The 57,671-nt window shown below is 70.8% G+C and carries 48 protein-coding genes (2 of these 48 only partly in view); 15 read left to right on the top strand and 33 right to left on the bottom strand.

All coding sequences use genetic code 11. The features are described 5' to 3' along the window. The 9 genes from ACLQ2S_RS11390 to rapZ all read right to left on the bottom strand — a co-directional run. A protein-coding gene (locus ACLQ2S_RS11390) for a DMT family transporter (protein ID WP_230462613.1) crosses the window boundary here: on the bottom strand, positions 1-171 show its 5' end (the start). It extends 789 nt beyond the left edge of the window; the window shows 171 of its 960 coding nt (coding positions 1-171); its start codon is at positions 169-171; the stop codon falls past the left edge of the window. 63 nt (positions 172-234) lie between these two features. Next, positions 235-579 carry an RNA polymerase-binding protein RbpA gene (locus ACLQ2S_RS11385; RefSeq protein WP_309223336.1) on the bottom strand — a complete coding sequence of 115 codons (345 nt, stop codon included), beginning with the start codon at positions 577-579 and terminating at the stop codon, positions 235-237. 136 nt (positions 580-715) lie between these two features. Next, positions 716-976: a preprotein translocase subunit SecG gene (gene secG, locus ACLQ2S_RS11380; RefSeq protein WP_155218480.1), complete on the bottom strand. Its 261-nt coding sequence runs from the start codon at positions 974-976 to the stop codon at positions 716-718. A 95-nt stretch (positions 977-1,071) separates the two neighbouring features. Further along, positions 1,072-1,863 (bottom strand): triose-phosphate isomerase, encoded by a 792-nt coding sequence (tpiA, locus tag ACLQ2S_RS11375; protein WP_425701652.1) that lies wholly within the window; start codon positions 1,861-1,863, stop codon positions 1,072-1,074. Further along, on the bottom strand, positions 1,863-3,062 hold the full coding sequence (locus ACLQ2S_RS11370) for a phosphoglycerate kinase (protein ID WP_309223337.1): 1,200 nt from the start codon (positions 3,060-3,062) through the stop codon (positions 1,863-1,865). Before ACLQ2S_RS11370 ends, tpiA begins: the two co-directional genes overlap by 1 nt. After that, on the bottom strand, positions 3,059-4,063 hold the full coding sequence (gene gap, locus ACLQ2S_RS11365; RefSeq protein ID WP_309223338.1) for a type I glyceraldehyde-3-phosphate dehydrogenase: 1,005 nt from the start codon (positions 4,061-4,063) through the stop codon (positions 3,059-3,061). Before gap ends, ACLQ2S_RS11370 begins: the two co-directional genes overlap by 4 nt. Before the next feature lie 248 nt (positions 4,064-4,311). After that, complete coding sequence (gene whiA / locus ACLQ2S_RS11360) at positions 4,312-5,292, bottom strand: DNA-binding protein WhiA (RefSeq protein WP_155218486.1); 981 nt, start codon at positions 5,290-5,292, stop codon at positions 4,312-4,314. A 54-nt stretch (positions 5,293-5,346) separates the two neighbouring features. Next, a complete protein-coding gene (locus ACLQ2S_RS11355; RefSeq protein WP_155218488.1) occupies positions 5,347-6,315 on the bottom strand; it encodes a gluconeogenesis factor YvcK family protein in 969 nt (322 codons plus the stop codon). Beyond that, entirely contained in the window at positions 6,312-7,241 is a 930-nt protein-coding gene (gene rapZ, locus ACLQ2S_RS11350) for an RNase adapter RapZ (RefSeq protein WP_375335344.1), read from the bottom strand. The genes ACLQ2S_RS11355 and rapZ overlap by 4 nt, the downstream gene beginning before the upstream one ends. 219 nt (positions 7,242-7,460) lie before the next feature. Between rapZ and ACLQ2S_RS11345 the strand changes: the two genes are divergently transcribed. Beyond that, positions 7,461-8,114 (top strand): hypothetical protein, encoded by a 654-nt coding sequence (locus ACLQ2S_RS11345; protein WP_425701651.1) that lies wholly within the window; start codon positions 7,461-7,463, stop codon positions 8,112-8,114. Between the two features lie 235 nt (positions 8,115-8,349). Next, positions 8,350-10,188 carry a DNA helicase RecQ gene (recQ, locus tag ACLQ2S_RS11340; RefSeq protein WP_155218492.1) on the top strand — a complete coding sequence of 613 codons (1,839 nt, stop codon included), beginning with the start codon at positions 8,350-8,352 and terminating at the stop codon, positions 10,186-10,188. Positions 10,189-10,232: 44 nt separating this feature from the next. Here the strand turns inward: recQ and ACLQ2S_RS11335 are convergent, their stop codons facing one another. After that, complete coding sequence (locus ACLQ2S_RS11335) at positions 10,233-11,075, bottom strand: NAD(P)H-binding protein (protein ID WP_309223339.1); 843 nt, start codon at positions 11,073-11,075, stop codon at positions 10,233-10,235. Between the two features lie 81 nt (positions 11,076-11,156). On the opposite strand from ACLQ2S_RS11335, the gene ACLQ2S_RS11330 reads away from it, so the two are divergent. Then, entirely contained in the window at positions 11,157-11,777 is a 621-nt protein-coding gene (locus ACLQ2S_RS11330) for a TetR/AcrR family transcriptional regulator (RefSeq protein ID WP_155218496.1), read from the top strand. Here the strand turns inward: ACLQ2S_RS11330 and uvrC are convergent, their stop codons facing one another. After that, positions 11,778-13,808, bottom strand: a complete 2,031-nt coding sequence (gene uvrC / locus ACLQ2S_RS11325; RefSeq protein WP_309223340.1) for an excinuclease ABC subunit UvrC — start codon at positions 13,806-13,808, stop codon at positions 11,778-11,780. 190 nt (positions 13,809-13,998) lie between these two features. On the opposite strand from uvrC, the gene ACLQ2S_RS11320 reads away from it, so the two are divergent. Next, the gene (locus ACLQ2S_RS11320) at positions 13,999-17,214 is read left to right on the top strand and encodes a penicillin acylase family protein (RefSeq protein ID WP_425701650.1); all 3,216 of its coding nucleotides are present in this window, start codon (positions 13,999-14,001) and stop codon (positions 17,212-17,214) included. A 94-nt stretch (positions 17,215-17,308) separates the two neighbouring features. On the opposite strand, the gene ACLQ2S_RS11315 is transcribed toward ACLQ2S_RS11320, so the two are convergent. The 3 genes from ACLQ2S_RS11315 to rsgA all read right to left on the bottom strand — a co-directional run bounded on the left by ACLQ2S_RS11315 (position 17,309) and on the right by rsgA (position 22,033). Continuing rightward, positions 17,309-17,788 (bottom strand): Rieske (2Fe-2S) protein, encoded by a 480-nt coding sequence (locus ACLQ2S_RS11315; RefSeq protein ID WP_155218500.1) that lies wholly within the window; start codon positions 17,786-17,788, stop codon positions 17,309-17,311. Between the two features lie 118 nt (positions 17,789-17,906). Continuing rightward, positions 17,907-20,849, bottom strand: a complete 2,943-nt coding sequence (gene uvrA, locus ACLQ2S_RS11310; protein WP_309223341.1) for an excinuclease ABC subunit UvrA — start codon at positions 20,847-20,849, stop codon at positions 17,907-17,909. A gap of 179 nt (positions 20,850-21,028) precedes the next feature. Beyond that, positions 21,029-22,033: a ribosome small subunit-dependent GTPase A gene (rsgA, locus tag ACLQ2S_RS11305; protein ID WP_155218502.1), complete on the bottom strand. Its 1,005-nt coding sequence runs from the start codon at positions 22,031-22,033 to the stop codon at positions 21,029-21,031. Positions 22,034-22,291: 258 nt separating this feature from the next. Between rsgA and ACLQ2S_RS11300 the strand changes: the two genes are divergently transcribed. Further along, complete coding sequence (locus ACLQ2S_RS11300; protein ID WP_309223342.1) at positions 22,292-23,008, top strand: maleylpyruvate isomerase family mycothiol-dependent enzyme; 717 nt, start codon at positions 22,292-22,294, stop codon at positions 23,006-23,008. Between the two features lie 5 nt (positions 23,009-23,013). Next, positions 23,014-23,667 (top strand): MBL fold metallo-hydrolase, encoded by a 654-nt coding sequence (locus tag ACLQ2S_RS11295; RefSeq protein WP_155218504.1) that lies wholly within the window; start codon positions 23,014-23,016, stop codon positions 23,665-23,667. Positions 23,668-23,701: 34 nt separating this feature from the next. On the opposite strand, the gene ACLQ2S_RS11290 is transcribed toward ACLQ2S_RS11295, so the two are convergent. Then, on the bottom strand, positions 23,702-24,310 hold the full coding sequence (locus ACLQ2S_RS11290; protein WP_155218506.1) for a DedA family protein: 609 nt from the start codon (positions 24,308-24,310) through the stop codon (positions 23,702-23,704). A 236-nt stretch (positions 24,311-24,546) separates the two neighbouring features. On the opposite strand from ACLQ2S_RS11290, the gene ACLQ2S_RS11285 reads away from it, so the two are divergent. Next, positions 24,547-24,750: a cold-shock protein gene (locus tag ACLQ2S_RS11285; protein ID WP_093401468.1), complete on the top strand. Its 204-nt coding sequence runs from the start codon at positions 24,547-24,549 to the stop codon at positions 24,748-24,750. A 70-nt stretch (positions 24,751-24,820) separates the two neighbouring features. Here ACLQ2S_RS11285 and ACLQ2S_RS11280 read toward each other — a convergent pair whose 3' ends face one another. From ACLQ2S_RS11280 to ACLQ2S_RS11270, 3 genes are all read right to left on the bottom strand, one after another. Next, on the bottom strand, positions 24,821-25,717 hold the full coding sequence (locus ACLQ2S_RS11280) for a hypothetical protein (protein WP_155218508.1): 897 nt from the start codon (positions 25,715-25,717) through the stop codon (positions 24,821-24,823). 162 nt (positions 25,718-25,879) lie between these two features. Then, entirely contained in the window at positions 25,880-27,583 is a 1,704-nt protein-coding gene (locus ACLQ2S_RS11275) for a CocE/NonD family hydrolase (RefSeq protein ID WP_425701649.1), read from the bottom strand. Positions 27,584-27,586: 3 nt separating this feature from the next. Then, on the bottom strand, positions 27,587-28,099 hold the full coding sequence (locus ACLQ2S_RS11270; protein ID WP_425701695.1) for a MarR family winged helix-turn-helix transcriptional regulator: 513 nt from the start codon (positions 28,097-28,099) through the stop codon (positions 27,587-27,589). A 170-nt stretch (positions 28,100-28,269) separates the two neighbouring features. Here ACLQ2S_RS11270 and ACLQ2S_RS11265 point away from each other — a divergent pair, with 170 nt between their 5' ends. Next, positions 28,270-30,348 carry an MMPL family transporter gene (locus ACLQ2S_RS11265; RefSeq protein ID WP_425701648.1) on the top strand — a complete coding sequence of 693 codons (2,079 nt, stop codon included), beginning with the start codon at positions 28,270-28,272 and terminating at the stop codon, positions 30,346-30,348. 132 nt (positions 30,349-30,480) lie between these two features. Here the strand turns inward: ACLQ2S_RS11265 and ACLQ2S_RS11260 are convergent, their stop codons facing one another. Then, positions 30,481-31,383, bottom strand: a complete 903-nt coding sequence (locus ACLQ2S_RS11260; protein ID WP_425701647.1) for a transglycosylase SLT domain-containing protein — start codon at positions 31,381-31,383, stop codon at positions 30,481-30,483. Between the two features lie 140 nt (positions 31,384-31,523). Next, entirely contained in the window at positions 31,524-32,876 is a 1,353-nt protein-coding gene (locus ACLQ2S_RS11255) for a DedA family protein (protein ID WP_425701646.1), read from the bottom strand. 124 nt (positions 32,877-33,000) lie between these two features. Between ACLQ2S_RS11255 and typA the strand changes: the two genes are divergently transcribed. Together typA and ACLQ2S_RS11245 are read left to right on the top strand one after the other, a co-directional pair. Then, positions 33,001-34,869 (top strand): translational GTPase TypA, encoded by a 1,869-nt coding sequence (gene typA / locus ACLQ2S_RS11250; RefSeq protein ID WP_425701645.1) that lies wholly within the window; start codon positions 33,001-33,003, stop codon positions 34,867-34,869. Between the two features lie 6 nt (positions 34,870-34,875). Beyond that, entirely contained in the window at positions 34,876-35,772 is an 897-nt protein-coding gene (locus ACLQ2S_RS11245; protein ID WP_425701644.1) for a serine hydrolase, read from the top strand. Here ACLQ2S_RS11245 and ACLQ2S_RS11240 read toward each other — a convergent pair. After that, positions 35,726-36,535: a tyrosine-protein phosphatase gene (locus tag ACLQ2S_RS11240; protein ID WP_425701643.1), complete on the bottom strand. Its 810-nt coding sequence runs from the start codon at positions 36,533-36,535 to the stop codon at positions 35,726-35,728. The two genes, ACLQ2S_RS11245 and ACLQ2S_RS11240, sit on opposite strands and share 47 nt — an antisense overlap. Positions 36,536-36,864: 329 nt before the next feature. After that, positions 36,865-37,863, bottom strand: a complete 999-nt coding sequence (locus tag ACLQ2S_RS11235) for a TerC family protein (RefSeq protein WP_425701642.1) — start codon at positions 37,861-37,863, stop codon at positions 36,865-36,867. Between the two features lie 193 nt (positions 37,864-38,056). Here ACLQ2S_RS11235 and ACLQ2S_RS11230 point away from each other — a divergent pair, with 193 nt between their 5' ends. Beyond that, on the top strand, positions 38,057-38,350 hold the full coding sequence (locus tag ACLQ2S_RS11230) for an antibiotic biosynthesis monooxygenase family protein (protein WP_155218520.1): 294 nt from the start codon (positions 38,057-38,059) through the stop codon (positions 38,348-38,350). A 151-nt stretch (positions 38,351-38,501) separates the two neighbouring features. Here ACLQ2S_RS11230 and ACLQ2S_RS11225 read toward each other — a convergent pair whose 3' ends face one another. Both ACLQ2S_RS11225 and uvrB read right to left on the bottom strand, forming a co-directional pair. Continuing rightward, positions 38,502-39,356 carry a helix-turn-helix domain-containing protein gene (locus ACLQ2S_RS11225; RefSeq protein WP_155218523.1) on the bottom strand — a complete coding sequence of 285 codons (855 nt, stop codon included), beginning with the start codon at positions 39,354-39,356 and terminating at the stop codon, positions 38,502-38,504. 110 nt (positions 39,357-39,466) lie between these two features. Beyond that, positions 39,467-41,575 carry an excinuclease ABC subunit UvrB gene (gene uvrB / locus ACLQ2S_RS11220; protein ID WP_155218524.1) on the bottom strand — a complete coding sequence of 703 codons (2,109 nt, stop codon included), beginning with the start codon at positions 41,573-41,575 and terminating at the stop codon, positions 39,467-39,469. Positions 41,576-41,954: 379 nt separating this feature from the next. Between uvrB and ACLQ2S_RS11215 the strand changes: the two genes are divergently transcribed. Continuing rightward, on the top strand, positions 41,955-43,544 hold the full coding sequence (locus ACLQ2S_RS11215; protein WP_425701641.1) for a hypothetical protein: 1,590 nt from the start codon (positions 41,955-41,957) through the stop codon (positions 43,542-43,544). Between the two features lie 32 nt (positions 43,545-43,576). Here the strand turns inward: ACLQ2S_RS11215 and coaE are convergent, their stop codons facing one another. Further along, positions 43,577-44,758: a dephospho-CoA kinase gene (coaE, locus tag ACLQ2S_RS11210; RefSeq protein ID WP_425701640.1), complete on the bottom strand. Its 1,182-nt coding sequence runs from the start codon at positions 44,756-44,758 to the stop codon at positions 43,577-43,579. Positions 44,759-44,941: 183 nt separating this feature from the next. Further along, a complete protein-coding gene (gene rpsA / locus ACLQ2S_RS11205) occupies positions 44,942-46,432 on the bottom strand; it encodes a 30S ribosomal protein S1 (protein ID WP_155218528.1) in 1,491 nt (496 codons plus the stop codon). A gap of 325 nt (positions 46,433-46,757) precedes the next feature. Between rpsA and ACLQ2S_RS11200 the strand changes: the two genes are divergently transcribed. From ACLQ2S_RS11200 to ACLQ2S_RS11190, 3 genes are all read left to right on the top strand, one after another. Further along, positions 46,758-47,564: a class I SAM-dependent methyltransferase gene (locus tag ACLQ2S_RS11200; RefSeq protein WP_309223347.1), complete on the top strand. Its 807-nt coding sequence runs from the start codon at positions 46,758-46,760 to the stop codon at positions 47,562-47,564. Positions 47,565-47,720: 156 nt separating this feature from the next. After that, positions 47,721-48,323, top strand: coding sequence for a Uma2 family endonuclease (locus tag ACLQ2S_RS11195; protein ID WP_230462614.1), 603 nt, complete (start codon positions 47,721-47,723; stop codon positions 48,321-48,323). 106 nt (positions 48,324-48,429) lie between these two features. Continuing rightward, a complete protein-coding gene (locus tag ACLQ2S_RS11190; protein WP_425701639.1) occupies positions 48,430-48,861 on the top strand; it encodes a DUF3140 domain-containing protein in 432 nt (143 codons plus the stop codon). An 80-nt stretch (positions 48,862-48,941) separates the two neighbouring features. Here ACLQ2S_RS11190 and polA read toward each other — a convergent pair whose 3' ends face one another. From polA to ACLQ2S_RS11155, 7 genes are all read right to left on the bottom strand, one after another. Then, positions 48,942-51,641 carry a DNA polymerase I gene (polA, locus tag ACLQ2S_RS11185; RefSeq protein WP_425701638.1) on the bottom strand — a complete coding sequence of 900 codons (2,700 nt, stop codon included), beginning with the start codon at positions 51,639-51,641 and terminating at the stop codon, positions 48,942-48,944. A 109-nt stretch (positions 51,642-51,750) separates the two neighbouring features. Beyond that, entirely contained in the window at positions 51,751-52,461 is a 711-nt protein-coding gene (locus ACLQ2S_RS11180; RefSeq protein ID WP_155218536.1) for an ABC transporter ATP-binding protein, read from the bottom strand. After that, entirely contained in the window at positions 52,451-53,389 is a 939-nt protein-coding gene (locus tag ACLQ2S_RS11175) for an ABC transporter ATP-binding protein (RefSeq protein ID WP_155218538.1), read from the bottom strand. Before ACLQ2S_RS11175 ends, ACLQ2S_RS11180 begins: the two co-directional genes overlap by 11 nt. Then, on the bottom strand, positions 53,382-54,539 hold the full coding sequence (locus tag ACLQ2S_RS11170; RefSeq protein WP_425701637.1) for a branched-chain amino acid ABC transporter permease: 1,158 nt from the start codon (positions 54,537-54,539) through the stop codon (positions 53,382-53,384). The genes ACLQ2S_RS11175 and ACLQ2S_RS11170 overlap by 8 nt, the downstream gene beginning before the upstream one ends. Continuing rightward, positions 54,536-55,519, bottom strand: a complete 984-nt coding sequence (locus ACLQ2S_RS11165) for a branched-chain amino acid ABC transporter permease (RefSeq protein ID WP_309223350.1) — start codon at positions 55,517-55,519, stop codon at positions 54,536-54,538. The genes ACLQ2S_RS11170 and ACLQ2S_RS11165 overlap by 4 nt, the downstream gene beginning before the upstream one ends. 61 nt (positions 55,520-55,580) lie before the next feature. Beyond that, entirely contained in the window at positions 55,581-56,735 is a 1,155-nt protein-coding gene (locus ACLQ2S_RS11160) for a branched-chain amino acid ABC transporter substrate-binding protein (protein ID WP_425701636.1), read from the bottom strand. A 364-nt stretch (positions 56,736-57,099) separates the two neighbouring features. Then, positions 57,100-57,671, bottom strand: partial view of a hypothetical protein gene (locus ACLQ2S_RS11155; protein ID WP_425701635.1) — the final stretch only. 628 nt of this gene lie beyond the right edge of the window; the window shows 572 of its 1,200 coding nt (coding positions 629-1,200); the start codon falls outside the window, past its right edge — the gene reads right to left on this strand; its stop codon occupies positions 57,100-57,102.

Raw genomic sequence — 57,671 nt, 5'->3', positions numbered from 1 at the left:
GCGCAACCACAGGTAGCCCAGCAGCAACAGTGCCGCCGCCGCGTACCGCCACGCCTGCCCGGTCAACACCGGATAGGCCGTGAGCAACGGGCTGACGGCAGCGGAACTGCCCACGAAAGCCATGGCGAGCGCCCCGCTGAGCAACCCCACTCGGTGACCGGTCATAGCCATTGCGTGAGCATACGACCCAGGCATCGATCGAGGTGACCCTCCGGACGCCGGGTCGGGCGGAAATCAGCCCCCGCCGCGCCGGTTGCGCAGGGCGGCGAGCGCCTCGGCGAGGATCGCCTCCCCCTCGGCGTCGGTACGACGTTCCTTCACGTACGCCAGGTGGGTCTTGTAGGGCTCGGCCCGGGTCCGCCCCGGCGGATCCTGGGCGTCCTGGCCGGCGGGCAGCCCGCAGCGGGGGCAGTCCCACACGCTCGGGGCCGCCACGTCGGCGACGATCCGGATGTCGGTGCGGTGCCCGTTGCGGCACCAGTAGCTCACCGACCGGCACGGGACCGGCTGGTGGCGTTCGGGTAGACGTGGGGGCGCGGACCCGACCCGGGCGCCCCGGATGACGTGGCCGTTCGGCACGGCGCTGACTCCTGTCGTCGGAGGGGACCGCCGTCGAGGGGTGGACGGCGGGCGACGCGGTGCAGCGGGTGAAACGGACTGCGCGCGGCCCGTCGAGTGACGGACCGCGCGCAGATTGTACGCCTCGGGGATCGATTCAGACGCCCGTGCCCACCTCAAGCCGAAGCCAGAGACCGAGCCCGACGATGCAGGCGAACCAGACGATCGCCACCAGAACGGTGTATCGATCCAGGTTCTTCTCGGCCACGGAGGAACCGGCCAGGCTGGAGCTGACACCACCGCCGAACATGCTGGACATTCCACCGCCCTTGCCGCGGTGCAGCAGGATGAGCAGAACGAGCAGGAAGCTCGTGATGACCAGCAACGCGATCAACGTGTAGGTGAACCAGAGCGGCATGGCGGGGGTCAGTCCTCTCGTTACGATCCTCGCCCGGGTAGATCGGGCACTGCGGCACCGACCGGCGGACGGGCGGAGTCAAGGATAGCGAGCGATCAGCCGGTAATGTGCTCCGGGAACCGGCAGATCTTCGCGAACTCCTCGGCGTCCAGGCTCGCGCCGCCCACCAGGGCACCGTCCACGTCCGGTTGCGCCATGATCGAGGCGACGTTCGAGGACTTGACCGAGCCACCGTAGAGGATCCGTACGCCGTCGGCCGTGGCCTGGTCCACCGTCTCGGCCAGCCGGGCCCGCAGCGCGCCACAGACCTCCTGGGCGTCCTCCGGGGTGGCCGTCTTACCGGTGCCGATCGCCCAGACCGGCTCGTACGCGACCACCACCCGGAGCACCTGCTCCGGGCTGAGCCCCTTGAGGGCGGCGTCGAGTTGCTCGGTGCAGTGCGCCACGTGGTTGCCCTGCTCCCGGACGTCCAGCCCCTCCCCCACGCAGAGGATCGGGGTCAACCCGTTGGTCAGCGCCGCCTGCACCTTGGCGCCCACCAACGCGTCGTCCTCGTGGTGGTACTGCCGCCGCTCGGAGTGCCCGACCACCACATACGTGCAGCCGAGCTTGGCCAGCATCGCGCCGGAGATATCCCCGGTGTACGCGCCGGAGGCGTGCGGCGACAGATCCTGCCCGCCGTAGCCGATGAGCAGCTTGTCGCCCTCCACCACGGTCTGCACCGTGCGCAGGTCGGTGAACGGCGGCAGCACCACCGTCTCCACCTCGGTCAGCTGCTTCTCGGTGAGGCTGGCCGCCAGCTTCTGCACCAGCAGGTTCGCCTCGAGGTGGTTGAGGTTCATCTTCCAGTTGCCGGCCATCAACGGCCGGCGGGTAGCGCTCGCCATCAGTTCTCCAGAGCCGCGATGCCGGGGAGGGTCTTGCCCTCCAGGTACTCCAGGGACGCGCCACCACCGGTGGAGATGTGCCCGAAGGCCTTCTCGTCCAGCCCCAGGGCCCGTACCGCGGCGGCGGAGTCACCGCCACCGACCACGCTGAACGCCTCCGAACCGGCGATCGCCTCGGCCACCCCGCGGGTGCCGTTCGCGAACGCGGCCATCTCGAACACGCCCATCGGGCCGTTCCAGAAGATCGTCCGGGCGTCCTTGAGCGCGGCGGCGAAGCCCGCCACCGTCTTCGGGCCGACGTCCAGCCCCACCCGCTTGCTGGGGATGCCGTCGGCCGGCACGGTGTCGTGCGCGGCGTCCGGGGCGAACGCCTCGGCGGCCACCACGTCGACCGGGAGCATGATCTTGCCCTCGGAGCGCTCCAGCAGGTTGCGGCAGGTCTCCACCATCTCCTCCTCCAGCAGGGAGGAACCGACCTCGTGGCCCTGGGCCTTGAGGAAGGTGAAGCACATGCCGCCACCGATGAGCAGCCGGTCGACCTTCGGCAGCAACGCCTCGATCACCGCGAGCTTGTCGGAGACCTTCGAGCCACCGAGCACCACCACATACGGCCGCTCGGGGTCGCCGGTCAGCTGCGACAGCACCTCCACCTCACGCAGCACCAGCCGTCCGGCCACGTGCGGCAACCGCGCGGGGACATCGTGGACACTGGCGTGCTTGCGGTGCACCGCGCCGAAGGCGTCGTCGACGTACACGTCACCGAGGGCGGCGAGCCGATCGGCGAAGGCACCCCGCTCGGCGTCGTCCTTACTGGTCTCACCCTTGTTGAAACGGAGGTTCTCCAGCAGGGCCACCTCGCCGTCGGCGAGCGCCGCCACCGTCGCCTGGGCGGATTCGCCCACCGTGTCGGTGGCGAAGTGCACCGCCGTGCCGAGCAGCTCGCCGAGGCGTCCCGCGACCGGGGCGAGACTGAACTGCGGATCCGGCGCACCCTTCGGCCGGCCCAGGTGGGAGCAGACGACGACCTTGGCTCCGGCCTCGGTCAACGCGCCCAGGGTCGGCAACACCGCCCGGATCCGGCCGTCATCCGTGATGGCACCGGTCTGCTTGTCGAGTGGGACGTTCAGGTCGGCGCGGACCAGCACACGCCGACCTGACACCCCCTCGGCGAGCAGGTCGTCGAGGTTACGGATGCTCACAGCGACGAACCAACCAGCTTCACCAGGTCGACCAGGCGGTTGGAGTAGCCCCACTCGTTGTCGTACCAGCCGACGACCTTGACCTGGTTGCCGATGACCTTGGTCAGCGGCGCGTCGAAGATGCACGACGCCGGGTCGGTGACGATGTCGGCCGAGACGATCGGGTCCTCGTTGTAGGTCAGGATGCCCCGCAGCGGGCCCTCGGCGGCGGCCTTCAGCGCGGCGTTGACCTCGTCCACGGTGGTGTCCCGACCGACGGTGACGGTGAGGTCGGTGGCGGACCCGGTCGGGATCGGCACCCGCAGCGCGTACCCGTCGAGCTTGCCCTTGAGGTCCGGCAGCACCAGGCCGATGGCCTTCGCCGCACCGGTCGAGGTCGGCACGATGTTCAGCGCGGCGGCGCGGGCCCGACGCAGGTCCTTGTGCGGCGCGTCCTGGAGGTTCTGGTCCTGGGTGTACGCGTGGATGGTGGTCATCAGACCCTGCTGGATGCCGAACGTGTCGTGCAGGACCTTCGCCATCGGCGCCAGGCAGTTGGTGGTGCAGGAGGCGTTCGAGATGATGTTGTGGCTGGCCGCGTCGTACTGGTCGTCGTTGACGCCCATCACGACCGTGACGTCCTCGTTCTTCGCCGGGGCGGAGATGATGACCTTCTTGGCCCCACCGTCGATGTGCGCCTTGGCCTTGGTCGCGTCGGTGAAGAAGCCGGTCGACTCGATGACCACGTCGGCGCCGACGTCGCCCCACGGCAGCGCCGCCGGGTCCTTCTCAGCGAAGGCCTTGATGGACTTGCCGCCCACGGTGATCTCGTCGGCCGTGGCCTTGACCTCCTGCGGGAGGCGGCCCAGGATGCTGTCGTACTTGAGCAGGTGAGCGAGCGTCGCGTTGTCGGTCAGGTCGTTGACGGCCACGACCTCGACATCAGCGCCGGACGCCAGCACTGCCCGGAAGAAGTTACGGCCGATCCGGCCGAAGCCGTTGATGCCAACCCGGATGGTCACAGGTCCCATCTCCTCGCGTTCTGGTCCGCCGGCGTGGAGACCTTCGGCCGGCGAAATGGTGTGCGCCGACCGTTGGAGCCGGCCGTTGACGGTTCATCCCGGCCACCCCGCCGCGGTCCGAGGGACCTGACCGCCGTCGAGGCGGTGGGTACGGTTGGGAGTACCGGTGCCGGCCCCCTTGCCGTACTCAGCGACCTTATCCGAGCGCGCCGAGCCGTGCTGCGTCGGGTGGTCGCCCCACCGTCTTATCAGACCACGAGCATGTCGGGCGTGACGGCCGCTTCGGTATCCGGGATGCCGAGGTCCCGGGCCCGCTTGTCGGCCAGTGCCAACAGCCGACGGATCCGCCCGGCGATGGCGTCCTTGGTCAGCGGCGGATCGGCCAACGCGCCAAGCTCCTCCAAGGACGCCTGCCGGTGCTCCAACCGCAGCCGACCGGCCGAGGTCAGGTGCTCCGGGGCGTCGTCGGCGAGGATCTCCAACGCCCGGGTCACCCGGGCCGCGGCGGCGACCGCCGCCCGAGCGGAACGTCGCAGGTTGGCATCGTCGAAGTTCGCCAACCGGTTGGCCGTCGCCCGGACCTCACGCCGGACCCGACGCTCCTCCCAGGCGAGCACACTGGAGTGGGCACCGATGCGGGTGAGCAACGCGGCGATCGCGTCGCCGTCCTTGACCACCACCCGGTCGACACCGCGTACCTCACGGTTCTTGGCGGTGATGCCGATCCGCCGGGCCGCGCCGACCAGCGCCAGCGCCGACTCCGGCCCGGGGCAGGTGATCTCCAGGGCGCTGGAGCGTCCCGGCTCGGTCAACGAGCCGTGCGCCATGAACGCCCCCCGCCAGGCGGACACCGCACAGCAGACGCTGGCGGCCACGACGTGCGGCGGCAGCCCCCGCACCGGTCGCCCCCGCACGTCGAGCAGCCCGGTCTGCCGGGCCAGGGCCTCACCGTCCTTGACGACGCGGACGATGAAGTGGCTGCCCTTGCGCAGCCCACCGGAGGCGAGTACGTGGATCTCGCTCGGATAGCCGTAGACCTCGGCGATCTCACGGCGCAACCGCCGCGCCACCGCCCCGGTGTCGAGTTCGGCTTCCACCACCACCCGACCGGAGACGATGTGCAGCCCACCGGCGAACCGCAGCAGCGCCGCCATCTCCGCCCGCCGGCAGCAGGGCTTGGGCACGTCGACCCGACTCAGCTCGTCCTTGACCGCAGCCGTCATCGCCATTGTGCGTCCCCTCACGGACCGGTTCCGGCGTGTCGCCGGAGATTACGTACGTGTCTAACGATCGGCGCCCATTACAGGCACCAGGGCGGCGCCCAGAGCAGCCGGATCATGACGGGGAGTGCCGTCGTCGACCGCGACGGGAGCGAGGACCAGTCGGGCTCCCAGGGATTCTGCCGCACCGTGGACCGGTTCGGGGTCACCGACCGCCTTGGCATCGGCGAGCACGAAGTCGACAGTCAACTCCGGAAGGTACCAGCGCAGCGCCGCCAGGTGGTCGGCGACGGAGAGCCCGAGCGTCTCCTTCTCGGCGGCGAGGTTGAGGGTGACCAGCCGCCGGGCCGGACTGGCCAGGATCGCCGCGGCCAGTTGCGGCACCAGCAGGTGTGGCAACACGCTGGTGTACCAGCTGCCCGGCCCGAAGATCAGCCAGTCGGCGACGCCGATCGCCGCGACCGCCTCCGCACACGCCGCCGGCGCCTGCGGGGTGAGCCGCAACGACTCGACCCGGCCGGTGGTGACCGCGACCTGGTGCTGGCCACGGACCACGGTCACCTCGTCGGGGCGGCCCGGTTCGGCACCGCGTACCCGGGCCTCGATGTCGACCGGCTGCCGGGACATCGGCAGCACCCGGCCGACCGCGCCGAGCATCGCCCCGGCGTGCTCCAACGCCGCCACCGGGTCGCCGAGCAACTCCATCAGCCCGCAGAGCACCAGGTTGCCCACCGCGTGCCCGGCCAGCCCGTCCCCCGGGCCGTCGCCGACCCTGGCGAACCGGTGCTGGAACAGCCCGGCGCTGCGTCGGGTGGCGGGATGGTCACCGGCCAACGCCACCAGTGCCTGCCGCAGGTCACCGGGGGGCAACCCGCCCCGCTCGGCGCGCAGCCGCCCGCTGGAGCCGCCGTCGTCGCCGACGGTCACCACCGCGGTGATGTCCAGGTCCAGCTCGGGGGCGCAGCGGCGCAGCGCACGCAGCGAGGCGGACAGGCCGTGCCCGCCGCCGAACGCCACCACCCGGATCGTCATTCCCGCCCCAGGTCGCGGTGCTGGGCGTTGGCGGCCAGCCCGGAGCGACGCAGCCGGGCCGCCAGCTCCTCGGCGATGGCCACGCTGCGGTGCTTGCCTCCGGTGCAACCCACCGCCACGGTCAGGTACCGCTTGCCCTCGCGCTCGAAGCCGGCCGTGGTGGCGTTCACCAGGTCCGCGTACGCGTCGACGAAGGCGTCCGCCCCCTCCTGCCCCAGCACGTACGCGCTGACCGCCTCCTCGCGCCCGGTGTGCTCGCGCAGCTCGGGCACCCAGTACGGGTTGGGCAGGAACCGCGCGTCCATCACGAAGTCGGCGTCCGGCGGCAGCCCGTACTTGAAGCCGAAGGAGATCACCGTCAACCGCAGCCGGCGGGCGTCCTCCCCGCCGAACAGCTCCTCGACCCGGCGGCGCAGCTGGTTCACGTTCAGGTGGCTGGTGTCGATGATCACGTCAGCCTGGTCGCGGGCCTCCTCCAGCAGGCCCCGCTCGACGGCGATGCCGTCGGCGAGCCGACCGTCGCCCTGCAACGGGTGCGAGCGCCGCACGCTCTCGAACCGGCGGATCAGCACCTCGTCGTCGGCGTCGACGAAGACCACCCGGGGGGCGTAGCCACGCTCCTTCAGCTCCCGGATCGCCTCGGCCAGATCGGTGGAGAAGGCCCGGGAACGCACGTCCAGCACCATCGCGGTACGCCGGGCCGCCCCGCCCGCCTTCACCGCCAGCTCGGCCATGTCCAGCAGCAGCGCCTGCGGCAGGTTGTCGACGACGTAGAAGCCCACGTTCTCCAACGCCCGGGCCACGGTGCTGCGACCGCCACCGGAGAGCCCGGTGACCACGACCAGCGTGGTGTCCGTCTCGGCGATCGGCCCGGTCTGCTCACCGGGTACGCCCGAACGGTGACCGGTCGTGTGCGCCTCGCCCACCCGAAAAACCTCCAACCACGCTGCCCCGGTCGATGGCGACCGGCTTGGTCAAGCAGCGACTCTAACCCGCCGGCCACCGCTAGCCTGCACACCCGCCGCAGGCTCGCCGGTTAGGAAGGGGCCCTTCCTATGCATCAGGCGTTAACAAGGGGCCCTTCCTTTCGCTGCGGTGTCGGCTGAGTGACGGCAGTCGGCGCGGGACGCGACTATCCTCCGGACATGGGCAGGCACGGAGCGCGACTGCGCTGGGTGGTTGCCCTGGTGTCGGTCACCATCGCCGTGCTGGCCACGGTGGACCGCTACGTCGACCGAGAACGCGAATGGGCGCGCGGCGGCGACCAGGTGACGGTGACCGTCGACGCCCTGTTGCCGGAGCCGGACCAGGTCAAGGACGCGGTCGTGACGCTCGGCTGGCCCGAACCGGTGGACAACATCATCGGCGACCCCGACCGGCAGTCGGTGGCGGTGCGGCTGCGCTGGTCCGGGCCGCCCCGGAAGGGGCACTACCAGGTCATGCTGCTCGACGGCCGGCTGGAACCCGCCCAGGTGGTACAGCCCTACGCCGGCTGGGACGCCGCGGGTGGCACGGGTTTCAACTGGGCCGGAGCGTACGACGTGCTGGCCGAGCGGTATCCCTGGCTCGCCGACACCGCCAGCGGTGAGGAGCTCGAGGGGACGTTCACCATCCCGGACCGACTCGGCGCGGTCGGCACCCGCGCGCTCGCCGACGGCAGCCTGATCGCCGTCTTCCGGCTGGCCCCCGACGCCCTGCCGGTGACCGACCCCAGCCGTCTCGTGGTGGCGTTCTGCTACGTCGAGCTCGGCGGCGAGGTCCGCTGGGCCAAACGGGTGCCCGTTGCGGCCTCGGCCTGAACGGACGCACCGGGTGCTGAGGACACCGACCCCGGCAATGCCGACTCGGGCGTTTCCGAGTGCTGGACGTGCCCCGTGCCGCAGCCCACCAGTCCTATCGCCGGTCACTCCTAGCTGTTCACGTCAGACTGTGCGGATCGTGATGAGGTCTTCGAGCCCGGCGAGGTCGGCGGAACACCCCGCCGTTCCGGACGCCACACCGATCGTTGTCTCCTCGGGTCCGTAGAATCCCGGGATGCCCTCCCCCACCGCACCGACCACCGAGGCCGCGCTTGAGACGCTGCGGCGGGTGTTCGGGTACGACTCGTTCCGGGGTTTCCAGCGCGAGGTCATCGACCACGTGGTGGCCGGCGGGGACGCCCTGGTGCTGATGCCGACCGGTGGCGGCAAGTCGCTGTGCTACCAGATCCCGGCGCTGGTGCGCGACGGCGTCGCCGTGGTGATCTCGCCGCTGATCGCGTTGATGCAGGACCAGGTCGACGCGCTGACCGCCGTCGGCGTCCGGGCCGGTTTCCTCAACTCGACCCTCGACCCCGACACCCGCCGGTTGGTCGAGGCGGAGTTCGTGGCCGGCGAGATCGACCTGCTCTACCTCGCGCCGGAGGCGCTGGCCGGTCAGGGCACGCTGAGTCTGCTCGACCGGGGGCGGATCAGTCTCTTCGCCATCGACGAGGCGCACTGTGTGTCGCAGTGGGGGCACGACTTCCGGCCGGACTATCTCAACCTGTCGATGCTGCACGAGCGCTGGCCGGGGGTGCCGCGCATCGCGCTGACCGCGACCGCGACCAGCGCCACCCGGGCGGAGATCGCCACCCGCCTCGACTTGACCGGGGCGCGGCACTTCGTGGCCAGCTTCGACCGGCCCAACATCCAGTACCGGATCGTGCCGAAGCGGGAGCCGCGCAAGCAGCTGCTGGCGCTGCTGCGCGACGAGCATCCCGGTGACGCCGGCATCGTCTACTGCCTGTCCCGCGCCTCGGTGGAGAAGACCGCCGAGTTCCTGGTCGCCAACGGCATCGACGCGTTGCCGTACCACGCCGGTCTGGACGCGGCGACGCGCGCCGCCAACCAGCAGCGCTTCCTGCGCGCCGACGGGGTGGTGATGGTGGCGACGATCGCCTTCGGGATGGGCATCGACAAGCCGGACGTACGCTTCGTCGCCCACCTGGACCTGCCGAAGTCGGTCGAGGGCTACTACCAGGAGACCGGCCGGGCCGGACGCGACGGCCTACCGTCGACGGCGTGGCTGGCGTACGGGCTCCAGGACGTGGTCCAGCAGCGGAAGATGATCGACACCTCCGAGGGCGACCTGGCCCACCGGCGCAACCTCGCCGCCCACCTCGACGCGATGCTGGCGCTCTGCGAGACGGTGCGCTGCCGCCGGGCGCAGTTGCTGGAGTACTTCGGTGAGCCGGCCACCGGCGGCTGCGGCAACTGCGACACCTGCCTGGAGCCGCCGGAGTCGTGGGACGGCACGGTGGCCGCGCAGAAGCTGCTTTCCACGGTGTTCCGGCTGGACCGGGAACGCAACCAGCGCTTCGGCGCCGGGCACTGCATCGACATCCTGCTCGGCCGCAGCACCGACAAGATCGTCCAGCATCGGCACGATTCGCTGACCGTGTTCGGCATCGGTGGTGAGTGCAGCGAGGCGGAGTGGCGCGGCGTGGTGCGGCAACTGCTCGCCGAGGGGCTGCTGGCCGTGGAGGGCGACTACGGCACGCTGGCGCTCACCGACGCCAGCGCCGAGGTGCTCGGCAAACGACGTACGGTGATGCTGCGCCGTGAGCCGGCCCGGCCAGCGCGCGTCGCCAAGCCGCGCGGCGCGGCCACCGTCGTCGCGGAACTGCCGGCGGAGGCGGCCGGCACCTTCGAACGACTCCGCGCCTGGCGTGCCGCGACCGCCAAGGAGCAGGGCGTCCCCGCGTACGTCATCTTCCACGACGCGACGCTGCGCCAGATCGCCGCCGACAAGCCGTCCTCGCTGGCCGAGCTGTCCCGGATCAGCGGCGTCGGCGAGAACAAGCTAGCCAAGTACGGCGAGCAGATCCTCGAAGTCCTCGCCGGAGCCGACTAACCCGACTGCACCACCTTTGGCGTGACCCGCCGAACGGTGCGGGGTCAGGTCCAGCAGGTGGCGTGGTCGGTGACGAAGGTGGTCAGGGTGCGCGGGGGGTGACCGGTGACCGCCTGGACGGTGTCGGTGGTGTCGGCCCACCGGCCGTCGCCGATGTCGCGCATCAGCGTGGCGAGGTCGTCGGCGAACGCCGGAGGCAGGCCGACCGCGCGTAGGCGCTGCGCCATGGCGGCCACCGGCAGGTCGACGTAGCGCACCGGGCGGCCGAGCACGGCGGTCATCGTCTCGGCCACCTCGTGGTGGGTGTACGCCTCGGGGCCGGTCAGGATCAGCGTGGCGTTCGCCTCGACCGGCCGGGTCAGCAGGGCGGCGGCGACGTCGGCGATGTCCCGAGCATCGAGGTAGCCAACCGGGCCAGACCCGTACGACCCGTAGAACCGTCCCTCGCCCTCGGCGAAAGCGACCTCGGTGAGGAGGTTCTGCATGAAGCCGACCGGCTGCAGGATCAGGTACGGCAGTCCTGAGTCGCGCAAATGATCGTCGATCTCGCCGTGCTGACCCTGGGCCAGTAGCGCACCGGGGGCCGCTCCGCGTACCGAAATCTTGATCACCTGCGCGACGCCGGTCTCGGCGGCAAGGTCGATGATCGACCGTTGCTGGTGGACGAAGTCCGGCCCCGGTGCGCCGTTGAGCAGCAGGCGGGCACCGGGAACGAGGGCGGCGCGGATCGAGCGGGGGTCGGCGAAGTCGGCGAGCGTGACATCACCGCCGAGTTCGGCGACGTGCCGGGGCTGGCGGACCACCGCCCGCCGGGGCACCGCGTGCCGGTCCAGTCGATCGACGAGCGCACGGCCTATCTGTCCGGACGCGCCGGTCACGATGATCACCAAGCCTCCAAGCGGAATGAGGTATTCCGGTTATCCGGCGACTAGGATAACCGGAGGACAACCTTCCGGATAGAGGACACCTTGCCGACCAACGACGCCGCTCCCCTACGGGCCGACGCGCGCCGCAACCTGACAAAGATCATGTCGGCGGCCCGCGACGTGGTCGTCGAGCACGGGCTCGACGCACCGATGGAACTGGTGGCACGCCGCGCCGGGGTGGGCGTCGGCACGCTCTACCGGCGATTTCCCACCCGCGAGGCACTGCTCGGTGCCGTAGCCGAGGCGTACGTCGCCGACCTGGTGACCGCCACCCGACGGATCATCGACGGCGCGGCGGATCCCTGGTCGGCACTGCGCGAACTGGTCGACTGGTGCGCGTCTCCGGGGCAGGGCGCGCTGGCCGCGGCTCTGGCCGACCTGCCCGTCGCGCAGGTGCGGGCGCTACCCGCGTTCGCCCGGTCCCGCCAGGAGTGGTTGGACCTGCTGGACGGTCTGGTCACCGATGGGCAACGGGCCGGAACGATCCGCGCGGACATCGGCACCGGCGACCTGGTCGCCCTACTCACCGTCTTCACCTGCCATCCGGACCAGTTGCCCCGGCACGTCGCCGACCAGCCGGCCCGCTACCTGCACCTGATGCTGGACGCGCTGGACGCCACCGCACCCCGTGCCACACCCCTGCCCGGCACCCCGCCGAGCTGATCAATCAGGTGAGGTCGCGGGATCGAGGGCGGCGAGGATCGCCTCGGCGGTGCGCCGACCGACGCCGGGGACCTCGGTGATCTCCTCCACGGTGGCGGCCGAGAGTCGCTTGAGCGAGCCGAAGTGGCGCAGCAGCGCCTTGCGGCGTACCTCACCCAGGCCGGAGATGTTGTCCAGCGCCGAGGTGGTCATCCGCTTGGAGCGACGCTGCCGGTGGAAGGTGATGGCGAAGCGGTGCGCCTCGTCGCGTACCCGTTGCAGCAGGTAAAGCCCTTCCGAGGCGCGCGGCAGGATGACCGGGAAGTCGTCGTCGGGCAGCCAGACCTCCTCCAGCCGCTTGGCCAGCCCGCACAGCGCCACGTCGTCGATGCCGAGCTCGGCGAGGGCCTGCGCGGCGGCGGCGACCTGCGGCGCTCCGCCGTCGACCACGACGAGCTGCGGCGGGTACGCGAACCGGCGCGGCCGTCCGGTGGTCGGGTCGACCAGCGCGCCGATCCCCGGCTCACCGCTGCCCTCCGTACCGGGAGCGTCGGTGACAGCCTGCGCGCCGCCGGAGTCGGCGACGGTGTCCCCGGCGGCGCGCTCCGCGACGGCGAGATCGTCGGCGGATTCGACGCCCGCCTCACCCGTCTCGGCGCGGGCGTCGAGGTAGCGGGCGAAGCGGCGGCGCAGCACCTCGGACATCGCCGAGAGGTCGTCGGTGGCGCCCCGGATGATGAAGCGACGGTATTCGCTCTTACGGGGCAGGCCGTCCTCGAAGACGACCATGCTCGCCACCACGTCGGTGCCCTGGATCTGCGAGATGTCGAAACACTCGATGCGCAACGGCGCCGTACGCAGACCGAGCGCCTCGGTGATCTCGTCGAGTGCCTTGCTGCGGGTGGTCAGGTCACCGGCCCGCTTGAGCTTGTGCCGGGCCAGGGCGTCCTTCGCGTTGCGTTCCACCGTCTCCAACAGGGCGCGCTTGTCGCCACGCTGCGGCACCCGCAACGTCACCCGACCGCCGCGACGGGTGGAGAGCCAGTCGGCCAACGCGTCGGCGTCGGCGGGTAGCTCGGGCACCAGCAGCTCACGTGGCACGTCGGCCTCGCCCTGCTCACCGCCGTAGACCTGGGTGCAGAAGTGGTGCACCAGGTCGCCGGTGGTCAGCTCCTCGGTCTTCTCCACCACCCAGCCGCGCTGGCCGCGTACCCGACCGTCGCGGATGCGGAAGACCTGCACGGCGGCTTCGAGCGGGTCGTCGGCGAAGGCCACCACGTCGGCGTCGGTGCCGTCACCGAGCACCACCGTCTGCTTCTCCATCGCCCGGCGCAGCGCCGCGACGTCGTCGCGCAGCCGGGCGGCGCGCTCGAACTCCAACGCGGCGCTGGCCTCGGCCATCTCGCGTTCCAGCTTGCGGACCATGGTGTCGGTGCGCCCGGCCATGAAGTCGCAGAAGTCGTCGACGATCTCGCGGTGCCGCTCGGCGGAGACGCTGCCGACGCAGGGGGCCGAGCACTTGCCGATGTAGCCCAGCAGGCAGGGACGGCCGACCTGCCCGGCCCGCTTGAACACCCCGGCGGAGCAGGTGCGGGCCGGGAAGACGCGCAGCAGCAGGTCGAGCGTCTCGCGGATCGCCCAGGCGTGGGAGTACGGCCCGAAGTAGCGCACCCCCTTACGCTTGGCCCCGCGCATCACCTGGAGCCGTGGATATTCCTCGTCGAGGGTCACGGCCAGGTAGGGGTAGGACTTGTCGTCGCGGTAGCGGACGTTGAACCTCGGGTCGTACTGCTTGATCCAGAGGTATTCGAGCTGGAGCGCCTCGACCTCGGTGCTCACCGTGACCCAGTCGACCGACTCGGCCGTGGTGACCATCTGTTGGGTGCGCTGGTGCAACCCCCACAGGTCGGCGAAGTAGGAGTTGAGCCGACTGCGCAGGTTCTTCGCCTTGCCCACGTAGATCACGCGACCGGTGCCGTCGTAGAAGCGATAGACCCCCGGCGCCTCGGGAATCGTGCCCGGCGCGGGACGGTAGGTCGACGGATCAGCCACACTCCGAGACTAGTCGCCACCCCCGACAGCCCGAATCATCCCCGGATGGGCCTTCTCGCCCTGACTGACTGGCTCGACCGAGGCCGTCATCGACTCCTTCCAATATCGAACGCCTCGACCTACCATCCAGTAACCGAATGTTCTTCATGTAATGATCCTGCCCGCTGGTCCCCGTCCACAAAGGATCGCCATGACCGGTCTCACCGCCACCCGCCGGCTGATCGCCGGTGCCACGACCGCCGCCCTCGCCGCCTTCCTCGTCACCGTTCCCACCACCGCCCCCGCCGCCGCGACCACCACCCTCGCCGCCGACGACTACTGCCTGGGCGAGTGCTCGGAGATCCTGCCGCCCGGCCAGAACGGCAACGCCACCCTGGTCGACATCCTGGGCCACCAGGTCCTCGGCACCCGACCCCGGCACTCCACCGACCAACTCGACAAGTACGCCGACCTCGTCTACGGCTACGCCGGGCTGCGCCCGGACCAGATCGACACCTTCTTCGCCGACGCCTCCTTCGGAGTCGCGCCCAGCCAGGTGGAACGCGACTACTCCCCCCGCTCGGACGTGCGCATCGTGCGGGACCGGGCCAACGGCGTACCGCACATCACCGGCACCACCCGCGCCGGCACCATGTTCGGCGCGGGCTACGCCGGAGCCGAGGACCGGCTGTTCACCATGGACCTGTTGCGGCACGTCGGCCGGGGCACCCTGACCCCGTTCGCCGGTGGTGCGCCGGGCAACCGGGCGTTGGAGCAGAGCGTCTGGCGCACCTCCCCGTACACCGAGGCCGACCTGGCGGCGCAGGTCGCCGCGCTGCGGCGCAAGGGCGATCGCGGTGAGCAGCTCTACCAAGACGTGCAGGAGTACGTCGCCGGGGTCAACGCCTACATCCGCACCTGCATGGCCAACCGCAGCTGCCCCGGGGAGTACGTGCTCACCGGCCACCTCGACGCGATCACCAACGCCGGCGGACCCGAGCCGTTCGTCATGACCGACCTGATCGCCATCGCCGGGGTGATCGGTGGCCTGTTCGGCGGCGGTGGCGGCAACGAGATGCAGTCCGCGCTGGTCCGCATCGCCGCCCGGGCCAAGTTCGGTCCCGTCGAGGGCGACCGGATCTGGAACGGGTTCCGGGGGCAGAACGACCCGGAGACCGTGCTGACCCTGCACGACGGGCAGAGCTTCCCGTACGGCGACGCCTCCCCCGACGCACCGAGCGTGGTGCTGCCGGACGCCGGATCGGCCCGGGTCGAGCCGGTCGTCACCCACCCGACCGGTTCGGCCACCTCCACCACCGGCTCGCCCCGCAGCGCGGAACTGGCCGCCGCGCTGTCCGGGCTGACCATCGACCCGGCGCACCGGGGCATGTCCAATGCCGCGGTGATCTCCGCCGAACACTCCGCCAGCGGACACCCGGTGGCCGTCTTCGGGCCGCAGACCGGCTACTTCGCGCCCCAACTGCTGATGGTCCAGCAGTTGCAGGGGCCGGGCATCAGCGCCCGAGGCGCCGCCTTCGCCGGGCTCAACCTGTACGTCCTGCTCGGCCGGGGTCAGGACTACGCCTGGAGCGCCACCTCCGCCGTGCACGACATCACCGACACCTACGCGGTGCCGCTCTGCGTACCCGGCGGTGGCACCCCGACGCTGGAGAGCAACCACTACCTGTTCCGGGGCCAGTGCCTGGCGATGGAGGAGTTGTCCCACGTCAACCGGTGGAGCCCCACCGTCGCCGACGACACCGCGGCCGGGTCGTACCGGCTGGTCGCCTGGCGTACCAAACTCGGTCTGGTGGCGTGGCGGGGCACCGTCGGCGGCGTGCCGCACGCCTTCACCCACCTACGCTCCACCTACGGTCGGGAGGCCGACTCCGCGATCGGTTTCCAGATGTACAACGACCCGACCCAGATGGGCTCCGCCGCGGCCTTCCTCACCTCGGCGAGCAACGTCGAGTTCGCGTTCAACTGGTTCTACGTCAACTCCACCGACACGGCGTACTTCAACTCCGGGCTGAACCCGGTGCGGGCGCCCGGCAGCAACCCGAACCTGCCGATGAAGGCCGAGCGGGCGTACGAGTGGCAGGACTTCGACCCGGAGACCGGCACCGCCCGGTACACCCCGGCGTCGGCCCACCCGCAGTCGGTCAACCAGGACTACTACATCAGCTGGAACAACAAGCAGGCCAAGGACTTCGGCGCCGCCGACGGCAACTTCAGCTTCGGCGCGGTGCACCGAGGCGACCTGCTGGACAAGCCGGTACGGGCGGCGCTCGCGGCGGGGCGCACGTTCGACCGGGCCTCGCTGACCGAGCTGGTGCAGCGGGCCGGGCTGACCGACCTGCGGGGTGCCGAGGTGCTCGACGAACTGATCCGGGTGCTGGAGAGCCAGCCGGTCACCGACACCGCCGTGGCCGCCGAGATCGCCCGGTTGACGGCGTGGCGGCAGGCCGGCGCGCTGCGGGTGGAGACGGCCAAGGGCAGCCGGGTGTACCAGCATGCCGACGCGATCAGGACCTTCGACGCCTGGTGGCCGCTGCTGGTGCGGGGCATGTTCCGCGAGCCGCTCGGCGCGGAGCTGTACCAGTCGCTGGTGAACACCCTCCAGGTCAACGAGTCACCCTCCGGCCACCAGCAGGGCGACGTGTCCAACCTGCCGACCTCGGCGAACAGCGCCCAGACCCACAAGGGTTCGGCGTTCCAGTACGGCTGGTGGGGTTGGGTCGACAAGGACCTGCGGGCCGTCCTGGGCGAGCCGGTGGCCGGTGGGCCGGGACGTACCTTCTGCGGCGACGGGAACCTGGGCTCCTGCCGCCAGGTCCTGCTCGACACGCTGCGTACGGCGATGGCGACCCCGGCCGCGCAGACCTATCCGGGTGACTCGACCTGCGCCGCCGGTGACCAGTGGTGCGCCGACGCCATCATCCAGTCGCCGTTGGGCGGCATCACGCACGCCCCCACCGCCTGGCAGAACCGCCCCACCTACCAGCAGGTGGTCTCGTTCCCCGCCCGACGTGGCGACGACCTGAGCAACCTGGCGGCCGGGCGGCCGGTCTCCGCCTCCAGCAGCCAACTGTTCTACGGCGCGGGTCGCGCCGTAGACGGCGACCTGGGCACCCGCTGGGCCAGTTCCTGGTCGGACAACCAGTGGCTGCGGGTGGATCTCGGATCCGTCCGCCAGGTCGGTCGGGTGGTGCTGGCCTGGGAGGCGGCCTACGCCCGGTCGTACCGGGTGGAGGTGTCCACCGACGGGGCCACCTGGCGCCCGGTCTGGTCGACCACCGCCGGGGACGGCGGCACCGACGTGCTCGCCTTCGCCCCGCAACAGGCCCGGTACGTGCGGATGTACGGGCTGACCCGGGGTACCTCGTACGGCTTCTCGCTCTGGGAGATGTCGGTTCACGCCCAGTGAGGCCGACGGTCGCGGCCGGGACGGGTTCGTCCCGGCCGCGACCACCGTACGACTCGGCGCGTGGTCGAGGGGGCCATGGCCCGCTCGACCACGCTCAGGCCAGCGCGATCTGGTCGCCGTCGACTCTGATGTCCTTCGCCGGCAGCGGCGTGGTGGCCGGACCGGCCTTGACCGAGCCGTCCTCGATGGAGAACCTGCTGCCGTGGCAGGTGCAGTTGATGGTGCCGCCGTCGACGTTCGACACCGGGCAACCCTGATGGGTGCAGACCGGGTCGAAACCCTTGAACTCGCCGGCGGTCGGCTGGGTGATCACCACACCCTGGGCGGCGAAGACCGCGCCGCCACCGACCGGGATGTCGGTCGTCCGGGCCAGTGACTGGGCACCCGAACGGTCCCCGCCACCGGCGTCACCGGTGTCGGTGACCTGCGGTCCCGGGCTCGGCGCCGCCCCGTCGTCGTCCCCACCACCGCAGGCGGTCAACGCCATCGCCGCACCGACCGCACCCGCACCCGTGAGCACGGCCCGGCGGGTACGCACCCCAGGCCCGACCACCGGCACCTGCTCGTCACTCATGTCTCGCCCCTCCGTCGGTCACCCGGTGCGTGATCTGTGGCCACTCTCCCCTACACGCGCCACTCTGCCCGGCGGTTCACCCGATCGACCACCCGAGCGCGCCGCCCCGCCACGGCGGTCAACGTGCGGCGGCGGTGGCCTTCCGGCCACCTCGGGCCCGGGTGCCGTTGGCCTTCGCCGCCCGCGCGGTGGCCGCCACGGCACCCTTCGCCGCGCCGTCGAGCTTGAGCACGCCCCGCAGGAACTGCCCGGTGTGACTCTCGGCGACCTCGGCGACCTCCTCCGGGGTGCCGGTGGCGAGCACGGTGCCGCCCCGGTGGCCGCCCTCGGGCCCCATGTCGATCAGCCAGTCCGCGCTCTTGATCACGTCGAGGTTGTGCTCGATCGTGATCACCGTGTTGCCCTTGTCGACCAGGCCCTCCAACACCAGCAGCAGCTTGCGGATGTCCTCGAAGTGCAGGCCGGTGGTGGGTTCGTCGAGCACGTAGACCGTCCGCCCGGTGGAGCGCTTCTGCAACTCCGAGGCGAGCTTGACCCGCTGTGCCTCGCCGCCGGAGAGGGTCGGCGCGGGCTGCCCCAGCCGTACGTAGCCCAGGCCCACGTCGACAAGCGTCTTGAGGTGCCGGTGGATGGCCGGGATGGCGGAGAAGAACTCGGCCGCCTCCTCGATCGGCATCTCCAGCACGTCGGAGACGGTCTTGCCCTTGTAGTGCACCTCCAGGGTCTCCCGGTTGTACCGGGCGCCCTTGCAGACCTCGCAGGGGACGTACACGTCGGGCAGGAAGTTCATCTCGATCTTGATCGTGCCGTCGCCGGAGCACGCCTCGCAGCGACCGCCCTTGACGTTGAAGGAGAACCGCCCCGGGCCGTACCCCCGGACCTTGGCCTCGGTGGTCTCGGCGAACAGCTTGCGCACGTGGTCCCAGACCCCGGTGTAGGTGGCCGGGTTGGAACGCGGAGTCCGGCCGATCGGTGACTGGTCGACACCGACGACCTTGTCGACGTGCTCCAGGCCGGAGACCCGGGTGTGTCGGCCCGGCACCAGTCGGGCACCGTTGATCTGGTTGGCCAGCACGGCGTAGAGGATGTCGTTGACCAGGGTCGACTTGCCCGAGCCGCTGACCCCGGTGACCGCGATCAGCTGGCCGAGCGGGAAGCTCACGGTCAGGTTGCGCAGGTTGTGCTCGCGGGCCCCGTGCACCACCAGCTCCCGCCCGGGAGTCTGCGGTCGGCGTCCCCTGGGCGTCGGGATCTCCCGCCGACCGGACAGGTACGCCCCGGTCAACGACTCCGGATTCTCCAGCAGCGCGGGCACCGAACCGCTGTGCACGATCCGGCCGCCGTGCTCCCCGGCCCCGGGACCGATGTCGACGATCCAGTCGGCGGTGCGGATGGTGTCCTCGTCGTGCTCGACCACGATCAGCGTGTTCCCGAGCCCCCGCAGCCGCACCAGCGTCTCGATCAGCCGGTGGTTGTCCCGCTGGTGCAACCCGATCGACGGTTCGTCCAGCACGTAGAGCACCCCGACCAGGCCGGAGCCGATCTGGGTGGCGAGCCGGATCCGCTGCGCCTCACCGCCGGAGAGGGTGCCGGCCGGGCGGTCCAGGGAGAGGTAGTCCAACCCGACGTCGAGCAGGAAGCGCAGCCGGGCGTTGATCTCCTTGAGCACCCGCTCGGCGATCAGCTTCTGCCGGTCGGTCAACTCGATTCCGGCCAGCAGGTCGGCGCACTCGCCGACCGACAGGTTGCAGACCTCGGCGATGCTGCGCCCCGCCAGGGTGACCGCGAGGACCTCGGGCTTGAGTCGGGCACCTCCGCAGGCCGCGCAGGGCACGTCGCGCATGTAGCCCTCGTACTTCTCCCGCGACCACTCCGACTCGGTGTCGGAGTGCCGACGCTCGATCCACTGCACCACACCCTCGAAGCCGGTGTAGTACGAACGCTCGCGGCCGTACTTGTTGCGGTAACGCACGTGCACCTGGTCGTCGGAGCCGTGCAGGATCGTCTTCTGCGCCCGCGACGGCAACGCCCGCCAGGGCGTGTCGAGATCGAAGTGTTCCGCCTCGCCGAGCGCCTCCAGCAGGCGGAGGAAGTACTCCAGGTTGTGCCCGTTGCCCCAGGGCTGGATCGCCCCCTCCCGCAGCGAACGCTCCGGATCCGGGACGACCAGCTCGGGGTCGACCTCCTTCTTGGTGCCGAGGCCGGTGCACTCCGGGCAGGCGCCGTAGGGCGCGTTGAAGGAGAAGACCCGGGGTTCCAGGTCCTCGATCGCGAGCGGGTGGTCGTTGGGGCAGGCCAGGTGCTCGGAGTACCGGCGCTCCCGGTCGGGGTCGTCCTCGTCGAGGTCGACGAAGTCGAGCAGGACCAGCCCGCCGGAGAGACCCAGGGCGGCCTCGACCGAGTCGGTCAGCCGCTGCTTGGCGCTGGGCTTGACGCTGAGCCGGTCGATCACCACCTCGATGGTGTGCTTCTCCTGCTTCTTCAGCTTCGGCGGGTCGGTGAGCTGGTGCACCACCCCGTCGACGCGGGCTCGGGCGTACCCCTTGGCCTGTAGCTCGGCGAAGAGGTCGACGTACTCGCCCTTGCGCCCCCGGACGACCGGTGCGAGCACCATGAAGCGCGTCCCCTCCGCCATGGCTAGGACCCGGTCGACGATCTGCTGCGGGCTCTGCCGGGAGATCCGCTCGCCGCAGACCGGGCAGTGCGGCTCGCCGACCCGGGCGAACAGCAACCGCAGGTAGTCGTAGACCTCGGTGATGGTGCCGACGGTGGAGCGGGGGTTACGCGAGGTGGACTTCTGGTCGATGGACACCGCAGGGCTCAGGCCCTCGATGAAGTCGACGTCGGGCTTGTCCATCTGGCCGAGGAACTGCCGGGCGTACGACGACAGCGACTCGACGTACCGGCGCTGCCCCTCGGCGAAGATCGTGTCGAAGGCCAGGCTCGACTTGCCCGACCCGGACAACCCGGTGAACACGATCAGGGCGTCCCGGGGCAGGTCGAGGCTGACGTCACGCAGGTTGTGCTCGCGTGCGCCACGGATGATCAGACGGTCGGCCACGGTCCGTGTACTCCCGGATGAGAACGAAGAGGAAGATCTGTCCGCTTCTGAGTGAAATCAGCGGTTGTGCCGGCGCGAAGAATGCGCCCCGGCAACTGTAGACCCGCCCTCCGACAACTTTCCCCACCCGCACCCGCCCGCCCCTCCCCACGGCGGGTGCGGAGGGGCGGGTTCGACGGTCAGCGGCGGCGGTTGGCGCGGCGGCGGGTCTCGTGGGCGATCTCCCGTCGCAGCCGACGCCAGCTCTCCCAGCGCCGGGCGGTCAACGCACCGGAGTCCAACGCCACCCGCACCGCGCAACCCGGTTCGGCCTCGTGTCCGCAGTCGGCGTACCGGCAGTCGTCGGCCAGCTCGGCGATGTCGGCGAAGGCACGGTCGAGCCCGGTCGCCCCGTCGAGCAGGCCGACGGCCCGCACGCCGGGCGTGTCCACCACGGCACCCCCGCCGGGCAGCGGCACCAGCGCCCGCCAGGTGGTGGTGTGCCGTCCCTTGCCGTCGACCCGACGGATCGCCTGGGTCGGCATCACCACCGCCGAGGCGAGCGCGTTGACCAGGCTCGACTTGCCCGCGCCGGAGGGCCCGAGCAGCCCGAGGGTGCGACCGGGGTCGACCTCGGCGCGCAGCGGCTCCAGGCCGGTACCGCGTTCGGCGCTGACCGGCAGCACCGGCACACCGGGCGCGAGGGCCGCCAGGTGCCGCGCCACCGCCGCCGGATCGGCCGCCAGGTCGGTCTTGGTCAGCACCACCAGCGGCCGGGCCCCCGACTCGTGGACCAGCGAGAGCAACCGCTCGATGCGGGCCGCGTCCGGCTCCGGGTGCACCGCCTCCACCACCGCCGCCACGTCCAGGTTGGCGGCCAGCAGTTGGCCGCTGGCGTCCTTGCCGGCGGTACGCCGGATCAGCGCGGTACGCCGGGGCAGCACGGCCTCCACCGTCGCCCGCCCGTCGGGCCAGGCGCACCAGAGCACCCAGTCACCGACGCAGGGCAGCCGGGTGGCGTCGCCGACGGCGGCGGCCAGCACGGCGCCGCCGGTCGAGGCGCGCACCGGCCCGTCCTCGGTGAGTACGGTGCAGACGCCCCGGTCGACGCGGGCCACCCGGCCGGGTTGATGATTGGTACGGATACGTTCCAGCTGGGCCGCCCGGTCGGTGTCCCAACCCAGGGCGGTCAACGAGATGGTCATGGCTCCTCGTTCAGTGTCGGTGCGGGTGATACACGGGTGCGGTGACCGGCATGACCACCACCTCCTCCGCTCCGGCGCGCGCACGAACCTCGTCGATCTCCCCCATTGCCCGCCGGGCTGCGAGGCACAGGGACGGGTCGTCCGCGCCGCGCGATCCGGGCCGAGGAAGTCGCTGGCACAGACGGTAGGGCGGACCGCGCCGCGCCGGAAGTGAATTCCCCGGCGACGGGGTGGTCACCGGCCGCTAGGGTCAGCAGGGTGACCATGGATCCGCTGCTGCTGACCGGCGACGTGGACGACGCCACGGCTCGCCTGCTGCGAACGGCGGCCAGCTTCGACGCCGCCGACCTCGCGGCACCGTCCCTGCTGCCGGGGTGGAGCCGGGGCCACGTGCTCGCCCACGTCTGCCGCAACGCCGACGGCTTCGTCAACCTGCTCACCGCCGCGCGGACCGGCGAGCAGATCCCGATGTACGCCAGCGCCGAGGCCCGGACCACCGACATCGAGGCCGGCGCGGCGCGTACCCCCGAGGAGCAGTTGGCCGACCTGCGCCGCAGCGCGGACCGGTTCGCCGAGGCCGTCGCCGCCATGCCGGTGCCGGCGTGGGGCGCCACCGTGCAGACCCGAACCGGCGCGTGGCCGGCCGCACTGCTGGTCTGGGGTCGGCTGCGGGAGCTGGAGGTCCACCACGTCGACCTGGCGGCCGACTACCGGCCCGCCGACTGGTCACCGGACTTCGCCCACCGGCTGCTGCACGAGGTGACCGCCGCCTTCGCCGACCGCGACGACGCGCCGGCGATGGTGCTGCGCTTCGACGGCAGCGGCCACGAACTGGTGCTCGGCGACCGGGCCCAGGCTCCGGTCGTCGCCGGTTCCGCGGCCGAACTCGCCGCGTGGCTGACCGGCCGCGCCCCCGGTACCACGCTGACCGTCACCCCCGACGGCCAGCTGCCCCGACCGCCCGAATGGATCTAGGAGCCATGACCTACAGCGGAGAAGTCACCCCCGGCGGCCCGCCCGCGGTACGCGAACTCGACCGGCTGACCATCACCAAGGTGTCGGTCGGTCCGATGGACAACAACGCGTACCTGCTGCGGTGTGTCAACACCGGCGAGCAGGTGTTGATCGACGCCGCGAACGAGGCACCCCGCCTGCTGGAGCTGATCGGCGACGCAGGGCTCGCCGCGGTGGTGACCACCCACCAGCACATGGACCACTGGGTCGGTCTGGAAGAGGTGGTGGCCAAGACCGGCGCCCGCGCGCTGGTGCACGCCGACGACGCCGACGGGCTGCCGATCGAGGCGGAGACCCTCACCGACGGCGATGTCGTGCCGGTCGGTGACTGCGCCCTGGAGGTCATCCACCTGCGCGGCCACACGCCGGGCTCGGTGGCGCTGCTCTACCGCGATCCGGCCGGTGTCGCGCACCTTTTCACCGGCGACAGTCTCTTCCCGGGTGGCGTGGGCAACACCGACCGGGATCCGCAGCGGTTCGCCGCGCTCATCGACGATGTCGAGCACAAGCTGTTCGACCGGCTGCCCGACGACACCTGGTTCTACCCCGGGCACGGTCGGGACTCGACCCTCGGCGCGGAGCGCCCGCAGCTGCCCGAGTGGCGGGCCCGCGGCTGGTGACGGCCGGGTCACCCGGCGGGGAAGGCGCTGCGGGTCAGCGGGTGACCGCGCGCAGTCGCCGCCGGGTGCCCAGCAGCACCAGGGCCGCCAGCAGCAGTCCGCCGACCATGGTCACCAGCAGCGGGCTCGCCCCGGCGGGAAGCAACCCGGCCAGCGTCCGCGACGCGGTGCCCACCGCCAGGTAGAGGCCGGTCCATCCGGCCGCACCGAGCGCCGCGAACCGGAGAAACCGCCGGTACGACATGTGCAGTCCACCGGCGGCCAGCGGCAGCAGCGCGTTGAACACCGGCAGGAACGGAGCGATCAGCACCAGGCGACCGCCGTCGCGGCGCAGGATGGTCTCCGCCGTGATCCACCGCGCCTCGCCGACCCACCTGCCGAAGCGGCTGTGCCGCAGCTGGTCACCCCAGCGCCGGCCGACCATGAAGCTCAACGACCAACCGGTGAGGCAGCCGGTGACGACGGCGACGAAGGTCGCGAGCCCGGTGGTGGGGGTGCCGACCGCCACGGCGGCGAGCACCGCCACGTCGCCGGGCACGAGCACCCCGAACAGCGGTACCGCGTCGAAGAGCATGACCACCCCGAGCACCGCCATCAACACGACCACGGGAAGCTCCCCGACCTGAGCCAACTGGTCCGCCATGGCTCGTACGCTAGGACCTGCCCGCCACGGTGGACACCGGGTTTCCTCCCCATTCTCCCGGTGTGGTCCCTGCGGGTGATCCCTGATCCCGATCATCGCCTCGGGCGTCATCCACCGCATCACCTGGGGCGCTTCGCCCGGCAAATCCACTATTCACCGGTTACTGTCGGGAAGATATTGGGCGATCACCGGCGCGCAAGCCGGGGCCGCCCGCATGGAACAGGGAGAGAGTAAGCATGGCAACCGGCACCGTGAAGTGGTTCAACTCCGAAAAGGGCTTCGGCTTCATCGAGCAGGACGGCGGAGGGCCTGACGTCTTCGTCCACTACTCGGCCATCCAGTCCGGCGGTTACCGCGAGTTGACCGAGGGCCAGAAGGTCGAGTTCGACGTGACCCAGGGGCAGAAGGGGCCGCAGGCGGACAACGTCCGTCCGCTCTGACCCGTACCGGTCCTGCGGGGATGACCACACGGCGACGGGTGGCGGCCGGTATCGACCGCCACCCGTAGTCTCAGGCCGCCAGCCGCCGGCTCAGTTCGTCCACGACCTGCTCGGCCACGGTCGGCGGGATCGCTGCGGCGATCTCGGCCGGGCTGAGCCCGGCCAGTACGCCGGTGACGATCGCCTGCTCGTCGGTGAAGTCCCGGTTCATCAGCGACTCCACCGCCCCCTGCAGCGCGGTGAGCTGGGCTCCGATGCTGCGCAGCGTCGGGTGCGAGACCTTGAAGTTCGGGTCCTTGTGGTCCTCACCCATGGCCATCCGGGTGTAGGTCTGCCCGACCGGGTTGCGGCCGTCCAGGACGGTGAGGTTGCGGTGGACGGTCTTGAGCCAGTTGTGCTCCTCGGGTGTCATGTCGTTGTCTCCCTCGTCGGAGTTGAGCAGTCCGATGGTGGTCAGGTAGCGACGGAACAGGGGCCGCTGGTCCCGGTTCGCCTTGATCGAGTCTCGGAAGAAGCTGAAATGGGTGTGCCACAGGTGGGATCGGTCGCCGGTGGTACGTCGGCCGAGCCGGTCCCACCGCCGGACCACCTTGCCGTCCGGGGAATAGATGATCTCGCGAATGTCGCGGGTGTCCTGGGTGTTGGCGACGCACTGCGCCACGCACCAGGTCGAGAAGCTGGACAGGTCGTGGGTACGGCCGCCGGAGCTGAGCCGGAACATCCCCACGTCCAGCGCGGCGGCGTCGAGGGTCAGTCCGTTGCGGTCGCGGGACGACTCGACCACCGAGTAGTCGTTGGCGACGACCCGATCCGAACCACAGTGGTAGCCCCCTCGGTGGTTGGCGTCGCCGACGATGCCGACCTCGTTGGGTTCGAGGTCCTCGTCGCGGCTGCGCTTCGGATCACGGTTGAGATGTTCCAGCAGCAAACTACGGACGGCGAGAAGATTTGCCGGTGCCCGCGTCATGGATCCCCCCTTCACTTCTCGTTGGGGACCGGGCACGACAGTGACACCGCGTACGCGGTGGAGGGGTTCACCGGCAGGCCCGGCCATTGGGTGCACGGCGCCGGGCGTATCACCACGATAGCCTGAGTGACCGGCAAATGCCCAGCTCAGGGGCGCTTTGAATCAGCTTGGAGAAGGCTGAGAGGCAGAGTGGACGATCGGCAGGACCACTGCGGACGGATGATCAGGGTCGTGCATGATCTCCCGAAATCCACCACGGAGCGTGATGGCCTCGCCGAGTGGTTCGCCGGTGCCGGGGTTGCGTGCGTAGCGCGGGTGAGCGCCGCCGGAGATCTGCAACCGCAGGCGGTGGCCGGGGGCGAACCGGTGGGCGGTGGGCCACATCTCGACCGGCACCGCGACGGTGCCGGCACGGTCGGCGGGGAACCGCTGCGGGTCGATCCGGACCAGCCCGTCGCAGACGTTCCACGATCGGCCCCGCTCGTCCACGTCGCACAGTCGCACGAAGACGTCCAGGTAGGTCAGCTCACTGCGCAGGTGGACCTCGGCGCGCACCGGCCCGACCGCCTCGACGGCGTCGGTCAACGGCTCGCTGGTCCAGGTCAACACGTCCGGCCGGGCCTCGACCGGGCGGTTGTCGAACGGTCCGGCCCGCTGGGCCACCAGCAGGGGACCGCCGAGGGAGGGCGTCGGGTCGGCCGGGTCGTACCAGAATCCGTCCGGCGGCGACGGCACCGGTTCCGAGGTGCTCAGGGCGGCCCCCGGGTGCAGGTACCACCGGACGGCGTCGGCGGGTGGCGGCCAGTCCGGCAGGTCACGCCATCCGCCACCGGCCCCACCGACGTGCACCCGCACGGGGGCCTCGCCCTGCGCGCCGGACGCCTCCGGGGCAGCCGCCACCCGCTCGGCGTCCGCCGGGTCGTCCCGGAGATGCGCGCCGAGCCAGCTCAGGCCCTCGCGCAGCGCGGCCACGAACAGCCCGGGACTGCCGTGCGTCCACGGCCCGACCACCAGCCGCGGACGCGCCCCGGTGGCTCGCAGTGCCTGGTAGTCGCGTAGTTGGGCGGGCAGGAAGATGTCGTGCCAACCGCTGACCATCGCCACCGGGGCATGCACCAGGTGCAGCCGGTCGTCGAAGACCCGACTGCGCCAGTAGTCGGCCTGCGGGGTGTGGTGCCGCAGCCACTCCTGGAAGAACGGCACGGTGACCCCGGTGGCGACCCGGTCGGCCTCGATCAACGGAAGGTGGGACAGGGCGGCGGTGAGCCTCGGCTGGCCGCGCTTGAGCTCCCACTGGCGGGCCAGCCACGGCACGGTCTGCGCCTGCAACAGCTCTGCCCAGGTGAGCACCGTGTCCAGGGCGAACGACTCCCCCGCGTACGTGGAGTCACGGGTGGTCGAGGCGGTGGCGACCGCGACCATCGCCCGCAGCTGCGGGCCCGCGTCCGCCGCGAGCGCCCACTGCACGAATCCCTGGTAGCTGGCGCCGAACATGCCGAACACGCCGGTCCACCACGGCTGCCGACGCAGCCAGTCGAGCGTGTCCAGCCCGTCGTCGCGTTCGTGCACGAACGGCTCGAACCGGCCGGCCGAGCCGCCGGTGCCCCGGCAGGACTGGATGACCATGTGAAAGCCCTGCTCGGCGGCGACCCGGCCGAGCAGCCGCATCGGTCCGGAGCGGCCGTACGGGGTGCGGATCAGCACGGTCGGCGCGGCGGGCAGGTCGGGCGCGTAGTGGTCGGTGCGCAGGATCACCCCGTCGCGTACCCGCAGCGCGATGTCCCGGTCGACGGTGACCCGCCGGGTCCGGGGCGGTGGCAGGCGCAGCGCGGCGACGGCCGCCGCGGCCACCAGACGATCAAGCACTGCTCACTCCGCCCGCCGTCGGTGCGGCTCGCGGGTGGCCCGAACCTCGTCCCGGTGCTCCCGCATCGAGGCGCCCATCGCCGTGATGAACCGGTAGACCACCTCCAGCTCGTCGTCGCGGAAGTCGGCCATCACCCGGTCGGTCCGCTCACCCAGCGGCCGGAAGAAGCTTATGGCCAGCTCAGCGCCCTGCTGGGCGTAGTGCAGCAGCACCTTGCGCCGGTCTGTGGTGTCCCGGTCCCGGCGCAGGTGCCCGGCGCGTTCGAGCCGGTCGATCAGGGCGGTGACCGAGCCGGAGGAGAGACCGAGGTGCTCGCCGAGCCGGCCCGGCGTGATCGGATCACCGAGCAACTCGGCGTCCATCACGGCGATCAACGCTTGCAGGTCGGTGGCGTTGAGGCCGTGCTGGCTGGCGAAGGCGTGCCCGACGTGCTGGGCGTCCACGCCGTACCGCCGCAGCTCGGCCATGATCTCGGCGATCAACACTTCCCGGCGCGTGTCGCGCCGGCGGTACATCCCGTGAGCTGCCACGTCCCGTCGCTTCCTCCCGAGGTCCCGGGTTCGCAGCATAACCCGAATGAGACCCTTGTCTCGACAGACAATATTCTCGACAGCCGAGCTGTTGCAGCATCTCACTTGATGGGTAAGAATCTCGACTGTCTAGATACTTTCGCCTGGGGGTCTTGATGTCCGTGTTCACCCGCGTGGCGGGCGGTCGCCTGAACGCCTGGCTCACCATACTCGCGGCGATCGCCGTGAGTATGGTCGTGTTCTGGCTACCCGTTCCCGACAACCCGGACCCCGTCTCCGCCACCGGTCTGTCCGACCAGTGGCAGTCGACCCAGGTCGAGCTGCTCCAGGACGAACTGCCGGCCAGCGACGTCCAGCCGGCCATCGTGGTGGTCACCCGCGACGACGGCGCGCCACTGACCGACGGCGACCGCACCGCCATCACCACCGGCACCCAGAGCCTCACCGACTACGCCGTCGGCGGTCAGGTCGCGCCACCGCAGCTGTCCCCCGACGGCACCGTGGCCCTGGTCGTCGTGCCGCTGGACACCAAGGGCGGCCAGGATGCGGTCACCACCACCATCACCGACGTACGCGAGGCGCTGACCGCCCTACCGGCGGAGTTGACCGTCGAGGTGACCGGCGCGCCGGCCTTCACCGCCGACCTCACCAAGGTCTTCGAGGGCGCTGACGTCACCCTGCTCGCCTTCACCGCCGCGGTCGTCGCACTGCTGCTGCTCGTGACCTACCGCAGCCCGCTGCTGTGGATGGTGCCCCTGGCCGTCGTGGCCACCACCGAACAGGTCGCCCTACGGGCCCTCGAAGCGGTCATCCCCGCCGTCGGCATCTACTACGCCGGTGGTGCCGTCAGCGGCATCGCCAGCGTCCTCGTCTTCGGCGCCGCCACCAACTACGCCCTGCTGCTGATCGCCCGTTACCGGGAGGAACTGCGCCGCGAGGAGGACCGGTACGCCGCCATGCGCGCCGCGCTGCGCCGCACCGCCGAACCGATCCTCGCCAGCGGCACCACCGTCATGCTCGGCGTACTCACCCTGCTGCTCAGCGAGCGGGAACTCAACCGGGCTCTCGCCGTGGCCTGTGCCATCGGCATCCTCCTCGCGATGGCCTCGGCACTGCTCGTCCTACCCGCCGCGCTGGTGCTGCTCGGACGCGGCCTGTTCTGGCCGTTCGTACCGCACGTCGGCAGCAAGGGCCGGGAAGGCCGGATCTGGGGACGGCTCGGCTCCGCCGTGATCCGCCGCCCGGTGCCGGTCGCCGCCCTGGCCACCCTGCTGCTGGTCGCGCTCGCCCTGGGCGGCCTCGGCCTGCGGACCGGGCTGTCGGAGAGCGAGCAGTTCCGGGTACAGCCGGAGGCAGTCGCCGGGGCTGAGACTCTCGCCCGCGCCTTCCCCGCCGGCACCACCCAGCCGGTCGCGGTGATGACCCGACCCGACGCCGTGGAAGCGGTCACCGCCGCCGCCACCGAGGTGCCCGGGGTCGCCTCCGCCCGCCCCGGTCCCGCCGGGCCCACCGTCGCGCAGGTCGATGTCGTGTTCGACGCCGAGCCCGGCACCGCCGCCTCCAACCGGACGTTGGAAGCCCTCCGGGACGCGGTCGCCGCCGTACCCGACTCCGCGCCACCGGCCCCGGCGGGCGGCGAGACCCCGACCGGCGCCGTCGTCGGCGGCCCCACCGCCGGCACGTACGACGCCGCAGCTGCCGACGCCAAGGACCTACGCCTCATCCTGCCGCTGATCCTGCTGCTGGTCGGCGCGGTCCTGGTCCTGCTGCTGCGCGGCCTGCTCGCCCCGGTGCTGCTGGTGGTCACCGTGGTCGCGTCGTACTTCGCCAGCCTCGGCGCCGCCTGGCTGCTCTTCGACTACGTGCTGGACTTCCCCGCACTGGACACCACCGTCCCGCTGCTCGCCTTCGTGTTCCTGGTGGCGCTCGGCGTGGACTACAACATCTTCCTGGTCACCCGGGCCAGGGAGGACGCCCGCACCGCCGGCACCCGCCAGGGCATGCTCTCCGCCCTACGGGTCACCGGCGGCGTCATCACCAGTGCCGGCATCCTGCTGGCCGCCGTCTTCGCCGTCCTCGGCGTACTGCCGCTGATCACCCTCACCCAGATCGGGATCATCGTCTGCATCGGCGTGCTGCTGGACACCCTGCTGGTCCGCACGGTCGTGGTTCCCGCCCTGGCGTTCCTGCTCGGCGAGCGCTTCTGGTGGCCCGCCCGGGTCACCGCCGACTAGCGCAGCGTTCGACGACCCCCGGCCCGCGCGGGCCGGGGGTCGTCGGGTTTCAGCCAGGGCCGGTGTCAAAGTCCTCGGTCGAGCCGAGGCGGAGCCAGCCGGCGGCCGGCAAGGCGCAGATCGACACAGGCCCTAAAACCCCAGGCAGACGCACTCTGTCAGCAACGCGCGGACGTTGCGCACGTAGCTCGGGTTCGGGATGGTCAACGGCTGTCCCTCCCGGGCCACGGCGCCGTGGCCGTAGTTGTACGCGGCGATGACCGCGTTCAACAGGCACGAGTTCAGCTCGGAGGTGCACAGGTCGGCGTCGAGCCGATAGTCGGCGTCGAAGTACATGTCGCCGATGTACTTCGTCAACCAGGCCAGGTACGTCCCGCCGAGGTAGGCGTTGTCCCGGTAGTCCCGCACGTCGTAGCTCTGCCCGAAGCGCTGGTTCATCCAGGTCGCGGTGTCCGGCATCACCTGCATCAGGCCGATGCCACCGTCGCAGGCCACGATGTTGGACTGCCAACCGCTCTCCTGCCACGCCGTCGCCATGATCAGATCCGACGGGATGCGGATGTCCGGTGCCGACGTCGGCCAGTACGTCCGCCCGGCCGCCTCGGTCAGCGCCGCCTTCGCCTGGGCACGGCTGGCCTGATCGCCCTCGTAGCTGGGCTCGCAACCGGTGGGCGCCGGCTTCGGCGGGGCGGGCGGGACCTTCGTCTCCGTCGGCGGCTTCGGCACCGCCCGGGGAGCGGTGGCCTTGGCCCGTTTGGGCTTCGGGCTCCGTGTCGTCGGCGACGGCGACGGCGAACGGCTGGCACTGGCGGAGGGCTTCGGCGCGGCCCCCATCGCCTCCACCGCCGACGGCGTCGGCGACGCCTCCTCCGGCACCGCCCCATCGGGTTCGGTCGACTCGCCCGACACCTGCTCCGGCAGGGCGACCGGGGCCGGCACCTCCGCAGGAGTGTCCACCGTGGCACATCCACCACCGGTCAGCAGCAGCGTCGCGGCGACCACCGCGACACCCCACCGTGTGACGCGGCGACCCATGTCGACTCCCTCCAGCCTGACCAACCCCGCCGCACACTAACAGTCACCCGCCGTCGCTTGTGGCCCCGCGACCGCGCCACCGGCCGCTACCGGGCTACCGGCCGCTACCGGGCTACCGGTCGCTACCGGGCTACCGGTCGCTACCCGGCGACGGATCCCCCACCGGCCACCGCGCGGTCCCGGGTCGCCCAGGCGACCATGAACACCGCCGTCCAGGCGGCACCGAGCAGCACCGCGCCCACGGTGCCACTGGCCGTGCTCAGCCCCAGATACAGCCTGGCCCCACCGATGGTGACCACGCCCGCCGTCGCCACAGTCCACGCGGCCACCGCCACCGGCCAGCGGGCACCCCGGGACAACAGCCACGCCAACGTGCACAGGCTCGCCGTCACCACCACGTTCTGGGTGGAGAACAGCACCACCCGCCCGCCGTCGGCCAGGTCCGCCACCGCCGCCAACACCACCAGCGGCACGAACGCACCGACCGTGCCCACCACGCTGAGCAGGTCCGCCCGCCACGGCCGGTGCCGCCAGGCCTGCACCAGCGCCACCACCGCCACCATCACGATCAGCGACGAGCCACGCAGCACCGACACCGCCGCCTGGGTCGCCTCCACCACGTCGGGCGTGCGACGGGCCGCGAACCAGTTCGCGATCACCCCGTCGACCAGGGCCAATCCGCTGTGCCGGACCACCGCCCGCAGGGTCCAGGCGATCACCAGCGCCACCGCGAACAGCAGCACCACCCCGGCCGCCAGGTTCGCCAGCAACGCCCACGCCGGTCCGAGACGCAGACTCAACAGGAAGAAGAGCAGCCCGTAGCGGGCCGACAACCACCGCATCGGCGGCAACCGGGCCGCCCGGGTCAGCAGCGCCCGCGCCGGATCGGGGTTGCGGCCCAGCCACCGCCCGGCCAACACCACCGCGACCAGCGCGGCCAGCAACACCAGCACCGCGCCGGTGGCCTGGCCGAGCAGCCGGGAGACCGTCTCGTAGGACTCCCCCGCCAGATGCCCGACCAGCACCGAGGCCCCCACCCAGGTGGTCACCCCGACCAGGTTCCACGGCGCGAACCGGCGGTACCGCATCCCGGCCGCGCCGGCCAACCGGGGCACCAGGGTACGAGCGAACGCCACCCAGCGGGCGGTCAGCACACCCCGCCCACCCATCCGGTCGAGCATCGCGTCGGCGCGGGCCCACCGCTGCGGCCCCACCCACGCACCCCACCTGCCGGCCCGCAACCGGGGGCCGTAGCGCCGACCGGCGCGGAACGCCTGCGCGTCCCCCAGCGCGGCAGCAGCGATCATCACCAGCAACGCCGGACCGAGCCGCAACGTGCCGGTGTACGTGAGGAAGCCCACCAACAGCAGGGTCGCCTCGCCCGGCGCGACCAGACCGATGATCAGCCCGGTCTCGGCGGCCACGACCGACGCCGCGATCACGTAGATCAGCCACGGCGGCAGGCTCTGCATCGAGCTGAGCAGATCGTGCACGACGCCCCCGGATCACCTCGGCAGGACTGCCCTGCCAGTGTGACAGCGCCGTGCCGCGGGTAAGGGACCACCCGGGGTGACCCCGATTCCACGGGGCAACCGAGTGGACGGGAGGATGGAGCCTATGCAGCTTCGCACCGACCTCCGCAACGTCGCCATCATCGCTCACGTCGACCACGGCAAGACCACCCTGGTCGACGCCATGTTGCGGCAGGCCGGCGCCTATGGTGCCCGGGGCGAGGTGACCGAGCGGGTGATGGACTCGATGGACCTCGAACGGGAGAAGGGCATCACCATCCTGGCCAAGAACACCGGCGTGCGCTACCTGCCGGTGGACGGCTCCGACCCGGTCACCATCAACATCATCGACACCCCCGGGCACGCCGACTTCGGCGGTGAGGTCGAACGCGGCCTGACCATGGTCGACGGGGTGGTGCTGCTGGTCGACGCGAGCGAAGGGCCACTGCCGCAGACCCGGTTCGTGCTCCGCAAGGCCCTCAAGGCCCGCATGCCGATCATCCTGGTGATCAACAAGGTGGACCGCCCCGACGCCCGGATCAAAGAGGTCGTCGACGACACCTACGAACTCTTCCTCGACCTCGACGCCGACGAGACGCAGATCGACTTCCCGATCGTCTACGCCTGCGCCCGCGACGGCATCGCCTCCCTCACCCAACCGGCCGACGGGGCGGTGCCGCAGGACAGCCACAGCCTGGAGCCGCTGTTCCGCACCCTGCTGGACACCATCCCGCCGCCCGCGTACGACGAGAACGCCCCGTTGCAGGCACACGTCACCAACCTCGACGCCTCCCCGTTCCTCGGCCGCCTCGCACTGTGCCGGGTGCGTCAGGGCACCATCGCCAAGGGGCAGACCGTGGCCTGGTGCCGCACCGACGGCAACACCCAGCGGGTCCGCATCTCCGAGCTGCTGATGACCGAGGGCCTGGAGCGCAAACCGGCCACCAGCGCCGGGCCCGGCGACATCATCGCGGTCGCCGGCATCCCCGAGATCATGATCGGCGAGACCCTCGCCGACGCGGAGAACCCGATCCCGCTGCCGCTGATCACCGTCGACGAGCCGGCGATCTCCATGACCATCGGCACCAACACCTCACCCCTGGTCGGCCGGGTCAAGGGCGCCAAGGTCACCGCCCGGATGGTCAAGGACCGCCTGGACAAGGAACTCATCGGCAACGTGTCCCTGCGGGTGCTGCCCACCGAGCGACCCGACGCCTGGGAGGTGCAGGGCCGGGGCGAACTGGCGCTGGCCATCCTGGTCGAACAGATGCGCCGCGAGTCGTTCGAGCTGACCGTCGGCAAGCCCCAGGTCGTCACCCGGGAGATCGACGGGCGGACCTGCGAGCCGGTGGAACGGCTCACCATCGACGCGCCGGACGAGTACCTCGGCGCGATCACCCAGCTGCTGGCCACCCGCAAGGGCCGGATGGAGCAGCTGGTCAACCACGGCACCGGGTGGATCCGGATGGAGTGGCTGGTACCCGCCCGGGGCCTGATCGGCTTCCGGACCGAGTTCCTCACCGAGACCCGGGGCACCGGCATCCTGCACCACGTCTTCGAGTCGTACGAGCCGTGGTTCGGCGAGCTGCGTACCCGCAACAACGGCTCCCTGGTCGCCGACCGCTCCGGCAACGTCACCGCTTTCGCGATGACCAACCTCCAGGAACGCGGCCAGCTCTTCGTCGAACCGGGCACCGAGGTGTACGAGGGCATGATCGTCGGAGAGAACTCCCGCTCCGACGACATGGACGTCAACATCACCAAGGAGAAGAAACTCACCAACATGCGCTCGTCGACCGCCGACGAGACCGAGAAGCTGATTCCGCCGCGCAAGCTGTCCCTGGAGCAGGCCCTGGAGTTCTGCCGCGAGGACGAATGCGTCGAGGTCACCCCCGCCGCCGTGCGCATCCGCAAGGTCGTGCTCGACCAGACCCAGCGGGCTCGCGCCGCCGCCCGCCGCAAGCACTCCGGCTGACCGCCGATGGCCGGGGACGACCTCCACGCGTGGCTGGACCGCGAGCCCGGCATGATCTCGGTGTACGCGGGGCCCCTCGGGGCCCCGCCGGTCTGGACCCGGCACGCCGAGGCCACCCACTACGCGGCGAGCACCATGAAGCTGGCGGTGCTCGCCGCGCTGCACCGCGTCGCCGAGGCCGGAGACCTCGACCTGGACGCCCCGGTCGAGGTCGTCAACAGCTTCACCTCCGCCCGACCGGGCGCACCGCCCTACTCCTGCCGCCGGGCGTACGACAACGACGGTGAGGTCTGGGACCGGCTCGGCGGGCAGGCGCCGCTGCGGTGGCTCGCCGAACGCATGATCGTCCGCTCCAGCAACCTCGCCACCAACCTGGTCATCGAACACGTCGGCCGACCCGCCATCGCCGAGGTCTGGCGGCTCGTCGGCGCCCGGCACAGCGTCACCGGACGCGGCATCGAGGACTTCGCCGCCCGCGAGGCCCAGATCACCAACCTCGTCACCGCCGCCGACCTGGCTGCCCTGCTCGACGCGATCGCCACCGGCGCCACCCGTCCCGGCCCGCTCGCCTCGCCGGGCGGCTGCGCCGCCATGCTGGACGTGCTCTGCGCCCAGCAGATCCGTCAGGACATCGCCGAGGGGCTGCCCGCCGACACCCGACTCGCCCACAAGAACGGCTGGGTACGCGGTGTCCGTCACGGAGCCGCGGTGGTCTACCCCGACGACGCCGACGCCTACCTGCTCGTCGTCTGCACCACCGACGACCGGACCGACGCTCGGGACGACGTCGACGCCCGCCAGTTGGTGGCCGACATCTCCCGCCGGGTCTGGCAGGCCCGCCACGACCTGACCATCCTCACTCCAACAGGTTCGCCCGCAGCGCCGCCACCGTCTCGTCGGTGATCCCCAACCCGTCGCGCAGGTACGCCCCGAACGACCCGTGCGCCTGCCGCACCTGCGCGTACGCGGCGTCGAGGTATTCCGGGCGGACCTCCAGCACCGGCCGGACCGCCGCCTCGTCGAGCCCCGGATAGCGCCGCCGCATCGCGTCGAGGAGCACCTCGCGCAGGCTCTCCGTCAGCGGGTTGTTGGCCAGGTAGTCGGCGCGGATCGCGGCCTCGTCCACCCCGAGAGCGTGCAACAGCACCACGGTCAGCCAACCGGTGCGGTCCTTGCCCGCCGAGCAGTGGTAGACCAGCGGAAGGTTGGCGCCGTCGGCCGCCAACCGGACCGCCGCCGCGAAACCCTCCCGGGCCGAGGCACCGGTGACGAACCAGCGGTAGATGTCCTCCATCGCCGCCGTGGTCCCCTGTCGCGCCAGTTCGGCGTACTCGCTGAGGTCGTGGCCGAGCAGCACGGCCGAGACGTACGTGAAGACCGGATGCGCCGGGTCGTGCACCGGCAGGTGCACCACCGTCGGCTCACCGGTCAACCGATCCGGCGGCGCCACCGACACCTCGGACTCGGCGCGCAGGTCCACCACGCAGGCCGGTTCGAGCTTCGCCAGCACCGGCAGGTCCTCGTCGGTGAGCCGACCCAGGGCCGGCGTCCGGATCAGCCGTCCCGGGCGTACCCGTCGGCCTTCGAACCCGATCAGGCCACCGAGGTCCCGCGCGTTGGGCGCGCCGACCAACGTCCACTGCGAGGTGCTCGCTCGCTCGCTCATGTGTCTCCCCCTCACGTACACGATGATCGCCCAGCGCCGGGTTTACCGTCCGATCCGCGACCGAACACGCCACGGCGCCACCCGTCGCCGTAAAAATCCAGACTGATGAATTGCTGGCGGGCCCCCGGTTTCCCTATGGTCCGGACAACGGGGGTGCGACCGACCGGGGAAGCGATCGCAGGGCACCGAGGTGACGGTGCGAGTCACTGCCGCTGCCCTGGCGAGTTCCCCGACGCGGTCCAGCCGGTGGATGCCCCGGCGCCGGCCCACCCGCCGACGTCGGGGTGCGGGTGACGGTCGACCCGACGCGGCACGCGCCTCACCCGCGCTCAGCGACGCGACTCGGTCAGCTCACGTCGCCGGTCCCGTGAGGACTTGGCCAGGCTCGCCGCCGTGGCCACCGCCAGGGTGCCCAGGATGACCAGCAGGGACAGCCAGATCGGGATGTGCGGTGCCCAGCCGACATGCTCCCCGCCGTTGATGAACGGCAGGTTGTTCTCCGCCAGCGCCTCCAGGATCAGCTTGACCCCGATGAAACCGAGCACCACCGCGAGCCCGTGACTCAGGTAGATCAGCCGGTCGAGCAACCCGCCGAGCAGGAAGTAGAGCTGCCGCAGCCCCATCAACGCGAACACGTTGGCGGTGAAGACGAGGTACGGCTCGTGGGTGATGCCGAAGATGGCCGGAATCGAGTCGAGCGCGAAGATCAGGTCGGTCGTACCGATGGCGATCATCACGATGAGCATCGGGGTGAACATCCGCCGGCCGTTCTCGCGCGAGGTCAGCCGCGCACCCTCGTACCCCCGCGAGATGGGCAGCGCCCGCCGGCTCCACCGGATCAGGACGTTCTCGGTGAACTCCTCCTCGCCCGACTCCCCCTGCCGGGCCAGGTTGATCGCGGTGTAGATCAGGAACGCCCCGAAGAGGTAGAAGACCCAGCTGAACTGCGAGATCAACGCGGCACCGGCGGCGATGAAGGCGCCCCGCATGACGAGCGCGAGGACGATGCCGATGAGCAGCACCTTCTGCTGGTACTCCCGGGGTACGGCGAACCGGGCCATGATGATCACGAAGACGAAGAGGTTGTCCACCGAGAGGCTGTACTCGGTCAGCCAACCTGTGTAGAACTGCCCCGCCACGCTGCCCCCGGCGGTGAGCCAGAGCCCGCCACCGAACAGCAGCGCCAACCCGACGTAGAAGGCGACCCAGAGACTCGACTCCCGCACGCTCGGCTCGTGTGGCCGGCGTCCGATGATGAGCAGATCCACCACGAGGATCGTGGTCAGGGCCACGAGCGTCGCCGCCCACACCAGTCCGGACACGTTCACAGTCTCATTCCTCCGGCAGTCGCCCAGCAACCGGCACACGGTACGCCTTCTCGGGCGTGACGGCGTTCCCACCCTCTCTGGGCATCCTAGGAGGATGGGTTACTGGGGAGCGACCGGGTGGTGTCGGTGGCCAACGGATGGGAAAAGCGGCCGGACCAACATGGACGCCGGACCGGTGTGGCAGGCTGCCGCCATGGTCCTCGAGGTAGCGCTCATCGATGTCATTCCCGGCCACGAGGAGGCGTTCGCGTCCGCGTACGCCCAGGGGCACCCGTTGCTCGCCGGCACCCCCGGCTGCCGCTCGGTACGCATGACCCGCGGCCACGAATCCCCCTCCCGCTTCGTGCTGCTGGTCGAGTGGGACTCGATCGAGGCGCACGAGCAGAACTTCCGCGCCACGGAACGTTTCGTCGGGTGGCGGGAGTTGATCGGCCCGCACTTCGCCGCGCCCCCACGGGTCGAACACTTCGTCGACGTACCCGCCTGACGGACAACGGGTCAGCACACGGCGGCCCGTGAGAATGTCACACCGTTCACCTATCATGCGTGGCGCGTCGGCACCGGTCCCGACGGGTTCGGGGGCGCCGGGCCCGGTGTCGACGCGACGACCAGCAGCGGCGCCATCCGGGGTCGACCCGTCACCCGTCGAGTCGGCGGGCCAACCGCCGCACCGTCTCCTCCGCCGGTAGTGCCGCCTCCAGCAGACAGTCGGTCATCCGTTCGTACCGTTCGACGTCGGCCGCCGTGGTCAGCCGCACGTCCGTGGTCAGCGCCTCCAGCATCACCGTGCGCGGATCCGCCGGATCCGGAAAGGAGTAGCTGGAGAACGGGGTCAGCGGCAACGGGATCCGGCCCGCGCCGACCGTCAGCAGGCGGATCGTCACGTGCGGCAGGGCCGCCAGGTCGAGCAGATGCCGCATCTGCTCGCACCACACCTCCACCGGGTCGTCCCCCGGCTCGCAGGCCCACTCGGTGATCAGCGCCGTGTAGCGGGGTGGCTCGACGCGACGCAGCACCGCCTGCCGGGCGGCGCGGGCGCGCAGATCGGCCTCCACGTCCACCGTCGGATCGATGAGCTGACCGGCGGCGATGCGCAACCGGGCGTACGCCGGGCACTGCAACAGGCCGGGCACGATCGCCGGCTGGTACTCGACGATGCCCGCCGCACCCGCTTCGAGTTCGGCGTAGGTGCGCTGCCGCTCCCCCATCTCGCCGAGCGACTTCCACCAGCCCCGGCTGGTCGCCGCGTCCCGGGCGATGACGATCAGCGCGTCGCGTTGCAGCGACGGCACCTCGTAGACGTCGAGCAGGTCGAGCACGTCCGCCAGGTCGGGGCGGCTCTGCCCCAACTCGATGCGGGACAGCTTGGAGGTGGACGCCCAACCGAGCCGTTCACACACCTGTTCCAGCGTCAGCGACTCCCGCCGGCGCAGTTGACGCAACTCCGCGCCCAGTCGGGCACGTCGAATGACCGGACTCGTTGGCAACGGCATCCCCGCCTCCCCACCGAGGGAGATTACGCAGGGCGATCACTTAGTGCAATAGGACGCTCGCATTCCGCTACACCCACTGGAGAAAGTGGACGGACGCCGCCCGACGACTCCTACCGCACGCCGGCCGCGTCCATCCCGCGCAGCTCCTTCTTCAGCTCGGCGATCTCGTCGCGGATCCGCGCCGCCAGCTCGAACTGCAACTCCCGCGCGGCTGCCAGCATCTGATCGTTGAGTTCCTGGATGAGCTGCGCCAACTCGGCCCGCGCCATGCCCTCGCGAGCCGGCGTGGCCGCGGTGGGCCGGACCCGGCTACGGGTCTCCTTCACCGGCGCCTTGCCCCGGGAGAGCTGCCGCACCGCGCCGCCGACCCGCGTCGCCTCGGTGTCCTCCGCCTCACGGTAGATGTCGTCGAGAATGTCATGGATCTTCTTGCGCAGCGGCTCCGGGCTGATGCCGTGCGCCTCGTTGTGCGCGATCTGCTTCGCCCGCCGCCGGTTGGTCTCCTCGATCGCGTCCGCCATCGACGGGGTGATCTTGTCGGCGTACATGTGGACCTGACCGGAGACGTTCCGCGCCGCCCGACCGATGGTCTGGATCAATGACCGGCCGCTGCGCAGGAAGCCCTCCTTGTCCGCGTCGAGGATCGCCACCAGCGACACCTCGGGCAGGTCGAGACCCTCCCGCAGCAGGTTGATGCCGACCAGCACGTCGTAGTCGCCGCGCCGCAACTCCCGCAGCAACTCCACCCGCCGCAGCGTGTCCACCTCGGAGTGCAGGTAACGCACCCGGATGCCGTTCTCCAGGAGGTAGTCGGACAGATCCTCGGCCATCTTCTTGGTCAGCGTGGTGACCAGCACCCGCTCGTCGCGCTCGGTGCGCAGCTTGATCTCGTGCATCAGGTCGTCGATCTGCCCCTTGGTGGGCTTGACGACCACCTCCGGGTCGACCAGGCCGGTCGGGCGGATCACCTGCTCCACGAACTCGCCCTGGGCGTGTTCCAGCTCCCACGGGCCGGGCGTCGCGGACAGGAACACCATCTGGCCGACCCGCTCCAGGAACTCGTCGAAGCGCAGCGGCCGGTTGTCGGCGGCGCTGGGCAACCGGAACCCGTGGTCGATCAACATCCGCTTACGCGAGGCGTCCCCCTCGTACATGCCGCCGATCTGGGGAATCGTCACGTGCGACTCGTCGATGACGGTGAGGAAGTCGTCGGGGAAGTAGTCCAGCAGGCAGTGCGGCGGACTGCCGGGCAACCGGCCGTCGATGTGCATCGAGTAGTTCTCGATGCCCGAGCAGAAGCCCACCTGCCGCATCATCTCGATGTCGTACGTGGTGCGCATCCGCAACCGCTGTGCCTCCAGCAGCTTGCCCTGCCCCTCCAGCTCGGCCAGCCGCTCGCCCAGCTCCGCCTCGATGTCACGGACCGCCCGCTCCATCCGCTCCGCGCCGGTGGCGTAGTGCGAGGCCGGGAAGATCAGCAGGGTGGGGATCTCCCGCACCACGTCCCCCGTGACCGGGTTGAGGTAGTACAGCTTCTCCACCTCGTCGCCGAAGAGTTCGATGCGCAGGGCGAGTTCCTCGTACGCCGGGATGATCTCCAGCGTGTCGCCGCGGACCCGGAAGGTGCCGCGCTGGAAGGCCATGTCGTTGCGGGCGTACTGGATCTCGACCAGGCGGCGCAGCAGCTGGTCACGGTCGATCTCCTGCCCGACGGTGACCCGGACGGCCTGGTCGAGGTACTCCTCCGGGGTGCCCAGACCGTAGATCGCCGAGACGGTGGCCACCACGACGACGTCCCGGCGGGTGAGGAGGGACATCGTCGCGGAGTGGCGCAGCCGCTCGACCTCCTCGTTGATCGACGAGTCCTTCTCGATGTACGTGTCGGTCTGCGGGATGTACGCCTCGGGCTGGTAGTAGTCGTAGTACGAGACGAAGTACTCCACCGCGTTGTCCGGCAGCAGCTCGCTGAACTCCTTCGCCAGCTGCGCGCAGAGCGTCTTGTTGGGCGCCAGCACCAGCGTCGGCCGCTGCAACCGCTCGATCAGCCAGGCGGTCGTGGCGCTCTTGCCGGTGCCGGTCGCGCCGAGCAGCACGGTGTGCCGGTCACCACGGCGGACCCGCCGCTCCAGGTCGTCGATCGCCGCCGGCTGGTCACCGGCCGGTTGGAAGTCACTGACGACCTGGAAACGGCCGTCGAGCCGGGGAATGTCGAGCGCCATGACCTCCACGGTACGCCGGGGCTGTGACACTGAATCCGCTTCCGACCTCCCGGCCGCCGCACGCCCGGGCCGGACGACCGAGGGTGGGCGCGTCGGTCGGGCCACACCCGTCCCGGCCGACTACGTGCGGCACGTGATCCGCTTCAATATTCGCATTGTGTGGCTCTTCTCACCCGGCTACGCTTTTCGTGTAGGCCGCTCGCGGCGGCCGACCGGGCTGGTGGTGGGCCACACAGGCCACGCCGCCCCCGGCACCGAGGGTCGCAGCACCCGGCATGCCTGGCGTGCGCACCGGACGTGGTCGCGCTGGAAGCGCTGACCGGCCGCCGCGAGCGCCCCTGCTCGTCACCCCGGCGTGGTCCGACCCGTTCATCCTCCCGTGAAGAACAGCTCACACCCGCCGTCCGACAACCGCCGACACCGCGCGGTCAGCCGCCGCCACCGAGCCGGCATCACGCCACCCGCGGCGCTCAAGCTGGCCGGCACCGAGCCGGACACCCGGCCACCGGCGGCTCGGCCCGGGGTCCGCCGGGCGGTGGTCACCGGCGGGCTGCTCGACCTCGCCGCCGGGAACCAGCCCGAGGACGAGGACCTGGTCGAGGCGACCACCGAAGCCGACGACACACGGCGGGCGGCCACCCGCCGACGTCGGCTCACCCTCACCGGGCTGGCTTCCGTCGCGGCGATCTCCGCCGTGATGCTGGTCGCCACGCTCGTCACCTGGACACCGGCCGCGCCGCCGCCCCGGGAGCTGACCCCGGGCGAACGGGAACGCCTTGCCGCCATGCGGGTCACCAACTATCGGGAGGTACGCGCGGGGTTGCACGTCACCGCCGGTGACGGTGCCACCCGCACCGACCTGCTGGGCTGGGTCGACTGGGCCCGAGGGCTGACGTACCTCGACGTGGGTGGCCCCGGAGCCGGTGCGCTGCGCGGGCTGGCCCAGGCCACCCCCACCGTGCTGGTGGTCCGGCCCGACCCGACGGCCGTACCGACGCCGGCCATGCCACCGTTGGTGCCCCCCACCGGCGGTTGGCGGGTGTCCGACCAGCGGGGCATCGAACCACTACTCAAGCTGATCTTCACGCTCGCCGCGGACCGGCCCGACGGGGTGGACGGCTGGGTCGGCCGCTGGGTGGGTCAGGACCGGGTCAACGGTGAGCCGGTCGACATCCTGGAGGTCACCACGCCGCAGTCCGGCACGGCGGCCAGCGGTGCCCCCGACGCCGCCCCGGTGCGCTACTGGGTGGATCCGGCGGGCCGCCTGCACCGGATGGCGGCCGAACTCGCCGGGATCGGGCCGGTGGCGGTGACGCTGAACCGGGCCGACCGCCCGACGCTGCGGCCGGTCGCGGCGCTCGGCGGCCGACCCGGCCTACCGCGCGCCCTCACCGCCGCCGAGCGGAACCGCTGGCGTCGGCTACCGGCTCGGTTACGAGCCGTCGGTGGGGCGAAGGTGACCCTGACGGTGCCCGCCTCCGCCGCCACCAACCTGCGCGGCAACGGCTGGCTGAGCTGGACGACGGGGGACGCGTACCTCGGCGTCACCGACCTCGACGGGAACGGCCGACGCACCCTGGTCCGCCACCACGGTCGTAAGATCACCCGGATCGACGGCGCGGCGACGACAGGCAGTTCGGCACGTCCGCCCCTGCCGCCGCCGAAGACCGGTTGGCGGACCGGAGCACACCGCACGCAAGCCCTCGACCCGCTGGTGGCCGCCGCGCTGACCGCCGCCCGCCGCGACGGCCCGCCGGGCACCGCCCGGCGGATCCGTGGCGACACCCTCGCCGGTGTCACCGTCGACGTGGTGCAGGTCGACACCGCCCGAGGGCCGCTGCGCTACTGGGTCGACAAGCGCGCGACGCTGCGCCGGCTGGAACTGCCGACGCGGGCCGGTGCGTGGGCGCAACTCGACCTGGCTCCGGGCCGGGTACCACCGCTGACCCCGCCGCCCGCGAAGCGCTGACCGGGATAGCCGTGGGGCAGGGCACCGTGGCGTCAGGGACGCCAGCCGGTGCGCGCGGCCCACTCCTCCGCCCGTAGATGCTCCTCGTCGAACCACGGGTCCTTCGCCGTGGCGTACGTCCCCAGATCCGGTGCGGACGCCGCCAACTCCCGCTTGAGCATCAGGTACGCGGCCCGCTGGTCGGGGTCGGCCCGGAGGTGGTCGCGCATCAGCAGGGCGTACCGCCAACCCGGCGAGCCGGTCACCCGCAGGTGCAGGAACACCGGGCGGGCCGGGTCCGCGTTGCCGTGCAGCCGCTTCTCCCACCGACCGTTGCCGGCCGGTCGGGGACTGTCCCACCAATGGCCCGGCAGCGCCGGAAACCCGGCGTCGGCCAACCGCTCGGCCAACACCGCGTCGACCTCGGCGAGAGACGGCACGCTGAGCTGGATGTCGATGACGTCCTTGGCGGGCAGACCGGGGATGGCGGTCGAACCGATGTGGTCGATCCGTAGGTCCGCCGGGGCGATGGCGTGCCGGATCCGGGCCGCCAGCCGCGCGTACTGCTGGGGCCAGGTCGGATCCGGCTCGACCAGGCGGACGCGGTCCGGACGCACCGCCCGCCGGTGTCGCACGTTGCTCTCGAAGGGCACCAGACGGTCGTGCCAGAGCGCGTCGACCGCCGCATGGAGTTCGTCGAGGGTGCCGTCGTTGGTCAGCAGGACGTCCGCCACCGCCGCCCGACGGGCGTCGTCGGCCTGGGCGGCGATCCGGCGGCGCGCCTCCTCCTGGCTCATCCCCCGGTCGCGGGCCAGTCGCGCCAACCGGGTCTCCACCGCCGTCTGCACCACGACCACCAGGTGGTACGAGGGCGCCAGCCCCACCTCGACCAGCAACGGAACGTCGTTGACCACCACGGCGTCCGGCGGGGCGGCACGGGCCAGTTCGGCGGTACGGGCCCGGACCCGACCGTGGATGATCGACTCCAGTCTGCGCCGGTCCGCTTCGTCGGAGAACACCAGCTCGCCGAGGGCGGCCCGGTCCAGGGCACCGTCGGCGTCCAGCACCCGGTCGGAGAAGGCGGCGACGACCTCGGCGAGCCCTTCGGTGCCGGGTGCGACCACCTCTCGGGCGAGCTGGTCGGCGTCGATCAGCACCGCGCCCTGCTCGACGAGCCGTCGCGCCACCGCGCTCTTGCCCGACCCGATGCCACCGGTCAAACCCACTCTCAGCACGGCACCAGTCAACCCGATCATCACCACGGGTGCCAAACAGCGCGGGCGTGCCTCGGTGCGGCGGGCAGGCACCAACGCCGACGGGCCCCGCCGCGACCCGGTGGTGCGGGTCGGGGCAGGGCCCGTCGTCAGTTGACAGATCCAGGTCGCGGCGTCAGAAGCGCCGCCTCTGGTGTCGCAGGCTCACTTGCCGCCGGCGAGCTTCTCCCGCAGAGCGGCGAGCGCCTCGTCGGTGGCCAGCGTGCCGGCCGGCTCCTCGGCCTGGCGGCTCGGGGCCGCGCTGGTCGAGGTGGTGGTGCCGCCCGTGGGGGCCGGCTGCGGGTTGGCAGCGGCCTCGGCCTCGGCGGCCCGGGAGGTCTGCACCTGCTTCTGGTGCGCCTCCCAGCGCTGCCGCGCCTCGGCGTACTGCGTCTCCCACGCCTCGCGCTGCTTCTCGTACCCCTCGAGCCACTCGCCCGTCTCCGGGTCGAAGCCCTCCGGGTAGATGTAGTTGCCCTCGTTGTCGTAGGTCGCGGCCATGCCGTAGAGGGTGGGGTCGAAGTGCTCCTCGCCCTCGACGAAGCCCTCGTTGGCCTGCTTGAGCGACAGCGAGATCCGGCGGCGCTCCAGGTCGATGTCGATGACCTTGACCATGACCTCGGAGCCGACCTGGACGACCTGCTCGGGGATCTCCACGTGACGCTCGGCCAGCTCGGAGATGTGGACCAGACCCTCGATGCCGTCGTCCACCCGGACGAAGGCACCGAACGGCACCAGCTTGGTGACCTTACCCGGCACGATCTGCTGGATGGCGTGGGTGCGGGCGAACTGACGCCACGGGTCTTCCTGGGTCGCCTTCAGCGACAGCGAGACCCGCTCGCGGTCCAGGTCGACGTCCAGGACCTCGACCTCGACCTCCTGGCCCACCTCGACGACCTCGGACGGGTGGTCGATGTGCTTCCAGGACAGCTCGGAGACGTGCACCAGGCCGTCCACGCCGCCCAGGTCGACGAAGGCGCCGAAGTTGACGATCGAGGAGACGACGCCCTTGCGGACCTGCCCCTTCTGGAGCTTGTTGAGGAACTCGGTGCGCACCTCGGACTGCGTCTGCTCCAGCCAGGCCCGGCGGGACAGCACCACGTTGTTGCGGTTCTTGTCCAGCTCGATGATCTTGGCTTCGAGCTCCCGGCCGACGTACGGCTGCAGGTCGCGCACCCGCCGCATCTCGACCAGCGAGGCCGGCAGGAAGCCGCGCAGCCCGATATCGAGGATGAGGCCACCCTTGACCACCTCGATGACGGAACCGCGGACGACGCCGTCCTCGTCCTTGATCTTCTCGATCGTGCCCCAGGCCCGCTCGTACTGTGCCCGCTTCTTGGAGAGGATCAGCCGCCCCTCCTTGTCCTCCTTCTGGAGGACAAGGGCCTCGATGTGGTCGCCCACCGAGACGACCTCTGCCGGGTCCACGTCGTGCTTGATCGACAACTCCCGAGAGGGAATGACACCCTCGGTCTTGTAGCCGATGTCGAGCAGGACCTCGTCCCGATCGACCTTGACGACGGTGCCTTCGACAATGTCGCCGTCGTTGAAGTACTTGATGGTCTCGTCGATCGCGGCGAGGAAAGCCTCCTCAGAGCCGAGATCGTCGACGGTGACCTTGGTGGCGCTCGAGGGGGCCTCGATGCTGCTCGTCATGTGGGCGGTTGCTCCGGTCGGATGGTGTGTCACAGCAGGCTGGTGTCGCGGTGACCTGTGCGCGCCAACGGATCCGTCGGCGGGCCCACCCGGATATCGCTGAACGAGATCTTGATGTGACTCCGCCGACCGCGCACCTGCTCCCTGCCGAGGCACACGATCCGCGAGCGCATCGTCTACCCTACCTGCTGCATTACCACAGCGTGCAAGCCCTCCCGCCTACTCATCGACGCACCAGCCGCGAAAGCGGAGATTTCGACCAGGAACGTCGTGGTCGGGCCGGGCCGCCGCCGACCACGGCGTCGCCAGGGCCTAGCGTGGCCTGGTGGACGACGACGACCGGGTGACCCGGCGCCAGGTCAGTGACGCCGAGGCACGCACCGCCAACCGACGCTGGTGGGACGCCGACGCCGACGCGTACCAGGCCGAACACGGCAGCTTCCTGGGCGACGTGGACTTCGTCTGGTGCCCGGAGGGCCTGCGCGAGGCCGACGCCCGACTACTGGGCGACGTGGCCGGGCGACGGGTGTTGGAGGTCGGCTGCGGCGCGGCCTCCTGCTCCCGCTGGCTGGCCACCGAGGGCGCCCGACCGGTCGCGCTGGACCTGTCCGCCGGCATGTTGCGGCACGCGGCACAGGCCAGCGCCCGCAGCGGGGTACGCGTCCCGCTGGCCCAGGCCGACGCGCTCGCGTTGCCCTTCGCCGACGAGAGCTTCGACATCGCCTGCACGGCGTTCGGCGCGGTCCCGTTCGTCGAGGACTCGGCGGCACTGATGCGCCAGGTGCACCGGGTGCTGCGCCCCGGCGGCCGGTGGGTCTTCTCGGTCACCCACCCGATGCGCTGGATCTTCCTGGACGACCCCGGCGAGGGCGGGCTGACCGCGGTGCACTCGTACTTCGACACCCGGCCGTACGTGGAGCAGGACGAACACGGCCGAGCCAGCTACGTCGAGCAGCACCGCACCATCGGCGACCGGGTACGCGAACTCGTCGCCGCCGGCTTCCGGCTGCTGGACCTGGTGGAACCCGAGTGGCCCGAGGGACACGAGGGGATCTGGGGGCAGTGGAGCCCGCTGCGCGGGCGACTCTTCCCCGGCACCGCCATCTTCGTCAGCGAGAAACCCGCCGCCTGAACCGGCCGACTGTCCGGCACCGCCCCGGACAGCGAGTGCGCCGCCGCCGTCCGAGGGCGGCGTTACGCTCGTCGTCATGAGCGAGCGTCAGCGAGCGAATCATCGACTCGGTGCCGTGGCGCCTCATGACATCCCGCAGCGCAACGGAGGGCCGGCATGAGCGCCGAGCCCATCCCGACATCACCTGGCCCCTGGTGTCCGGATCCGATGCGGCAGCAGCGTGCGGACTACACGCTGGAGGACCTGCTCGCTCTGCCGGACGACGCCCCCCGCGTCGAACTCGTCGACGGAGTCATCCACGTGACACCCTCCCCCACCCTGGGCCATCAGGACATCTCCAGCCTGGTATGGCTGTGGTTGCGATCCCATGCGCCGGCGCACCTGCGCGCCGCCCAGGCGGTCGGCGTCGCGCTCAGCCACAACACCAGCCGGCAACCAGACGTGCTGCTCTGTCACGCCGGGCTGCCGTCGGACCGGTCCCGGCTGCGACCGGCCGACGTGGTGCTGGCCGTCGAGGTCGTCTCGCCCGGCACCCGCCGGGTCGACCGGTTCGCCAAACCAGGCGAGTACGCCGCCGTCGGCATTCCCTTCTACTGGCGCATCGAGCAGGATCCGGTGCACGTGTACGCGTACCGTCTCGGCGACCGGATCGGCCCGGGCGGCGAGCGACAGTACGAACTCCTCGCCGACAGCGCGGAGCTGATCGAGCTGCTCGAACCTTTCGAGGTCAAACTCCCGATCGCCGAGATCACCCCCTGAGTCGTTTCCAGCAGACGGCCCCGGGTAACCCGCGGCATGGCCGACCAGGACTTCCGCATCCGCACCGAGGGGCGGGATGTGGCCCACCGCCCGGAGGTGCCGCGCCGTGAGCCGTCGTGACGACCCGGACCAGACCTACCGCGAGTTCACCGAGGCGGTGAACATGAAGCCCGGCGAGTTGTCCAAGTGGCTGGACACCGACGAGTCCAAGCATGTCGGTTGGCGCAGGAAGGGCAGCGGCGGCGGCGAGACGGTCGGTCACGAGTCCGGCCGCAAGATCGTCGACCTGTTGCGCCGCAAACGCGGCGAGCTCACCGAGGCCGACTACCGGCACATGCGCAAGGTCGTCGGGTACGTCCGACGGCACATGGCGCAGCGGCCCAGCGGCGACGTACGCGGCACCCGGTGGCGGTACTCGCTGATGAACTGGGGTCACGACCCGGTCAAGGCCCCGTTGCCGCCGCCCGGGGGCCCCTCCCGCAAAGCCCTCGACCGGCACGGCACCCCGCCCACGTCCCGCCGAGGCCCCGGCCGCTGAGCGCCGCGACGAAATCGGGGCACGGTGCTGTGCCAACCCGCGAGGCAGCAACGTGCCCGAGGCCGCGTGGCGGTGCGGGATCAGTGGTCGGCGCTGTTCCAGTCGGGCCCCTCGCCCACCGACACCTCCAACGGCACCGACAGCGGGTACGCCCCGCCCATCTCGCGCCGCACCAGCTCCTCCAACGCCGCCCGCTCGCCCGGCGCCACCTCGAAGACCAGCTCGTCGTGCACCTGCAACAGCATCCGCGAACGCAGCCCGGCGTCCCGCAACGCGGTGTCGACGTGCAGCATGGCGACCTTGATGATGTCGGCCGCGGAGCCCTGGATCGGCGCGTTGAGCGCCATCCGCTCGGCCATCTCCCGCCGCTGCCGGTTGTCACTGACCAGGTCGGGCAGGTAACGACGACGGCCGAGGATGGTGGAGGTGTAGCCGTCCTGCCGGGCCCGCGCGACCACCTCCTGCAGGTAGTCCCGCACGCCGCCGAACCCGGCGAAGTAGTTCTCCATCAGCCCGCGCGCCTCCTCGGCGCTGATCGAGAGCTGCTGGGACAGGCCGAAGGCGCTGAGCCCGTACGCCAGGCCGTAGTTCATGGCCTTGATCTTGCGGCGCTGGTCCGGGGTGACCTCGGTCAGCGGCACCCCGAAGACCGACGAGGCCGTCGCGGCGTGGAAGTCGGCACCGGAGTTGAACGCCTGGATCAGCGCGTCGTCGGCCGACAGGTGCGCCATGATCCGCATCTCGATCTGGCTGTAGTCGGCGGTGAGCAGGCACTCGTAGCCCTCCCCCACCACGAAGGCGCGCCGGATCCGCCGCCCCTCCTCGGTGCGGATGGGGATGTTCTGCAGGTTGGGCTCGGTCGACGACAGCCGACCGGTGGCGGCCACCGTCTGGTTGAAGGTGGTGTGGATGCGCCCGTCGTCGGAGACCGACTTGAGCAGACCATCCACCGTGGACTTCAACTTGGCCACGTCGCGGTGGCGCAGCAGGTGTGCCAGGACCGGATGCGGATTCTGCGCGTAGAGCCACTGCAACGCGTCGGCGTCGGTGGTGTAACCCGTCTTGATCCGCTTGGTCTTGGGCAGGTTCAGCTCGCCGAAGAGGATCTCCTGCAACTGCTTGGGCGAGCCGAGGTTGAACTCCCGCCCGACCGCCTCGTACGCGCCCTGGGCGGCGGCCTTCACCTCGGCGGCGAAGTGCGCCTCCAACTCCGACAGGTAGTCGGTGTCGGCGGCGATGCCGGTGCGCTCCAACTGCGCCAGCACCCGCATCAGCGGCAGCTCCACCCCGGCCATCAGCCGGGCCGACTGCTCCCCGTCGCGGGACAGCTCCGCGTCGATCGCGTCGGCCAGGTCGAGGGTGGCCCGAGCGTGCAGCATGAGGTTCTGTTCGGCCTCGCTGTCGCCGCCGAGCCCGTCGAGGGTCAGTTGGCCGGTCTCCGGGCCGTCGACCCGCAACTCCCGGTGCAGGTAGCGCAGCGCCAGGTCGGTCAGGTCGTAGGACCGCTGGTCGGGGCGGGCCAGGTAGGCGGCGATCTGCGTGTCGCGGGCGATGCCGGCCAGTTCCCAACCGTGCGCGGCGAAGGCGAGCACCGCCGGTTTGCTGTCGTGCAGCACCTTGGGCCGGGTCTCGTCCGCCAGCCAGGCCGCCAGCGCGGCCTCGTCGTCGGCGGCCAACCGGGCCGGGTCGAACCAGGCCGCAGCGCCGCCGCCGGTGGCCAGGGCCATGCCGGTGACGGTCGCGGTGTGCCGACGGTTCGGGCCGGTGTCGAGCTTGACCGCGACACCGACACCGGTGCCGACCGGCGCGTGCGTCGCCAGCCAGCCGGCCAGGGCACCGGGCGCGGTGAGCACCTCGCCGGCCAGGTCGAAGCCGGACTCCGCCTCCGGCTCGACCGCGTCCAGGTACTGGTAGAGCCGGTCGCGCAGGATGCGGAACTGGAGGGTGTCGAAGACCTGGTGCACCGCCTCCCGGTCCCACCCCTGCCAGCGGGCGTCCTCGGGACGCAGTGACAGCTCCAGGTCGGCGACCAGACGGTTGATCTCGTAGTTGCGGATCACGTCGGCGAGCCGTTCGCGCAGACTGTCACCCGCCTTGCCCTTGATCTCGTCGGCGCGGGCGATGACGCCCTCCACCCCGCCGTACGCGTTGATCCACTTCGCTGCGGTCTTCGGGCCGACACCGGGGATGCCGGGCAGGTTGTCGCTGGTCTCACCGACCAGGGCGGCCAGGTCGCGGTAGCGGCCGGGGGGCACGCCGTACTTCGCCTCGACCGCCGCCGGGTCCATCCGCGCCAGGTCGGAGACGCCCTTGCGCGGGTAGAGCACGGTGATCTGCTCGTCGACGAGCTGGAAGGCGTCCCGGTCACCGGTGCAGATCAGCACCGGCATCCCCTGGTCACGGGCCTGGCAGGCCAGCGTGGCGATGACGTCGTCGGCCTCGTAGCCCTCCTTCTCCACCACCGGGACGCGCAGCGCCGCCAGGACCTCCTTGACCAGGCTGACCTGGCCCTTGAAGTCGGCCGGGGTCTCGCTGCGGCCGGCCTTGTACTCGGCGTACTTCTCGGTGCGGAAGGAGCGGCGGGACACGTCGAAGGCGACCACGATGTGGGTCGGCTGCTCGTCGCGCAACACGTTGATCAACATTGAGGTGAAGCCGTAGACCGCGTTTGTCGGCTGCCCGGTCGTGGTGGAGAAGTTCTCCACCGGCAGGGCGAAGAACGCCCGGTAGGCCAGGGAGTGTCCGTCGACGAGGAGCAGGCGCGGGGTCGTAGCTGTCACGGCTGCGACTCTAGTCCGTACCGCCGACAAGCCCGGCGAGGCGGCACCGACAACGCCACCGGCCGCCCTTCCCCGCAGGGACGGACGGCCGGTGACGGTACGACGTGCCTCAGGCCACGCCCAGGTACGCCTCCTTGATCGACGGGTCGCGCAGGAGTTCCTGACCGGTACCCTCCTTGACGATCCGACCGGTCTCCAGCACGTAGGCGCGGTGCGCCCGGGAGAGCGCCTGCTGCGCGTTCTGCTCCACCAGCAGCACCGTGGTGCCCTGCTGGTTGATCTCCACGATGATGTCGAAGATCTGCTGGATGATCATGGGTGCGAGACCCATCGACGGCTCGTCCAACAGCAGCAGCTTCGGCCGGCTCATCAGCGCCCGGCCGACGGCGAGCATCTGCTGCTCACCGCCGGAGAGGGTGCCTCCGGGCTGCTTACGCCGCTCACGCAGCCGGGGGAACATCTCCAGCACCCGCTCCAGGTCGGCGGCGATACCGGCGTGGTCACGCCGGGTGTACGCCCCCATGTCCAGGTTCTCCAGCACGGTCATGCCGGGGAAGATCTGGCGGCCCTCGGGCGACTGGCACAGGCCGCGTACGACCCGCAGATCGGCGCGGAGCTTGCTGATGTCCTCACCGGCGAAGGTGATCCGACCGCCGGAGAGCGCCCGGATGCCGGAGATCGCCCGCATGGTGGTGGTCTTGCCGGCACCGTTGGCGCCGATCAGAGCCACCACCTCACCCTCGTTGACGGTGAGGCTGATGCCGTGCAACGCCTCGATCCGACCGTACGAGACGCTGACGTTGTCCAACTCAAGCAGCATCGGCGGGCTCCCCCAGGTACGCCGCGATAACCCGCGGGTCTCGGCTGACCTCTTCCGGCAGCCCTTCGGCGATCTTGCTGCCGAACTCCAGCACCACGATCCGGTCGGTGACACCCATCACCAGGCGCATGTCGTGCTCGATCAGCAGCACGGTGACGCCCTTGTCGCGGATCCGGCGGATCAGGCCCAGCAGCTCCTCCTTCTCGGCCGGGTTGAACCCGGCCGCCGGCTCGTCCAGGCAGAGCAGCTTCGGCTCGGTGCCGAGCGCCCGGGCGATCTCCAACCGCCGCTGGTAGCCGTACGGAAGGTTGCGCGCCGCGTCGTTGGCCCGGTCGGCGATGCCGACGAAGCGCAGCAACTCCATCGCCTTCGCCTCGGCCGCCCGCTCCTCCAGGATGTGCCGGGACAGACCGAAGGTCTTGGCGAAGGACCGCCGCAACTGCTGCCAGACCCGCATGGCGGGGTTGGCGGCGTCGACCGCCGGCAACTCCTGCGCCTTGGGCCGCACCCGGTAGAGCCGGAACAGCGCGCCGGGCACGCTCGTCTTGTGCCGGGAGTCCGTCCCGACCATGACGTTCTCCAGCGCCGACATCTCCGGGAACAACCGGATGTTCTGGAACGTCCGGGAGATGCCCAACCGGCTGATCTGGTGCGGCTTGCGCCCGGTCACCCGCTCGCCGCGGAACCGCACCGCGCCCGAGGTCGGCTTGTAGACCCCCGTCATCACGTTGAAGCAGGTGGTCTTACCGGCGCCGTTGGGCCCGATCAGCCCGAGGATCTCACCTTCCTTGATCTCGAACTTGACCTCGTTGAGAGCCACCACGCCACCGAAGCGCAGCGTGACGTTGTCGACCTCCAGCAGGTTCCTGGACGGTCCGGGCTGCGCCGGGATCTTCGGCGACGCCGGGATGTTCGTCTTGTCAGACATGAGCGGGCGCCTCCTCTGCCTCTGCCGCGCGGTCCTTCAACTCGCGAGCCCGCCGTCGGCTGGGGATCAGACCCTGCGGTCGCAGGATCATCACCAGCACCATGGCCAGACCGAAGGCCAACCACCGGTAGTCGGCGACCTCACGGAACCGCTCCGGCAGGTACGCCAGCAGCACCGCGCCCACCGACACACCGACCATGTTGCCGGACCCACCGACCACCACCATCGCCACGAAGAGGATGGAGAGGTTCACATTGAACTGGGTCGGGTCGATGAAGGCGTACCGGCTGGCGAACAGGAAGCCGGCGAAGCCGCCGAGCGCCGCGCCGATGGCGAAGGCCCAGAGCTTGAACTTGAACGGGTAGACGCCCATCACCGCGGCGGCGTCCTCGTCCTCCCGGATGGCCAGCCAGGAGCGGCCGACCCGGCTGTGCTCCAGTCGCCGCACCGCGAAGACCATCAGGAGCACCACGGTCAGCGCCAGCCAGTACCACGGCTTGATGTCGATCAGGCCGAAGATCTGGTTGTCCGGCGAAGGTGGACCCTCCGGGCCGGGGATCGCCGCGATGCCCTGCGGGCCCCGGGTGACACTCTCCATGTTGCGGGCCACGATGCGGATGATCTCGCCGAAGCCCAGCGTCACGATGGCCAGGTAGTCGCCGCGCAGTCGCAGCGTCGGCCAGCCCAGGATCACCCCGGAGATCAGCGCCATCACCAGTGCGATGAAGGCACAGATCGCCCAGGTGACCGCCCAGGTGGGCGGCAGGTCGAACTCCGCCTGGATCCACTTGACCACCGGCGAGTTGGTCGAACCGAACAACGCCACCGCGTACGCGCCGATGGCGAAGAAGCCGATGTAGCCGAGGTCGAGCAGACCGGCCAGACCGATCACCACGTTCAGACCGATCGCCACCAGCACGTAGATCGCGCAGGTGAAGAGCACACCGGCCCAGTTGCTGCCGCCGGAGATCGAGTCGGTTCGCAGCCAGGTCAGGCCGGGGATGCCGAGCAGCGGCAGGTAGTAGAGAAAGACCACGAAGGCGACGAAGGCCAGCGACCGCTGCCACTTCGGCAGCGCCCGCCACCGGCCGCCCACCGAGTGCAGGGCGTTAACCCTGCTGCGGTCCAGGTCTCGGATCTTATTGATCATGCCCGGGCCCTCCCCAACGATTCGCCCAGAATGCCGGTCGGCCGGAACATCAGCACCACGACCAGCACCACGAAGGCGATGACGTCCTCCCAGTTGGACGCGAAGATGGTGGCGCCGTAGACCTCGACGATGCCGAGGAACAGCCCGCCCAGCAACGCGCCGCGCAGGTTACCGATGCCGCCGAGCACGGCCGCGGTGAACGCCTTGAGACCGAGCACGAAACCGATGCTGTTCTGCGTGAACCCGAAGCGCATGCCCCACAGCAGCGCCGCCGCGCCGGCCATGATGCCGCCGAGCACGAAGATCAGCATGATCACGCGTTCCTGGTTGACGCCCATCAGGGCCGCCGTCTCTGGGTTCTGCGCCACCGCCCGCACGCCCCGGCCGTACCGGGTGCGGTTGATGAACCAGTCCAGCACCGCCATCATCGCCACGGCGGCCACGACCACGATCAACTGGATGTTGTTGATCTCGGTGTTGCCGATCGTGAAGAGCGTCTTCTGCTCGATGATCGTCGGCATGCCGAGAATGATCCGACCCCGGCCGAACATGGACGGCACCAGCCCGCCGAGCAGCTTGGGCAGCACCAGGCCGAAGATCTCCACCAGCACCAGTGACAGGCCGATGGCGGTGATCAGGAAGATCAGGGGCGGCGCGTTCTTGCGCCGCAGGGGGCGGTAGGCGATCCGTTCGATCGCGAGTGCGGTGCCGCCGGAGGCTATCGCCGCGACTATCAGGCCGAGCACCAGGAAGATCACCGCCTGGCCGATCGGCGGGTTGTTCTCCACCCCGAAGGCGGTCCACAGACCGAGCACCGCGAAGGTGCCGACCATGAAGACCTCGGAGTGCGCAAAGTTGATCAGGCGCAGGACGCCGTACACCAGGGTGTAGCCGAGGGCGATCAGGGCATAGATCGAACCTTTGGACAACCCGTCGACGGTGTGCTGGCCGATGTGGCCGAAGAGGTCGTCGAAATTCACCAGGTCTCCTTGCATCGAGCGCGGCCGGGGCGAAAACCCCGGCCGCACCCCGGTGCTGTCGTCAGCTGAGCTTGAGCTCCTGCAACGGAGTGATCTCCGTGCCCTTGATCTGGTAGGCCCAGATGACGACCCTCGACGGGTCCACGTCGCCGTTGGCGTCGAACTTGATGTACTTCGACACGCCCTGCTTGTCGTAGTTCTTCACGTACTCCAGGACCTCGGCGCGGGTCTTCTTGCCGTCCTTGAAGGCGTCCACGAAGATCTGCGCGGCGTCGAAGCCCTCAGCGCCGTAGGAACCCGGCAGCTGGCCGTACTCGGCCTGGTAGTCGGCGGTGAAGGTGCCACCGGCCTTGTCCGGCGGGAGGCACGGGCAGGTGATGATGGCGCCGTCGGCACCACCGGAGGCGCCAGCCGGGAAGGCCGGGTCGTAGAGACCGTCCGGACCGATGAACTTCGCCTTCACCCCGGCGGCACGCATCTGGCGAACCAGCGGCGCGGCCTCACGGGTGTAGCCGCCGTAGAAGACGAAGTCGGCGTTCGCCGCCTTGATCTTCGAGATGGTCGCCTCGAACTGCGCCTGCCGCTCCTGGATCTTGTCGCTGGCGGCGATGGTGGCGCCCAGGTTCTTGGTCAGCTCGGCGGTGATGCCGGCGCCGTAGGCGCTGGCGTCGTCGATCAGGAAGACCCGCTGCGCGTTCTGCGACTTCAGGTAGGTCGCCACCGCGCCCGCCTGGGTGCCGTCGTTGCCGACCACCCGGTAGAAGGACTTGTTGCCCTTCTGGGTCAGGTCGGTCCGGGTCGCCGACGGGGCGACCATGACCAGGCCGGCGGCCTCGTAGACCGGCATGGTGGCGTCCGACTCGCCGGAGAAGTGGCCACCGATGACGCCGAGGAACGACTGGTCGCCCGCGACCTGGTTCGCGACCGGGGTCGCCTGCGCCGGGTCACCCTGCGTGTCGAACTCGACCATCTCGACCTTGCAGTCGGCGTTCGCGTCGTTGTGCTGCTTGATCGCGAGCTTCGCGGCGTTGAGCGACGGCAGCACCAGACCCGCGTTGTCGCCGGTGAACGCGCCGAAGATGGCGATCTTGCCACCGCAGTCCCCGGACGCGGCGTTGTCGCCGTTGCTGCTGCCGGTGTCCTGGCAGCCCGCGGCAGCGACCAGCACCGCGGCGAGCGCGGCAGTACCCAGCGCCCTTGAATAGCTTCGCCTCACGGCTTCCTGACCTCCTCCAGAAGCAGGACAGGCACCTGACCCGGGCGGCGGCGACGGATAAGCACGACACCACCGGCCCAGCAAGGACACCCCCTGCGTTACGGCTCGTGATGGCGGAGCGTACCCACACTCATACGGTCTCGGAAGAGGCTGAGGCGGGGTCTGCGAAACCGTTACGAAGACGGCCCCGAACGCGGCTAACCCCGTAACAGGTCAATCCACTGACCGGTCCTTGAGCGGCTGTCCGTCCGCCGATCGACCCGTCGTCGATCACCGCGAACCCCGCCACCGACAGCCGGATACCGGCCCCGGACGGCGACCCCGACCCCCCGATCAAACTACGGAACGTAGCCGATCGGCTTCGCTAGGACGTGGCGGACGCCCGCCCGACCCACAACGACGGCTGCACGCCGTCGTCGACCGACAGCCACCACCGCTGACCGTCCGCCGCCAACCCCACCGCCCGGTCCGCACCCGCCGGTGCCGCCACCGGCAACTCGACCGCCCGCCACCGGTCACCCCGGTCCACCGACAGCCACCCGCCGTAGCGCTCACCGTCGGAGACCACCGCCAGGATGCCGTCGGCCGAAGCCGCCACCCCACCGACCGAGGGCACCCCACCGACCACCGCACCGAACCCACCGGCCGCCGTCCAACCCGTCGGCTCCGCACGCCACGCGCCGAACCCCCGCCCCCGCAGGCCCACCCCCACCGGGGTGCCACCGACCAGGACCACCCGCTGCATCTCCTCGTACGCCTCGGTGCCCGCCAGCACGGTACGACGCCAGTCGCGTCCATCCACCGACGTCCAGGCAACCGGATCCCGGTCAATCCGGCCCGGGGCCAACAACCCACCCACCGCCAACCAACCCGACGGTCCGGCCACCGCGTCGGACGCCCAGGTCACGCCCTGCTCGTCGGTGGACAGTTGCGGCG

This window comes from Micromonospora sp. DT48 (genome assembly GCF_049844495.1).
Classification (GTDB): domain Bacteria; phylum Actinomycetota; class Actinomycetes; order Mycobacteriales; family Micromonosporaceae; genus Micromonospora.
Note: the sequence above shows the minus strand (reverse complement) of the source record. Positions and strands in the feature narration are given on the sequence as shown.

Coding starts and splice junctions, on each gene's coding strand:
- secG (WP_155218480.1), bottom strand. CDS start 976: ATGCCGCTCTGGTTCACCTACACGTTGATCGCGTTGCTGGTCATCACG.
- tpiA (WP_425701652.1), bottom strand. CDS start 1,863: ATGGCGAGCGCTACCCGCCGGCCGTTGATGGCCGGCAACTGGAAGATG.
- whiA (WP_155218486.1), bottom strand. CDS start 5,292: ATGGCGATGACGGCTGCGGTCAAGGACGAGCTGAGTCGGGTCGACGTG.
- ACLQ2S_RS11355 (WP_155218488.1), bottom strand. CDS start 6,315: ATGACGATCCGGGTGGTGGCGTTCGGCGGCGGGCACGGCCTGTCCGCC.
- ACLQ2S_RS11345 (WP_425701651.1), top strand. CDS start 7,461: ATGGGCAGGCACGGAGCGCGACTGCGCTGGGTGGTTGCCCTGGTGTCG.
- recQ (WP_155218492.1), top strand. CDS start 8,350: ATGCCCTCCCCCACCGCACCGACCACCGAGGCCGCGCTTGAGACGCTG.
- ACLQ2S_RS11320 (WP_425701650.1), top strand. CDS start 13,999: ATGACCGGTCTCACCGCCACCCGCCGGCTGATCGCCGGTGCCACGACC.
- ACLQ2S_RS11315 (WP_155218500.1), bottom strand. CDS start 17,788: ATGAGTGACGAGCAGGTGCCGGTGGTCGGGCCTGGGGTGCGTACCCGC.
- rsgA (WP_155218502.1), bottom strand. CDS start 22,033: ATGACCATCTCGTTGACCGCCCTGGGTTGGGACACCGACCGGGCGGCC.
- ACLQ2S_RS11295 (WP_155218504.1), top strand. CDS start 23,014: ATGACCTACAGCGGAGAAGTCACCCCCGGCGGCCCGCCCGCGGTACGC.
- ACLQ2S_RS11290 (WP_155218506.1), bottom strand. CDS start 24,310: ATGGCGGACCAGTTGGCTCAGGTCGGGGAGCTTCCCGTGGTCGTGTTG.
- ACLQ2S_RS11285 (WP_093401468.1), top strand. CDS start 24,547: ATGGCAACCGGCACCGTGAAGTGGTTCAACTCCGAAAAGGGCTTCGGC.
- ACLQ2S_RS11280 (WP_155218508.1), bottom strand. CDS start 25,717: ATGACGCGGGCACCGGCAAATCTTCTCGCCGTCCGTAGTTTGCTGCTG.
- ACLQ2S_RS11270 (WP_425701695.1), bottom strand. CDS start 28,099: ATGTACCGCCGGCGCGACACGCGCCGGGAAGTGTTGATCGCCGAGATC.
- ACLQ2S_RS11265 (WP_425701648.1), top strand. CDS start 28,270: ATGTCCGTGTTCACCCGCGTGGCGGGCGGTCGCCTGAACGCCTGGCTC.
- ACLQ2S_RS11260 (WP_425701647.1), bottom strand. CDS start 31,383: ATGGGTCGCCGCGTCACACGGTGGGGTGTCGCGGTGGTCGCCGCGACG.
- typA (WP_425701645.1), top strand. CDS start 33,001: ATGCAGCTTCGCACCGACCTCCGCAACGTCGCCATCATCGCTCACGTC.
- ACLQ2S_RS11245 (WP_425701644.1), top strand. CDS start 34,876: ATGGCCGGGGACGACCTCCACGCGTGGCTGGACCGCGAGCCCGGCATG.
- ACLQ2S_RS11240 (WP_425701643.1), bottom strand. CDS start 36,535: ATGAGCGAGCGAGCGAGCACCTCGCAGTGGACGTTGGTCGGCGCGCCC.
- ACLQ2S_RS11230 (WP_155218520.1), top strand. CDS start 38,057: ATGGTCCTCGAGGTAGCGCTCATCGATGTCATTCCCGGCCACGAGGAG.
- ACLQ2S_RS11225 (WP_155218523.1), bottom strand. CDS start 39,356: ATGCCGTTGCCAACGAGTCCGGTCATTCGACGTGCCCGACTGGGCGCG.
- uvrB (WP_155218524.1), bottom strand. CDS start 41,575: ATGGCGCTCGACATTCCCCGGCTCGACGGCCGTTTCCAGGTCGTCAGT.
- rpsA (WP_155218528.1), bottom strand. CDS start 46,432: ATGACGAGCAGCATCGAGGCCCCCTCGAGCGCCACCAAGGTCACCGTC.
- ACLQ2S_RS11195 (WP_230462614.1), top strand. CDS start 47,721: ATGAGCGCCGAGCCCATCCCGACATCACCTGGCCCCTGGTGTCCGGAT.
- ACLQ2S_RS11180 (WP_155218536.1), bottom strand. CDS start 52,461: ATGCTGCTTGAGTTGGACAACGTCAGCGTCTCGTACGGTCGGATCGAG.
- ACLQ2S_RS11175 (WP_155218538.1), bottom strand. CDS start 53,389: ATGTCTGACAAGACGAACATCCCGGCGTCGCCGAAGATCCCGGCGCAG.
- ACLQ2S_RS11170 (WP_425701637.1), bottom strand. CDS start 54,539: ATGATCAATAAGATCCGAGACCTGGACCGCAGCAGGGTTAACGCCCTG.